This is a genomic window from Candidatus Sulfurimonas baltica (assembly GCF_015265455.1).
In the GTDB taxonomy this organism is placed as follows: Bacteria; Campylobacterota; Campylobacteria; order Campylobacterales; family Sulfurimonadaceae; genus Sulfurimonas; species Sulfurimonas baltica.
In genome coordinates this window covers 1,958,578-2,016,248 of sequence record NZ_CP054492.1, presented here as the reverse complement: position 1 = coordinate 2,016,248, position 57,671 = coordinate 1,958,578, and the positions used below count along the sequence as shown (strand labels likewise).

General features: G+C 34.1%; 57 protein-coding genes, 1 tRNA gene and 3 rRNA genes (2 of these 61 only partly in view). 44 read left to right on the top strand and 17 right to left on the bottom strand.

The annotated features are described in order from the left end of the window. The 3 genes in view from HUE88_RS10115 to HUE88_RS10105 are tightly spaced (at most 27 nt apart) and all read left to right on the top strand, a layout consistent with a single transcriptional unit that may run on beyond the window. Nucleotides 1–812 carry the 3' portion of a diguanylate cyclase gene (locus HUE88_RS10115; protein WP_194368677.1) on the top strand. 523 nt of this gene lie to the left of the window's left edge, so 812 of the gene's 1,335 nt are visible here — the last part of the coding sequence; its start codon lies off the left edge, out of view; it ends in the stop codon at nucleotides 810–812. A gap of 26 nt (nucleotides 813–838) precedes the next feature. Then, nucleotides 839–1,705, top strand: a complete 867-nt coding sequence (locus tag HUE88_RS10110) for a universal stress protein (RefSeq protein ID WP_194368675.1) — start codon at nucleotides 839–841, stop codon at nucleotides 1,703–1,705. A gap of 27 nt (nucleotides 1,706–1,732) precedes the next feature. Continuing rightward, the gene (locus tag HUE88_RS10105; protein WP_194368672.1) at nucleotides 1,733–2,200 is read left to right on the top strand and encodes a phosphate-starvation-inducible PsiE family protein; all 468 of its coding nucleotides are present in this window, start codon (nucleotides 1,733–1,735) and stop codon (nucleotides 2,198–2,200) included. A gap of 61 nt (nucleotides 2,201–2,261) precedes the next feature. Here HUE88_RS10105 and dnaK read toward each other — a convergent pair whose 3' ends face one another. Beyond that, complete coding sequence (gene dnaK / locus HUE88_RS10100; protein ID WP_194368670.1) at nucleotides 2,262–4,148, bottom strand: molecular chaperone DnaK; 1,887 nt, start codon at nucleotides 4,146–4,148, stop codon at nucleotides 2,262–2,264. Nucleotides 4,149–4,335: 187 nt separating this feature from the next. Further along, a complete protein-coding gene (grpE, locus tag HUE88_RS10095; RefSeq protein ID WP_194368668.1) occupies nucleotides 4,336–4,905 on the bottom strand; it encodes a nucleotide exchange factor GrpE in 570 nt (189 codons plus the stop codon). Nucleotides 4,906–5,086: 181 nt separating this feature from the next. Between grpE and HUE88_RS10090 the strand changes: the two genes are divergently transcribed. Continuing rightward, nucleotides 5,087–7,084 carry a hypothetical protein gene (locus HUE88_RS10090; protein ID WP_194368666.1) on the top strand — a complete coding sequence of 666 codons (1,998 nt, stop codon included), beginning with the start codon at nucleotides 5,087–5,089 and terminating at the stop codon, nucleotides 7,082–7,084. Between the two features lie 95 nt (nucleotides 7,085–7,179). Here the strand turns inward: HUE88_RS10090 and HUE88_RS10085 are convergent, their stop codons facing one another. After that, nucleotides 7,180–7,833: a hypothetical protein gene (locus HUE88_RS10085; RefSeq protein WP_194368664.1), complete on the bottom strand. Its 654-nt coding sequence runs from the start codon at nucleotides 7,831–7,833 to the stop codon at nucleotides 7,180–7,182. Nucleotides 7,834–7,942: 109 nt separating this feature from the next. Here HUE88_RS10085 and ilvC point away from each other — a divergent pair, with 109 nt between their 5' ends. The 4 genes from ilvC to HUE88_RS10065 all read left to right on the top strand — a co-directional run bounded on the left by ilvC (nucleotide 7,943) and on the right by HUE88_RS10065 (nucleotide 12,242). Then, the gene (ilvC, locus tag HUE88_RS10080) at nucleotides 7,943–8,965 is read left to right on the top strand and encodes a ketol-acid reductoisomerase (RefSeq protein WP_194368662.1); all 1,023 of its coding nucleotides are present in this window, start codon (nucleotides 7,943–7,945) and stop codon (nucleotides 8,963–8,965) included. A gap of 249 nt (nucleotides 8,966–9,214) precedes the next feature. Then, the gene (gene purH, locus HUE88_RS10075) at nucleotides 9,215–10,753 is read left to right on the top strand and encodes a bifunctional phosphoribosylaminoimidazolecarboxamide formyltransferase/IMP cyclohydrolase (protein ID WP_194372620.1); all 1,539 of its coding nucleotides are present in this window, start codon (nucleotides 9,215–9,217) and stop codon (nucleotides 10,751–10,753) included. A 199-nt stretch (nucleotides 10,754–10,952) separates the two neighbouring features. Beyond that, nucleotides 10,953–11,831 (top strand): DnaJ C-terminal domain-containing protein, encoded by an 879-nt coding sequence (locus tag HUE88_RS10070; protein ID WP_194368660.1) that lies wholly within the window; start codon nucleotides 10,953–10,955, stop codon nucleotides 11,829–11,831. A 30-nt stretch (nucleotides 11,832–11,861) separates the two neighbouring features. Next, entirely contained in the window at nucleotides 11,862–12,242 is a 381-nt protein-coding gene (locus HUE88_RS10065; RefSeq protein ID WP_194368658.1) for a heat shock protein transcriptional repressor HspR, read from the top strand. 16 nt (nucleotides 12,243–12,258) lie between these two features. On the opposite strand, the gene murA is transcribed toward HUE88_RS10065, so the two are convergent. Continuing rightward, nucleotides 12,259–13,527, bottom strand: coding sequence for a UDP-N-acetylglucosamine 1-carboxyvinyltransferase (gene murA / locus HUE88_RS10060; protein WP_194368656.1), 1,269 nt, complete (start codon nucleotides 13,525–13,527; stop codon nucleotides 12,259–12,261). 114 nt (nucleotides 13,528–13,641) lie between these two features. Here murA and HUE88_RS10055 point away from each other — a divergent pair, with 114 nt between their 5' ends. From HUE88_RS10055 to ccoS, 25 genes are all read left to right on the top strand, one after another. Then, the gene (locus tag HUE88_RS10055; RefSeq protein ID WP_194368654.1) at nucleotides 13,642–14,073 is read left to right on the top strand and encodes a hypothetical protein; all 432 of its coding nucleotides are present in this window, start codon (nucleotides 13,642–13,644) and stop codon (nucleotides 14,071–14,073) included. Beyond that, a complete protein-coding gene (locus tag HUE88_RS10050; protein WP_194368652.1) occupies nucleotides 14,066–14,605 on the top strand; it encodes a hypothetical protein in 540 nt (179 codons plus the stop codon). The genes HUE88_RS10055 and HUE88_RS10050 overlap by 8 nt, the downstream gene beginning before the upstream one ends. Continuing rightward, nucleotides 14,599–15,315, top strand: coding sequence for an exonuclease domain-containing protein (locus tag HUE88_RS10045; RefSeq protein WP_194368650.1), 717 nt, complete (start codon nucleotides 14,599–14,601; stop codon nucleotides 15,313–15,315). Before HUE88_RS10050 ends, HUE88_RS10045 begins: the two co-directional genes overlap by 7 nt. A 2-nt stretch (nucleotides 15,316–15,317) precedes the next feature. Next, the gene (locus tag HUE88_RS10040) at nucleotides 15,318–15,692 is read left to right on the top strand and encodes a hypothetical protein (RefSeq protein ID WP_194368648.1); all 375 of its coding nucleotides are present in this window, start codon (nucleotides 15,318–15,320) and stop codon (nucleotides 15,690–15,692) included. Further along, nucleotides 15,682–16,266, top strand: a complete 585-nt coding sequence (gene rsmD, locus HUE88_RS10035) for a 16S rRNA (guanine(966)-N(2))-methyltransferase RsmD (RefSeq protein ID WP_194368646.1) — start codon at nucleotides 15,682–15,684, stop codon at nucleotides 16,264–16,266. Before HUE88_RS10040 ends, rsmD begins: the two co-directional genes overlap by 11 nt. A 71-nt stretch (nucleotides 16,267–16,337) precedes the next feature. Further along, entirely contained in the window at nucleotides 16,338–17,384 is a 1,047-nt protein-coding gene (locus HUE88_RS10030) for a flagellar basal body P-ring protein FlgI (protein ID WP_194368644.1), read from the top strand. Continuing rightward, nucleotides 17,384–17,686 carry a rod-binding protein gene (locus HUE88_RS10025; protein ID WP_194368642.1) on the top strand — a complete coding sequence of 101 codons (303 nt, stop codon included), beginning with the start codon at nucleotides 17,384–17,386 and terminating at the stop codon, nucleotides 17,684–17,686. The genes HUE88_RS10030 and HUE88_RS10025 overlap by 1 nt, the downstream gene beginning before the upstream one ends. A gap of 62 nt (nucleotides 17,687–17,748) precedes the next feature. Continuing rightward, nucleotides 17,749–17,961 (top strand): flagellar biosynthesis anti-sigma factor FlgM, encoded by a 213-nt coding sequence (locus HUE88_RS10020; protein WP_229860066.1) that lies wholly within the window; start codon nucleotides 17,749–17,751, stop codon nucleotides 17,959–17,961. Nucleotides 17,962–17,977: 16 nt separating this feature from the next. Beyond that, nucleotides 17,978–18,406 carry a hypothetical protein gene (locus tag HUE88_RS10015; protein WP_194368640.1) on the top strand — a complete coding sequence of 143 codons (429 nt, stop codon included), beginning with the start codon at nucleotides 17,978–17,980 and terminating at the stop codon, nucleotides 18,404–18,406. 1 nt (nucleotide 18,407) lies between these two features. Further along, nucleotides 18,408–20,297, top strand: coding sequence for a flagellar hook-associated protein FlgK (gene flgK, locus HUE88_RS10010; protein ID WP_194368638.1), 1,890 nt, complete (start codon nucleotides 18,408–18,410; stop codon nucleotides 20,295–20,297). A 9-nt stretch (nucleotides 20,298–20,306) separates the two neighbouring features. After that, on the top strand, nucleotides 20,307–21,110 hold the full coding sequence (locus HUE88_RS10005) for an ABC transporter permease (RefSeq protein ID WP_194368636.1): 804 nt from the start codon (nucleotides 20,307–20,309) through the stop codon (nucleotides 21,108–21,110). A 77-nt stretch (nucleotides 21,111–21,187) separates the two neighbouring features. Further along, nucleotides 21,188–21,757 (top strand): anthranilate synthase component II, encoded by a 570-nt coding sequence (locus HUE88_RS10000; protein WP_194368634.1) that lies wholly within the window; start codon nucleotides 21,188–21,190, stop codon nucleotides 21,755–21,757. A gap of 53 nt (nucleotides 21,758–21,810) precedes the next feature. After that, a complete protein-coding gene (locus HUE88_RS09995) occupies nucleotides 21,811–22,947 on the top strand; it encodes a hypothetical protein (RefSeq protein WP_229860065.1) in 1,137 nt (378 codons plus the stop codon). 86 nt (nucleotides 22,948–23,033) lie between these two features. Continuing rightward, nucleotides 23,034–24,371: an ATP citrate lyase citrate-binding domain-containing protein gene (locus HUE88_RS09990; RefSeq protein ID WP_194368630.1), complete on the top strand. Its 1,338-nt coding sequence runs from the start codon at nucleotides 23,034–23,036 to the stop codon at nucleotides 24,369–24,371. Between the two features lie 9 nt (nucleotides 24,372–24,380). Continuing rightward, the gene (locus HUE88_RS09985; RefSeq protein WP_194368628.1) at nucleotides 24,381–26,183 is read left to right on the top strand and encodes a citrate/2-methylcitrate synthase; all 1,803 of its coding nucleotides are present in this window, start codon (nucleotides 24,381–24,383) and stop codon (nucleotides 26,181–26,183) included. A 137-nt stretch (nucleotides 26,184–26,320) separates the two neighbouring features. Continuing rightward, nucleotides 26,321–27,019, top strand: a complete 699-nt coding sequence (locus HUE88_RS09980; protein WP_194368626.1) for a pilus assembly FimT family protein — start codon at nucleotides 26,321–26,323, stop codon at nucleotides 27,017–27,019. A 433-nt stretch (nucleotides 27,020–27,452) separates the two neighbouring features. Further along, nucleotides 27,453–28,968 (top strand): 16S ribosomal RNA (locus HUE88_RS09975). Nucleotides 28,969–29,086: 118 nt separating this feature from the next. Beyond that, a tRNA-Ala gene (locus tag HUE88_RS09970) sits at nucleotides 29,087–29,162 on the top strand. A gap of 228 nt (nucleotides 29,163–29,390) precedes the next feature. Further along, a 23S ribosomal RNA gene (locus HUE88_RS09965) occupies nucleotides 29,391–32,284 on the top strand. Nucleotides 32,285–32,485: 201 nt separating this feature from the next. Then, nucleotides 32,486–32,601, top strand: a 5S ribosomal RNA gene (rrf, locus tag HUE88_RS09960). Together the 16S, 23S and 5S rRNA genes with 1 tRNA gene alongside form the textbook arrangement of a ribosomal RNA operon. A gap of 220 nt (nucleotides 32,602–32,821) precedes the next feature. After that, the gene (gene gmhA / locus HUE88_RS09955) at nucleotides 32,822–33,409 is read left to right on the top strand and encodes a D-sedoheptulose 7-phosphate isomerase (protein WP_194368624.1); all 588 of its coding nucleotides are present in this window, start codon (nucleotides 32,822–32,824) and stop codon (nucleotides 33,407–33,409) included. 5 nt (nucleotides 33,410–33,414) lie between these two features. Then, nucleotides 33,415–33,939: a D-glycero-beta-D-manno-heptose 1,7-bisphosphate 7-phosphatase gene (gmhB, locus tag HUE88_RS09950; protein WP_194368622.1), complete on the top strand. Its 525-nt coding sequence runs from the start codon at nucleotides 33,415–33,417 to the stop codon at nucleotides 33,937–33,939. Continuing rightward, entirely contained in the window at nucleotides 33,923–34,408 is a 486-nt protein-coding gene (locus HUE88_RS09945; protein ID WP_194368620.1) for an asparaginase domain-containing protein, read from the top strand. Before gmhB ends, HUE88_RS09945 begins: the two co-directional genes overlap by 17 nt. After that, nucleotides 34,344–36,800 (top strand): heavy metal translocating P-type ATPase, encoded by a 2,457-nt coding sequence (locus HUE88_RS09940; RefSeq protein WP_194368618.1) that lies wholly within the window; start codon nucleotides 34,344–34,346, stop codon nucleotides 36,798–36,800. The genes HUE88_RS09945 and HUE88_RS09940 overlap by 65 nt, the downstream gene beginning before the upstream one ends. Before the next feature lie 2 nt (nucleotides 36,801–36,802). Then, nucleotides 36,803–37,018 carry a cbb3-type cytochrome oxidase assembly protein CcoS gene (ccoS, locus tag HUE88_RS09935; RefSeq protein ID WP_194368616.1) on the top strand — a complete coding sequence of 72 codons (216 nt, stop codon included), beginning with the start codon at nucleotides 36,803–36,805 and terminating at the stop codon, nucleotides 37,016–37,018. Nucleotides 37,019–37,065: 47 nt separating this feature from the next. Here ccoS and HUE88_RS09930 read toward each other — a convergent pair whose 3' ends face one another. Continuing rightward, complete coding sequence (locus tag HUE88_RS09930) at nucleotides 37,066–37,350, bottom strand: c-type cytochrome (RefSeq protein WP_194368614.1); 285 nt, start codon at nucleotides 37,348–37,350, stop codon at nucleotides 37,066–37,068. Nucleotides 37,351–37,469: 119 nt separating this feature from the next. On the opposite strand from HUE88_RS09930, the gene rfaD reads away from it, so the two are divergent. Genes rfaD through HUE88_RS09915 form a run of 3 tightly spaced genes read left to right on the top strand, consistent with a single transcriptional unit; the run spans nucleotide 37,470 to nucleotide 40,474 of the window. Beyond that, complete coding sequence (rfaD, locus tag HUE88_RS09925) at nucleotides 37,470–38,477, top strand: ADP-glyceromanno-heptose 6-epimerase (protein WP_194368612.1); 1,008 nt, start codon at nucleotides 37,470–37,472, stop codon at nucleotides 38,475–38,477. Continuing rightward, nucleotides 38,477–39,901 (top strand): D-glycero-beta-D-manno-heptose-7-phosphate kinase, encoded by a 1,425-nt coding sequence (gene rfaE1 / locus HUE88_RS09920; protein ID WP_194368610.1) that lies wholly within the window; start codon nucleotides 38,477–38,479, stop codon nucleotides 39,899–39,901. The genes rfaD and rfaE1 overlap by 1 nt, the downstream gene beginning before the upstream one ends. Beyond that, the gene (locus HUE88_RS09915) at nucleotides 39,902–40,474 is read left to right on the top strand and encodes a YfaZ family outer membrane protein (RefSeq protein WP_194368608.1); all 573 of its coding nucleotides are present in this window, start codon (nucleotides 39,902–39,904) and stop codon (nucleotides 40,472–40,474) included. Here the strand turns inward: HUE88_RS09915 and waaF are convergent, their stop codons facing one another. After that, nucleotides 40,475–41,449 carry a lipopolysaccharide heptosyltransferase II gene (gene waaF, locus HUE88_RS09910; protein WP_194368606.1) on the bottom strand — a complete coding sequence of 325 codons (975 nt, stop codon included), beginning with the start codon at nucleotides 41,447–41,449 and terminating at the stop codon, nucleotides 40,475–40,477. Between the two features lie 7 nt (nucleotides 41,450–41,456). Next, the gene (locus tag HUE88_RS09905) at nucleotides 41,457–42,716 is read right to left on the bottom strand and encodes a glycosyl hydrolase (protein ID WP_194368604.1); all 1,260 of its coding nucleotides are present in this window, start codon (nucleotides 42,714–42,716) and stop codon (nucleotides 41,457–41,459) included. A gap of 79 nt (nucleotides 42,717–42,795) precedes the next feature. Between HUE88_RS09905 and HUE88_RS09900 the strand changes: the two genes are divergently transcribed. Next, nucleotides 42,796–43,413 carry a dual specificity protein phosphatase family protein gene (locus tag HUE88_RS09900; RefSeq protein WP_194368602.1) on the top strand — a complete coding sequence of 206 codons (618 nt, stop codon included), beginning with the start codon at nucleotides 42,796–42,798 and terminating at the stop codon, nucleotides 43,411–43,413. Between the two features lie 2 nt (nucleotides 43,414–43,415). Next, a complete protein-coding gene (locus HUE88_RS09895) occupies nucleotides 43,416–45,458 on the top strand; it encodes an LTA synthase family protein (RefSeq protein ID WP_194368601.1) in 2,043 nt (680 codons plus the stop codon). Here HUE88_RS09895 and waaC read toward each other — a convergent pair. Continuing rightward, on the bottom strand, nucleotides 45,409–46,401 hold the full coding sequence (waaC, locus tag HUE88_RS09890) for a lipopolysaccharide heptosyltransferase I (protein WP_194368599.1): 993 nt from the start codon (nucleotides 46,399–46,401) through the stop codon (nucleotides 45,409–45,411). The genes HUE88_RS09895 and waaC overlap by 50 nt on opposite strands. A 138-nt stretch (nucleotides 46,402–46,539) precedes the next feature. Here waaC and HUE88_RS09885 point away from each other — a divergent pair, with 138 nt between their 5' ends. After that, nucleotides 46,540–47,499 carry a glycosyltransferase family 9 protein gene (locus HUE88_RS09885; protein ID WP_194368597.1) on the top strand — a complete coding sequence of 320 codons (960 nt, stop codon included), beginning with the start codon at nucleotides 46,540–46,542 and terminating at the stop codon, nucleotides 47,497–47,499. Here the strand turns inward: HUE88_RS09885 and HUE88_RS09880 are convergent. After that, nucleotides 47,488–48,252, bottom strand: coding sequence for a glycosyltransferase family 2 protein (locus HUE88_RS09880; protein WP_194368595.1), 765 nt, complete (start codon nucleotides 48,250–48,252; stop codon nucleotides 47,488–47,490). The two genes, HUE88_RS09885 and HUE88_RS09880, sit on opposite strands and share 12 nt — an antisense overlap. Next, nucleotides 48,245–48,988, bottom strand: coding sequence for a hypothetical protein (locus HUE88_RS09875; protein ID WP_194368593.1), 744 nt, complete (start codon nucleotides 48,986–48,988; stop codon nucleotides 48,245–48,247). Before HUE88_RS09875 ends, HUE88_RS09880 begins: the two co-directional genes overlap by 8 nt. Before the next feature lie 100 nt (nucleotides 48,989–49,088). Between HUE88_RS09875 and HUE88_RS14165 the strand changes: the two genes are divergently transcribed. Genes HUE88_RS14165 through HUE88_RS09850 form a run of 5 tightly spaced genes read left to right on the top strand, consistent with a single transcriptional unit; the run spans nucleotide 49,089 to nucleotide 52,678 of the window. Continuing rightward, nucleotides 49,089–49,235 (top strand): DUF1919 domain-containing protein, encoded by a 147-nt coding sequence (locus tag HUE88_RS14165; protein ID WP_194368591.1) that lies wholly within the window; start codon nucleotides 49,089–49,091, stop codon nucleotides 49,233–49,235. A 28-nt stretch (nucleotides 49,236–49,263) separates the two neighbouring features. Next, nucleotides 49,264–50,346 (top strand): glycosyltransferase family 4 protein, encoded by a 1,083-nt coding sequence (locus HUE88_RS09865; protein ID WP_194368589.1) that lies wholly within the window; start codon nucleotides 49,264–49,266, stop codon nucleotides 50,344–50,346. Continuing rightward, complete coding sequence (locus HUE88_RS09860) at nucleotides 50,336–51,154, top strand: glycosyltransferase (protein WP_194368587.1); 819 nt, start codon at nucleotides 50,336–50,338, stop codon at nucleotides 51,152–51,154. Before HUE88_RS09865 ends, HUE88_RS09860 begins: the two co-directional genes overlap by 11 nt. Beyond that, nucleotides 51,144–51,779 carry an acyltransferase gene (locus HUE88_RS09855; protein WP_194368585.1) on the top strand — a complete coding sequence of 212 codons (636 nt, stop codon included), beginning with the start codon at nucleotides 51,144–51,146 and terminating at the stop codon, nucleotides 51,777–51,779. Before HUE88_RS09860 ends, HUE88_RS09855 begins: the two co-directional genes overlap by 11 nt. Beyond that, nucleotides 51,776–52,678, top strand: coding sequence for a glycosyltransferase family 2 protein (locus HUE88_RS09850; protein ID WP_194368583.1), 903 nt, complete (start codon nucleotides 51,776–51,778; stop codon nucleotides 52,676–52,678). The genes HUE88_RS09855 and HUE88_RS09850 overlap by 4 nt, the downstream gene beginning before the upstream one ends. On the opposite strand, the gene HUE88_RS09845 is transcribed toward HUE88_RS09850, so the two are convergent. The 7 genes in view from HUE88_RS09845 to rfbA are tightly spaced (at most 1 nt apart) and all read right to left on the bottom strand, a layout consistent with a single transcriptional unit that may run on beyond the window. Continuing rightward, on the bottom strand, nucleotides 52,675–53,982 hold the full coding sequence (locus HUE88_RS09845; RefSeq protein WP_194368581.1) for an O-antigen ligase family protein: 1,308 nt from the start codon (nucleotides 53,980–53,982) through the stop codon (nucleotides 52,675–52,677). The two genes, HUE88_RS09850 and HUE88_RS09845, sit on opposite strands and share 4 nt — an antisense overlap. Then, complete coding sequence (locus HUE88_RS09840) at nucleotides 53,960–54,838, bottom strand: glycosyltransferase (protein ID WP_194368579.1); 879 nt, start codon at nucleotides 54,836–54,838, stop codon at nucleotides 53,960–53,962. The genes HUE88_RS09845 and HUE88_RS09840 overlap by 23 nt, the downstream gene beginning before the upstream one ends. A gap of 1 nt (nucleotide 54,839) precedes the next feature. After that, complete coding sequence (locus tag HUE88_RS09835; RefSeq protein WP_194368577.1) at nucleotides 54,840–55,094, bottom strand: hypothetical protein; 255 nt, start codon at nucleotides 55,092–55,094, stop codon at nucleotides 54,840–54,842. After that, the gene (gene rfbB / locus HUE88_RS09830) at nucleotides 55,084–56,157 is read right to left on the bottom strand and encodes a dTDP-glucose 4,6-dehydratase (protein WP_194368575.1); all 1,074 of its coding nucleotides are present in this window, start codon (nucleotides 56,155–56,157) and stop codon (nucleotides 55,084–55,086) included. The genes HUE88_RS09835 and rfbB overlap by 11 nt, the downstream gene beginning before the upstream one ends. Then, nucleotides 56,154–57,041 carry a dTDP-4-dehydrorhamnose reductase gene (gene rfbD, locus HUE88_RS09825; RefSeq protein ID WP_194368572.1) on the bottom strand — a complete coding sequence of 296 codons (888 nt, stop codon included), beginning with the start codon at nucleotides 57,039–57,041 and terminating at the stop codon, nucleotides 56,154–56,156. Before rfbD ends, rfbB begins: the two co-directional genes overlap by 4 nt. Beyond that, complete coding sequence (gene rfbC / locus HUE88_RS09820) at nucleotides 57,034–57,612, bottom strand: dTDP-4-dehydrorhamnose 3,5-epimerase (protein WP_194368570.1); 579 nt, start codon at nucleotides 57,610–57,612, stop codon at nucleotides 57,034–57,036. The genes rfbD and rfbC overlap by 8 nt, the downstream gene beginning before the upstream one ends. Nucleotide 57,613: 1 nt before the next feature. Continuing rightward, a protein-coding gene (gene rfbA, locus HUE88_RS09815; protein WP_194368568.1) for a glucose-1-phosphate thymidylyltransferase RfbA crosses the window boundary here: on the bottom strand, nucleotides 57,614–57,671 show its end. It continues 833 nt past the right edge of the window; the window shows 58 of its 891 coding nt (coding positions 834–891); its start codon lies off the right edge, out of view — the gene reads right to left on this strand; its stop codon occupies nucleotides 57,614–57,616.

Here is a 57,671-nt window from a genome sequence, read left to right as displayed (position 1 = left end):
TTGGTATATTAACAACAAAAGATGTTATGAAACTAATAAAAGATAGTAAAAAGCTTGATTTGCCTATTAGTACATATATGTCATCACCGGTTAATACTATAAACAAAAGCGCTTCTATTAAAGAGGCTCTTGATTTTATAAAACAAATGCATTATAAAAGAGTCGTAGTTGTTGATGATGAAGGGCTTTTAGTTGGAATAGTTTCACAAAAAGAACTAATATCTTTGACATACTCAAGATGGGCTATGCTTATGAAAGAGTATCATGAAGAGCTTACAGAGATAAACTCAATGCTGGAAAATAAAAACAGAGAATATGCGGAGATGGCTTCAACAGACTCTTTGACCGGATTATACAATCGTCATAAGTTTAGTGAACTTTTTCTCTCATCATATGCATCGATGACACAAAGAGAGAATGATATGTCTTTGATAATTTTGGATATAGACTATTTTAAAAAAATAAATGATAATTTTGGTCATAATGCCGGTGATAAAGTTCTTATTCAAGTCTCTCATTCACTGTTAAAAACCTTAAGAAATTTAGATATTATTTGTAGATGGGGAGGAGAGGAGTTTGTTATTCTTCTTCCAACTGCAAGTCTAGAGAAGGGTGTATACTTGGCAGAAAAATTAAGAATATACATACAAGAACTAGATTTAGGAGTTATTGGTAAAATAAGTGCCAGTTTTGGAGTCTCACAGGTAATAGAGGGTGATAGTATGGAGAGTGTTGTTGAAAGAGCAGATAAAGCTCTGTATTTAGCTAAAAGCTCTGGAAGAAATTGTGTTAAAACGGAGTCAGATTTATAAACCAGTATTTAACATAAGGAAAAATTATGAGAGATTTAAAAACTATATTAGCTGCAATTCACATGACAACTTTAGATGAGGAAGTTATAAAAAGAGCCCTTTTAATAGCGAGAGAAACTAACGCGCAACTACACTTTGTTTATGCTATAGATATACCGGTTATGGACATAGAGATAACATCTGAATTTTTAAAGCGCGAGTTCGATAAAGATGCTATAAAAAAAGAGACACTCAACAAAATTGATGCACTAAATTTGTATAAAGGCGTTAAATATATAGTTCATATAACTATAGGAGATGCTGTTGAACAAGTAATACATATAGCAGAAAAAATTAAAGCTGATTTAGTAGTTATTGGTTCTACCTCAAAAGCAAAAATTGAAGAATATTACCTTGGGTCAACATCACAAAAAATAGCACAAGAGGGTGGATACCCTGTTTTAGTTGTTAAAAATAATGTAGAGGGCAGCTATAAAAATATTTTAGCAACAACAAACTTTTCTGACTCATCAAAAAAAAGTGTCTTATTTGCACAAATAGCATTTAAATCTTCACCTATATCTCTGTTACATGCTTATAAAGATTTAGATGATTTAACAATAAACTATTATAAAATAGGATCAGAAAAAAGTGTAAATAATCAAGAATTTCTTGGTCGTCCACATGCAGATATTTTTAAACAAGATGTGGGAATAAAAAAACTTGATATTATTAAAAGCTCATCATCCATAGATAAGAGTTTATTGGAGTATATAAAAAATAAAAAAAGTGACCTTATTGTTATTGGTTCAAGTGGATCTGATATAGCCGGCTCTTTTTTGAGCTCAACAGCAACTTATTTACTAAGAAAGACTTTATCGGATGTTCTTATTTACATCCCTCTGAATAAATAATAAGATATTTTACTTAAAGGGGATACGATGGAAAAACATGAAGAGTTACCAACAGAACACGAAGACGCTTTAATCGCTTTTTTACATAAAATTATAAAAGTAGCCGTAAAAATATTGGCAGTACTGATGGTGCTTGTAATCTTTTGGGGTGTTGCTGATGTTGTTTATGTGCTTTATGAACACTTATCAAGCCCGCCATTTATGCTACTTGGAATTTCAGATATATTTAAAACATTTGCTGCTTTTCTTGCTGTCCTTATTGCAATAGAAATTTATCAAAATATTGTTTTGTATTTAAGAACAGATGTTGTTCCACTAAAACTAGTTATTGCAACAGCTTTGATGGCAATTGCTAGAAAAGTAATTATTATTGATTTTGAAACTGTTACCTACATGTATATTTTTGCAACAGCATCAGTTGTTTTAGCTCTGGGTATTACCTATTATCTTATAGGGAAGCATCATAAGGAAAGATTAACAGACGAAAGAAAATAAGGGTGTTGTGATTATAGTAATTGCGAAATGGAACGTGCCCATTTCGCATTCAAGTAGTAAATTATTCTATTTCAGCGTCTATAACATCTTCGTCATTTTTCTTCTTTTTTTGGTCAGCTTCACCAGCTTCTGCGCCTTCTTCTTTTTTGTACATCTGCTCAGCCATTTTATGAGAAGCTTCAGTTAATACTTTTACTTTTTCTTCAATTTGCTCTTTAGTTGCAGACCCATCTTTTAGAGTATCTTTTAATTCAGTTACTGCAGTTTCGATTGCTACTTTCTCTTCAGCACTTATCTTATCGCCAATCTCACCTAAAGATTTTTCAGTTTGAGCAATCAGTGCATCAGCCTGATTTTTAAGATCAACTAACTCTTTTCTTTTTGAATCTTCAGCCTTATGCTCTTCAGCATCTTGAACCATTTTATTGATCTCTTCTTCGCTTAACCCTGATGATCCAGAGATGGTGATTGATTGAGATTTACCAGTACCTTTATCAGTCGAGCTAACAGTTAAAATACCGTTTGCATCGATGTCAAAAGTTACTTCGATTTGTGGAACACCTCTTGGAGCTGCTGCAATATTACCTAGTTCAAATAGACCTAAAGATTTGTTATCTTTAGCGAATTCTCTCTCGCCTTGACCTACTGAAATACTAACAGCTGGCTGGTTGTCTTCTGCAGTTGAGAAAACTTGAGATTTTTTAACAGGAATAGTTGTACCTTTTTCAATAATTTTAGTCATAACTCCACCTAAAGTCTCAATACCAAGTGATAATGGAGTAACATCTAAAAGAAGAACATCTTTAACATCTCCTCTAAGAACACCACCTTGAATAGCAGCACCAGCAGCAACAACTTCGTCAGGATTTACACTTTTGTTAAGTGTTTTGCCGCCAAAGTATGCTGAAACCATCTCTTGAGCTTTTGGTACACGAATTGAACCACCAACCATGATAATCTCTTTGATATCACTGTTTTGTAAGCCAGACTCTTTCATAGCTGTTTTGATATGGTCGATAGTCTCTTCTACTAATTTTTCAATCATACCTTCAAATTTAGCACGAGTAAGTTTAATAACAAGATGTTGAGGTCCAGCTTCTGTCATAGTGATAAACGGTAGGTTTATCTCTGTTTCAGTAGATGAGCTTAACTCTTTTTTAGCATTTTCAGCAGCATCTTTTAGACGTTGTAGAGCCATTTTGTCATTTTTAAGATCTATACCGTGTGTATTTTTGAACTCAGCATTTAAAAAATCAACGATTTTATTATCAAAATCATCACCACCTAAAAATGCATTACCATCAGTTGAAAGAACTTCAAAAGTACCGTCAGAGATCTCTAAAACAGTAACATCAAATGTTCCACCACCAAGGTCGTATACAAGTACATTCTCTTCAGCTTTACTCTCTAAACCATAAGCAAGTGCAGAAGCAGTTGGCTCATTTATAATACGAAGAACATTAAGACCGGCAATAGTACCTGCGTCTTTTGTTGCTTTTCTCTGTGCATCATTAAAGTATGCCGGAACTGTGATAACTGCATCAGTTACAGTTGAACCTAGATAAGCTTCAGCATCTTCTTTTAGTTTAGAAAGAATCTTAGCAGAAATCTCTTGTGGAGTGTAGATTTTACCAGCTACATCAACAGCAGCCATTCCATCTTTATCTACTATGTTGTAAGTTACTTTATCGTGAGCCGCTTTAGCATTCTCTTCACTCATCATAAGACCCATAATTCTCTTGATTGAAGAGATAGTCTTGTTTGGGTTTGTGATAGCTTGACGCTTTGCAGGATCTCCAACTAAAACTTCACCTTTATCTGTAAATGCTACTACTGATGGAGTAGTATTTTTACCCTCTTTGTTTGGGATGATTTTCGCTTCACCACCCTCGTAAACTGCTACACATGAATTTGTTGTTCCTAAATCTATACCAATTACTTTACTCATTATAATTTCCTTAATTTTATTTCATAAAATGAAGCAAATTCATTCGCTCCATCTATTAGTCCGTGAAAGGAACTAGTCCCTTTCACTCCGCTTGCGCCGTTAAGGCGACTAAAGTTAGATGCTATTGCATCATATTTTGTCTAACTTGTTTTTTTGTTCCCATGCTTAGCTTGGGAATGTATTTTTATTAATTCGCAACTATAACCATAGCTTCACGCAGTGGTCTCTCTTTATATTTATAACCAGTTTGAAAAGTTTGAACTATTTGTCCAGACTCAACATCTTCACTATCTACACTTTGAATAGCGTTGTGGATGTTTGGATCAAACGGTTCATCGTGTGAAACCATAGTAACACCATGCTTCTCTAAAGATGTTGTAAACTGCTTGAGTGTAAGTTCTATACCCTCTTTTAGTTTTTCATAATGTTCCACCGGGTCCGCTACACTTGCTGTAGAAGATAGTGCCATTTGAAGTGCATCCATTACAGGTATCATATCTTTGGCAAACTTCTCATTCGAGTATTCTACCGCTGTATATTTTTCCCGCTCGAGTCTTTTCTTGATATTATCAAAGTCAGCATGTACACGCGCATATTTGTCTTTAAGAGCTATAAGTTCCTCTTGTAAAAGATCAAACTCATTTTCGACTGCCTCAGCTTCTGCCTCTGCTTCGGACTCAGCTTTATTTATCTCAGTATCTTCCTCTTCATTAATCAGAGGTTCGTTTTGTGATTCTTCATCATTTGATTTTGACATAGTTGTTAAAGTACTCCTTTTCTAAAAATCTACCAACATTATACATATTGAGTGTAACAATGTCAAGTGTACATTTAGTCATGTTGCTTAATAAAGTTTAGTCTTATTATATCAAGTGTTGGCCTTGGCAATATAATAGTAATTATTGTATTATTGTATATCATATATTTATGGAGAGACTATGAAGTATTTTACTTGGATAGGTGGGATTTTAGCGGTATTGCTTGCAGCATCTTATGTGCTTATCTTTACATCTATAGGTAATGGGATATTTGCACCAATAATTGAAGCTAAAATAATAGAGCATACAAAACTAGAATCTAAACTTAGAATATTCTCTCTGAGTATGAGTGATTTTGAAGTAGAAATAGAGTTAAATAAAAATAATATTATTACACTTAATGGAAATTACTCTATTTTTAGAGAAGATTTTAATATCGAATATAAAATTAAGTTAGATGAACTTAAAACTTTAAAACCTCTTATTGGTGTGCAACTGAATAAATCTTTATCTGCTAGTGGAATCATCAAAGGAGATATTGTATTTATAGAAATAGACGGATCTAGCGATTTGGCACAGAGCAATACAACATATCATGTGGAATTAACTGATTTAAATCCAACTTCTATTATTGCAAAAATAAAAGATTTGAAATTAGCATCGCTTTTAGATATGAGTTCTCAAAGTGCTTATGCAAGTGCTGATGTAAATCTTGATATTAATTTTAAAAATATAAATCCACATGCTCTGGATGGAGATATAGTATTAAGCACAAAAAATGGAATAATCAATCCTACATTAATGAAAAGAGATTTTAATGTAACCATTCCAAAAACTACTTTTTTTATGAATCTTGACGCAAAATTAAAAGGTGATGATATAGATTACAGTTGTGAACTTGTCTCTAATTTATTTAATATAAACAGTTCAGGAAAAGTTCTCCCAGACCCTTTTAAGGCAGATGTTAAGTACTCTTTAAACATTAAAGAGCTTGCAGTTTTAAAACCAATTACAGGTGCAGATATTAGAGGAGTTTTTAAACTTAGTGGAGCAGTTAAAGGGAGTAAAGAAAAACTTGTTATTAAGGGAGAGAGTGATGTGGCTTCTTCAGATACTAAGTTTGAAGCTGTTTTAAAAGATTTTGCCCCCTTACAAATTAAAACTAGCATGAAAAATATGCAACTTAAAGAAGTTCTTTACATGTTAAATCAACCGCACTACACAGATGGGACGCTATCTTTAGATGCTGATATAAGTGACGCAAGAGTTGGAAAGTTAAAAGGCAAAGTGTTTTCTACTATAAAAGAGGGTGTTCTTGATTCAAAATATATAACAAAAATCTCTGAATTTAAATCTGCTATGCCTAACACTATATATAATACAAAGACAGAGAGTGTTTTAGATGGCAACAATGTTGATACGAAAGTTGACTTCAATTCAAATATTGCAAATATTGATATAAAACGAGCAAGATTCAATATAAAAGACAAATCATTAAAAAGTGATTATGAGGTGGGGGTTGCAGATTTAGATAAGCTTTTTTTTGCGACCAATCAGCATATGAGAGGAAAAATCATTTTAAACGGGGATTTGTCAAAAACGAAAGATTTAGATTTAACTCTACATACGAAATTGTTTGGTGGTAAGATAGATGCTAAACTTCATAACGATGATTTTAGTGCAGAGATTAAATCAGTAGATACTATTGGAATTCTTAATATGTTGATATATCCTGAAATATTCAAATCAACACTTAACGGTAAACTCGATTACAACTTGGCATTAAGTAAAGGGGTTATGACAGCGCATGTGTCAGATGGACATTTTGTAAATAATAAAACATTTGATCTGATAAAACAATATACCAAGTTTGACATGTACAGAGAATCTTTTAATGGAGATATAGGAGCAAAAATAAATAAAGAAAATATAGTAGCATCACTAAATATTCGCTCTAAACAAGCTTCTGTTAAAAGTACTAATACAAAGTTAAACACAAAAACATCTATGATAGATTCTGACATAATAGTTCAGGCAAAAGAAAATGCAATTACGGCAAATATAAAAGGGGATATAAACTCTCCAAAAGTCAAAGTTGATTTGGAGAAGTTTATGAAGTCTAAAGCGGGTGAGGCTGTGATAAGAAAGATAGATAAATTATTTAAAAAGTTTTTTTAATTTATATGTTTTGATAACTCATAAACTAGATTCCAAGTCAAGCTTGGAATGACGATATTCCCGTCACTCTAGACTTGATCCAGAGTCTTTAAATGTTAGGAAAGAAGTCCAAAATACTCAGCAGCCTCTAGCTCATCATCTGTTAAATTTTCTTTTTTGTACTCATCTTTTTCAAGCATAAGGTTTTTAATCTTAGTCTGACAATAATCAAATAGAGTTGCTTTTGCATCTGCAAAATCATCTAAAAAACCAAGACCGCTAAATTGATATGGTTCATTTTGCTCAATGCAAATTATTGTGCCTGCACATTTTTCTTCTAAGACATCCACTAACTCTCTATATTTAATACTAAATTCTGTCGCATGCCAGCCAATATTCTCAAGCTCTTTATCTGAAAATTCGGCAATACCATCAGCTGTAGTATCATCATATGTTGCTCTAGGTGTATTAAATCCTATTATTTCTTGCCAGTTCGAGAAAGCTTTTACAAGAACTCTATCATCATCTTCTACTATTTGATAGTTTTTACCAAGTATTGACTCTAAAGTTATTGTTTGTGTAGGCACTAAGGCACTTGCCTGTTCTTGAATATGTTTGCCCAAAAAGATTAAAATATTATTTGCCGTAAATGGCTCATAAACAATATTTCCACTTATCTCTATCCCAAAAAGCTTTGATGAGTTAATAGCTTTTAGCAGTACGCTTCTGTCAATAGTAATAATTTCTTTAAAAAGATTAAACTGTTTCATACTAATATTCCTTAATTTCTTTTCGACATTATAAAAGTTTTTGCTTTATTTTAGTATAATGCCAAAAAATTCTTAAGCGCTTAAGCTTAACATTATGTAAGGAAAAAAAATGGCATTAGACGTTTATTATGATAAAGACTGTAATTTAGACATTATCAAAAGCAAAAAAGTTGCAATGATAGGTTTTGGTTCACAAGGTCACGCACACGCAGAAAACTTAAGAGACAGCGGTGTAGAAGTGTGTATCGGTCTTCGTAAAAATGGTTCTTCATGGGCTAAAGCTGAAGCTAAAAACTTTGAAGTATTAACAGTAGCAGAAGCTACTGCTAAAGCAGATGTAATTATGATTCTTCTTCCAGATGAAAATCAAGCAGAAATCTATGCAAATGAAATTGCTCCAAACTTAAAAGATGGTGCTACTATCGCTTTTGGTCATGGTTTTAACATTCACTATGGAAGAATTCACCCGGCTGCAAACATAAATGTAACTATGATTGCTCCTAAAGCTCCAGGACACACTGTTCGTTCAGAATTTGTTCGTGGTGGTGGTATTCCAGATTTAATCGCTATCGGTCAAGATCCAAGCGGTAAAACTAGAGAGTTAGCTCTCTCTTACGCATCAGCAATCGGTGGTGGTAGAACTGCTATTATTGAAACAACTTTCAAAGATGAGACAGAGACTGACTTATTTGGAGAGCAAGCTGTTTTATGTGGTGGTGCTACTGCATTGGTTCAAGCTGGTTTTGAAACATTAACAGAAGCTGGTTATGCTCCTGAGCTTGCATACTTTGAGTGTCTTCACGAACTTAAACTAATCGTTGACTTAATGTTCGAGGGTGGTATCGCTGATATGAGATACTCTATCTCTAATACTGCTGAGTATGGTGATTATGTTTCAGGTAAACGTGTTATCAATCAAGAGTCTAAAGACGCTATGAGAGAAATACTTAAAGAGATTCAAGATGGAAGATTTGCAAAAGACTTTATTCTTGAAGGTCAATCAGGTTATCCTCGTATGAATGCAGAGCGTACAAATGCTAGAGCTTCATTAATAGAGAGAACAGGTGTTAATCTTAGAGAGATGATGCCATGGATTTCAAAAAATAAAATAGTAGATACTACTAAAAACTAAAAAATCGGCGCATCTTCTGCGTCGTGCTCTACCAAAATACAAATTCACTTTAAAAAAACAATCAAAAAATCAATTTAGTTTACAATAGAATAAATCTTAATATCTAAATTAATTAAGTTTACCATTATCTAAACTCTTCTTTGCTAAAATTCCATAAATTTAATTTCTTCATTACTGTCTTGCCGATAGGTAAAGTTTTAGTAATGGGAATTTTCATAGGAATTCACTTCCTTTGAAAAGGAGACAGATATAGTGAAAAGAGCATTAGTTAGTGTTAGCGATAAAAGTGGTGTAGTTGAGTTTTGTAAATCTCTAGTAAGTAATGGTTATGAGATTATCTCTACAGGCGGAACTTATAAAATTTTGGTTGAAAATGGTGTAAGAGCTATAGAGATTGATGAAGTAACAAAGTTTCCTGAGTGCTTCGAAGGACGTGTAAAGACTCTGAACCCTTATGTTCATGGCGGAATTTTACATAGACGTGACAAACAGTCACATTTGGACCAAGCAAAAGAGTTAGGTGTAGAGTCTATTGACCTAGTATGTGTAAACCTTTATCCATTTAAAGAGACTATTGAGAGAACTGATGACTTTGATGACATCATCGAGAACATAGACATCGGTGGACCTGCAATGGTTCGTTCAGCTGCAAAAAACTTTGATAGCGTAATCATTGTTACTGATGTAAATGACTACTCTACGGTTATATCAAATATAGAAAATGAAGCTAATACAGTTGAATTTAGACGTGGTATGATGATAAAAGCGTATGAGCACACAGCTGCATACGACAGTATGATTGCAAACTACATGAATGAGCGTTTCAATAAAGGTTTTGGCGAGAAGCAGTTTATTGTAGGAAATAAAGTTATGGATACTCGTTATGGTGAAAACCCTCACCAAAACGGTGCTTTATACGAGTTTGACAAGCACTACTCAAACAATTTCACAACCCTAAAAGGTGAAGCAAGTTTTAATAACATGAATGACTTAAGTGGAGCTGTTAAAATCGCCTCTGCTTTTGGTAAAGAAAATGCTGTGTGTATAACTAAACATGGTAATCCATGTGGATTTGCTATAAAAGATACGCTTTTAGAGGCTTACGAAGAGGCTCTGAAATGTGACCCTGTATCTGCATTTGGAGGCGTTGTTGCCGTTAACGGTACTGTAAATAAAGAGCTGGCAGAAAAAATGAATGAGATATTCTTAGAAGTTGTTATTGCAGGTCGTATAACTCCTGAAGCTCAAGAGGTTTTTGAAAAGAAAAAGAGAATTAAACTTTTTGAGATGGGAAGCGATAAGCTAGTTCTAGCAAATGATAAAAAAGACTTCAAGCATATAGATGGCGGTTTTGTTTATCAAGATGCTGACAAAGTTGGTGAAGACGAAGTTAAAAATGCAAAGCTTGTAAGCAAAAACTCTGCGACACAACAAGAGCTTAAAGATATGGAGATAGCTTATAAGGTTGCTTCTCTTACAAAGTCTAACTGTGTTGTTTATGTAAAGAACTCGGCTATGGTAGCAGTTGGTATGGGTATGACTTCTCGTGTTGATGCAAGCCAGTGTGCGCTTAAAAAAGCAAAAGATATGGGTCTAGATGTAACTGGTGCAGCTCTTGCATCTGAAGCATTCTTCCCATTTCGTGACAGCATAGATGCAGCAGCCGCTGCCGGTGTGAAGAGTGTTATTGAGCCTGGCGGTTCCATTCGTGATGAAGAGATTATAGATGCTGCAAATGAGTTTGGCATGTCTCTGTATTTCTCAGAAGTACGTCACTTTTTACATTAAAATCAAAATAGCAACGTACTTACTGCGTTGCTACACTCGTCATGCACAATAGTGCACTTCCTCACTATGCGCATTGAAATTACATTACTCTTTTTATTTAATAAAATCAGATTTTTCGAAACAACAACTTGATTGACTTCCACTCAACCCTTATGATATAATCCGCTTAGATAAATAATAATATAATTTTAGGAATAAAATGAGCAAATCATTATACGAAACGCTTGAAATTACAGATAGTGCGAATGAAAGCGAAATAAAAAAAGCATATAGAAAGTTGGCGAGACAGTATCATCCGGACATAAACAAAGAGGCTGGAGCGGAAGATAAGTTTAAAGAGATAAACTCTGCTTATGAAATTTTAAGTGACAAAAAGAAAAAAGCACAGTATGACATGCATGGAGACAGCATGTTTGGTGGGCAGAACTTTCACGATTTTTCTCGCTCACACAGCAGAGGTGGTCAAGGCGATTTGGATGACATACTTAGAAGCATGTTCTCTGGTGGTGGCGGCTTTGGTGGCGGTGGCGGCTTTGGTGGCTTCGGCGGTGGAGGTTTTTCACAACAACAGCAACCCAATCTTGATATAGAGACAAGCGTAATAATTCCGTTTAGTGTATCAATCCTTGGAGGCTCACACTCTGTAGCTGTAAATGGAGACAGATTTGACATAAAAATCCCAGCCGGTGTTAAGAGTGGCGAAAAAATGCGTGTTAAGGGCAAAGGTCACGCTCAAGGTGGAAGAGCAGGGGATTTGTTTTTAAAGATAAATGTAGCGGCTAGTCCTGAGTATGTCAGAGAAGATGATGACATAATAAAAACCTTTGATGTTCCTCTGTATGCGGCTCTTTTTGGCGAAAAAATAACTATACAGACTTTGGAAAAAGAGATAAAACTTAAAATTCCTCAAAACACTAAGAATGGGCAAAGATTTCGTGTAAAAGAGATGGGTGCTATGAACCGCAAAACAAAGGTTAGAGGAAATTTATATCTAGAGGCTAATATTGTTTTACCAAAAGTTGATGACTTGGATGAAGAGTTTGTAGAATTAATGAAAGAAAAGCTGCCAAAAGAGTAGTTGATAAAGTAAAAATTAAGGGAGTAAGTTATGATACACCAGTATGAAGAGCCAGTTTATTTGATTAGTATTGTTGCGAAAATATTAGATATTCATCCGCAAACACTTAGACAATATGAGAGAGAAAATCTTGTATCTCCATCTAGAACAAATGGAAGAATAAGACTATACTCTCAAAAAGATATTGATAGAATAAAACTAATTCTAAGAATGACTCGAGAACTTGGGGTAAACTTAGCTGGAGTAGATATTATTTTAAGATTAAAAGAGAATGTTGACGATATGGAACAAGAAATTTCTGAACTTAGACAAGAGGTTACCCGTGCGCATAACACACGTTCAGTCTCTCCAAATAAATCTCTAGTCACTAAAAAAAGCATCTATGAGATGATAATATTTGAGAGTAAATAAATTACATTTGTTTACTCTATTGTTGCTCTTTTAGTCTTTTTATATCTGCTCCAACATTTTGCAGCTTCTTTTCAAGTGAATCATAACCGCGGTCAAGATGATAAATACGGTGAACATCAGTAGTCCCATCAGCAACCAGTCCTGCTAAAACAAGGGCACTAGAAGCTCTTAAATCTGTAGCCATAACGTCTGTTCCGCTTAGTTTTGACTTGCCGTTTACTGTCGCAACATGACCATTTAGTGATATGTCAGCACCCATTCTTTGCAGTTCACTTACATGCATAAATCTATTCTCAAACAGTCTCTCTTCAATAATAGAAGTTCCGTTAGCCTGAGTTGCAAGCGCTAAAAATTGAGCTTGCATATCTGTTGGAAATGCTGGGTACTCCTGTGTCACTATCTTAACCGGTTTAATTATCTTTGATGGATGGATAGTGATTGTGTCTGGCGTAATGGTGAATGTGCTTCCCATCTCTTCAAGTTTTGACAACACTGCGCTTAGATGTTTTGCATTTACAGAAGTGAGTGTTAGTTCCGATCTTGTAATAGCCCCCGCACAAAGATACGTGCCAGCTTCTATCCGGTCTGGTATAACAGAAAACTCTTCAATATTTATAAGTTTTCCGGAAGTTCCTTGGATTGTTAAAACAGCTGTTCCGATACCGTTAATCTCAACACCGTTTGCGTTTAAGATTTCACATAGTTGAACCACTTCCGGCTCTCGTGCAGCATTTGTAATTGTTGTGACTCCGTGGGCTAAAGCTGCCGCCATAACAATATTTGCAGTTCCGGTAACGGTAATCTTGTCAAAGATGATTTCACACCCCTTTAGACCATTAGGTGCAGAAGCTTCAATATAACCAGCTTTAATATCTATATTTGCACCCATCTGCTCCAAAGCCTTTAAGTGTAAATCAATTGGTCTTTGACCTATTGCACAACCGCCTGGAAGTGATACTTCGCAGTGTCCAAATCTAGCTAAAATAGGACCTAAAACTAAGATGGAAGCCCTCATAGTTTTAACAATGTCATACGTTGCCTTTGTCTCGGTTAGTGAAGATGTGTCAACGGTTGTTATCTCATCGCCTCTATTAAACTTTGCACCAAGATTTGAGAGTAGTTTTAAAAGCGTGTTTATATCTGCAACATGTGGCAAATTTTTTATGCTAACACTGTTTTTTGCGAGTATTGTCATAGCAATAAGTGGAAGGGATGCATTTTTTGCACCGGAGATTTTAATTTGCCCGTTAAGAGATTTAACTCTTTTTATTTGTAAGTAGTCCATTTCAATCTTTATGTAAACTTTTAAAAACATTATATCTTATTTTGATATAATTTTGTTAAAGAGTTATATTGGCTCTTTCTCATATTTTACGAGATTTAATAATAGGAATGTTGAATGAGTTCAGCTCTTGATAGACTAAAAAATTTAACAAATAAAATCTCAAGTTATGAGACTGCCAGAAAAGACAATCTAAAGATATTGGAAAATTTGTACAAAGAAATAGGGATTGACGAAAAAGTTGAAGAGTTTAGTGAACTATTTAACTTTAAAGCTGTTAATCTCTCAGGCGCATCACTTCTTGTTGAAAATCTTGGCGAAATCAAAAATGGAAAGTATCTGCAAATTTTAGCTATTGGCTATGACAAGGATGCTGTTGTAAAGAGTAAAAATGTATCTTTGGGATACTTTGGAAAAGCTGAAAACGTAGATGTGGAGCTTAAAGATAAAATCGTAGAGTTTATACTTAGGTTTAGATTTGAGAAAAGTTTTATGACACTTGAACATTACCACACAATGCTGCTCCCTTTAAAAAAGCACAATGGGTAAATTCTATTTTCTGCTTTGGCTAAAATGGGCTTCAAGATTAGTTACATGTAGTGTTATTTTCGCGTATGCCATAACTATCGCAATTACATCTTTTATATATTTTTCCTCAAGTATGCCAACCGTAAACAGTGAAGTATTTCAAGCACTTAAAGATATTTTACAATTCTGGTTTCCGATAGTTTGGAGCGTTACTCTTCTTTTGGCACTTTTTAGAGGGATTAAATATATATTTAATACGTGTATAAATGGTTATGAATTTAAACTTCTTACATGTAAAGGCGATAGCACAATAGAGATTATCGGCTATGGAGATTTGGTAAAAGTTTGGCGTAAATGGTTTATGCTAAATATTTGGCTTGTCGGTTCCGTAATGGTTTTGGCAATAGTCTATACCCATCTTTTTACCTCATATAGTGGTATTTTTGAGTGGTTTAGCATCTACTGGCTTTTTTGTTTTATTTTACTGAGTGGTTATTTTTCCTTTATAATTCTTGGATCTAGGTGCAAGAGAGTGAAGATTGCTAAATGCTGATATTTCTGGATGTTGAAACAACTGGATTAGAGAGCGCTGACAGAATTTGCTCTATCGGTCTTATTGCAATAGATGGCGATAAAATAATTTCAAAATATGATCTTGTAAACGAAGGTAAAAAAATCTCTTCAAAAGCTTCAAGCATAAACCATATTACAAATGAGATGATAAAAGATAAGCCCAAACTTACAGATAGTGAGACGTATAAGTTTTTACAAGAACACAACAATGAAAATTCAACAATAATAGCTCATAATTTAAAGTTTGATTTGAAAATGTTGGCTACATGTAGCTTTAAACCAAATACAAAATTAATAGATACTCTAAGAGTGACAAAACATCTGATACCTGAGTGTGAACAGTTCTCTTTACAGTTTTTAAGATATGAATTACAGCTTTATAAGATAGAAAAAAAAGAGGCAGTAAAATGTGAAGTTACAGAGGGTATTTCAGCGCATAATGCATTGATAGATTCTTTACATGTAAGGCTTTTGTATGAGTATCTATTAGAAATATCTTCACATGTAAAGATGATTGAACTTAGCTTTAAAAATGTGCTGATAGAGAAGTTTGAGTTTGGAAAATACAGTGGCCGACATATAGAGGAGATAGCTATGATAGACAGAGCCTATTTAGAGTGGATGCTTGGTAATATTATGGATTTAGATGAAGATTTGCGCTATAGTGTCACTTACAATTTAGAGGGGTAATTATGAAAGTAGCAGTTGAGTGTAAATCACCGCTAATGCAAAAATCCTTAGAACTTTTTTTGGATAAGCACCTTAGCTCATTAAAGCAGTGTGATATTGTTTTGAGAGATGAAAAGTGCCTTAATGATATCAGATGTGTTTATATCTCCAGTGATAAGAGTGCAGATATAGTAAAACCATTTTCAAAGTCTCAATTAATTTTAGCGCTTGAAAAAAAATATAAAAGTATGAAACAAGAGAGTCCAGAAGTAAAGAACGAGATATTTAACGAATATGCCCCTTTGGACTTTGATATTTTAGAAAAACGAATCGAGTCTTTAACAAAAGAGTATCAAAATAATATTTTAAAAGCAGTGAGAGCGTTTTATGAAGAGTAAACAAGTGACAAAAAAAATAATTTCCGGAAAATTTAAAAACAAAGTTTTAAAACTGCCATCTAAAACTACAACAAGAACATCAAAGGCTATAGTTTTAGAGTCTTTTTTTAACACCTTGCAGTTTGATATCATTGATGCAAACTTCGTTGAACTCTTTTCAGGAAGCGGTTCCATTGGACTAGAAGCACTTAGCAGAGGGGCTAAAAATGTTGTTTTTATGGAGCGTGACCGAGATGCCATTAAAATTTTAAGAGAAAACATAGAGCAGACCGACCCATCAGCATGTGAGGTCTTGGCCGGTGATACTTTTGTAAATATAAAAAGTGTTGTCAAAAACCTTCAAAAAAGAGATGAATCAGCATATTTTTATATCGACCCACCTTTTAACATAAGAGAGGGTATGGAAGATATATATGACAAAACTATAGAATTGATAGCTTCATTGCCAAAAGAGAGAGTCGAATTAATAATAATAGAGCATATGACAGGTTTAGAAATCCCAGAAAACATAGGTGCTTTCTCTCTTAAAAAATCTAAAAAATTTGGAAATACAACACTAACCTACTACATGTAGCCTCCTTTTAGGAGATAATAACTTAATTGGAATAATATTTGCTCATATTTGAATATGTTCAAGGATTATCTATGAGAAATTTTATTTTATTTTTACTTACTATCACAACACTTTACTCTGCAAAAATAAGCAATGTCGCAAATATTGTCGGTGTTAGAGACAATCATCTAATAGGTTACTCTTTGGTTATCGGTCTTAAAAAGACAGGTGATGGAACAACCTCAAAATTCACTCTTCAATCAATCGCAAATATGTTAAAAGCTATGAACATCGACATGGATTCTGTAGATATTAAATCAAAAAATGTTGCCGCAGTTGTAGTTACAGCAGAACTTGCTCCATTTTCTAGACAGGGAGATAAGTTTAATATTACCGTATCTTCAATAGGAGATGCAAAATCACTAGAGGGCGGAACACTCTTGATGACCCCTCTAAAAGGGGTTGACGGTAAAATTTATGGTTTAGCACAAGGCGCTGTAAGTATAGGTGGGCGTAATGGAAAAGGTGCAGGAGTGGACTCTCATCCAACAGTTGGACTAATATACAACGGCGGTTTGGTTGAGCGTGAGATTTCACTTGATTTATATAATCAAGAGTATGTAACACTATCTTTAAAAGAATCTAATTTTAAGAACAGTGTTTCAATTCAAAAAAATATAAATAGTTTTTATAATACACAAGTTGCAGTAGCAATGGATCCAAGAACAATAAGACTAAAAAAACCGCAAAATAGAAGTATGATTGAATTTTTAGCAGAAGTTCAAGATATTGATATGGACTATGATGTTAAAAGTAAAATAGTTATAAATGAGAGAACTGGAACAATAATCTCTGGAGTAGGTATAAAAATCAAACCAATTATTATGACTCATGGCGATATTACAATAAAAATTACAGAGCAGAGTAATTTAAGTAATCCGGCTGGAGCAATGGTTGTAGATGAAAATATGGTTATCGGTCTTAATGAAAATGAGCTGTACACTAAGACAGGAACTACAACTGTAGCAAACTTGGTTCGTTCACTCCAAAAAATGGGAGCTACACCAAAAGATATTATTTCAATTTTGGAAGCCATGAAGAGTGCTGGCAGCATATCTGCAGAGCTAAAGGTAATATAATGTACGGATCTAATTCAATAAATATGCAAGCTAATTATATGTCGCAACAGCACCAAATTCCTAAAATAGACCCAAAAGCAGATAATGTTGAGCTAAGAGAACAAACAGATGCTTTTGAGTCAGTGATATTAAAAATGCTTATGGATAATGCTATGAAAGATGAAAAAAATCTTTTTTCAGATCAAAATGATCCAGGAGATAAAATCTATAAATCTATGTATAGAGATGAACTTGCTAAGGCCAGTGCAGGAGGGTTTGGATTTTCTCAAATGTTATATGATTTTTTGAGTGAAAAAGCTTAAGTTTTTTCTTTTTTTGTCGATTGTACTGTATAGAGAAAAACCAATAGATAAATAAAGGGTTGATGATGATTTCACAAGTCAATAGTGGGGCTGTACGTAACGCTTACTCAAATAGTTCAGTTAACAAAGAAGTATCAGACAAAGTAGTTACTAAAGTCTCCAAACAAGGGGACATGAGCAAAGTGGACCAGATAAAAGAGGCTCTTGAGTCTGGAGAATATAAAATTAACATAGAGGCCTTATCCGAAAAGATAGCCGAAGAGTTGTTAAGTTAAAATTAAGGATTGAAAGATGCTGTCTTATCATTTACAAAGTGCATTATGCGACTTGAGGGATTTAATTAAAATTACAGAAAGTGATGTAGAAGATATAAAAGAAGCACGGAATAATCCTCAGTTTGAAAGATTGACACTAAAAGAAGAAAAATTAAAAAGTTTTGAATCAAAAAAAGCTATGATTGACCATGAGATATCTTCATTGATGACAAAAAGCCCTGACAAAGATTTGCCGGATCTTTTAAATGAAGAACAACATGTAGCTTTAGGGGAACTTAGAGTAGAACTTTCAAATTTAAGAGAAGTAAATAAACGATACGCAAAATTGGTTTTAGCAGTAAGTAATTTATATAATACATTTTTAGAAAGAATTGTACCAACAGAGATGCAAGGATACAAAAAAGTAGCATCAAAAAATTCTGCAATTTTGGAAGTGAGAGTATAAGATGCCATCAATTTTCAATTCATTAAATATTGGATACACAGGTCTGAGTGCTTCTCAGGTCGGCATTGAAACTACTGCGCATAATATTGCTAATGCCGATAGTGATGGGTACACAAGACAGCGTGTTGTGAGTACGGCATCAACACCGGTTAACAGCGCAAGAGGGAATGTTGGCAACGGCGTTGATATATTGGCAATAGAAAGAATTTTTGATAATTTTGTATTTGACAGATTTGTTACTCTCTCATCAGATAAAGAGTATAGTGATTATGAGAAAAAAACTTTGCAGGAACTTTCATCTTATTTTCCAGAGATTGACAATGTCGGAGTAAAAGCAAGTTTGCAAGAGTACTACAACATGTGGCAAAGTTTTTCTGATAATCCTGATAACGATGCTATAAAGTTGGCACTAGCAAAACAGACTGAAGACCTATCAAATCATATTAAACAAGTGCAAACTCAAGTATTATCACTACAATCACAAATAAATAATGAATTGGAAGTGAATGTCAATGAGGTTAACTCTTTAGCAAAAGAATTAGCAGGGTTAAATCTCTCTATCGCTGCAGCTGAAGATGGAAGTGAATATACAGCGAATGATTTAAGAGATAAAAGAAATGTTATTGAGAGAGATCTCTCAAGACTAATCGGTTCTAATGTCAATACTGGAAACATAGAGTCAAATATTAACATTGATAGCTCTTCAAATATTAAAACTGAATCTTACTTATTGAGCGTTAATGGCTTTAACATTGTAGATGGAAACTCTTTTCATCCTCTACATATTTCAAAAAATAATAATCCAAAAGGATTTTATGAGATTTCTTATGAGAAGCAAGATGGCACCTTACTTCCAATGGCAGAAGAGATATCCGGCGGTAAAATAGGTGCTATTTTAAATCTAAGGGGTGGAGCTATTGATACAACAAGTGGTTTGCCTGTAGATGGAACAATACAAAATGTTGTATCAGAACTTGATACTTTTGCTCAAGGTCTCATAGAAGCTACAAATAATCTTTATGCACAAACACCAACTACTAAAATGGAGTCTAATCCAATCGCTGGCTTAAGTGCTTCAAGCTCTCTCCTTGGATCTTCACTGAATTTAAAAGAAGGAACATTTGATTTAATTGTATATGACATAGATGGTAATGAAGCATCTAGAAGAAGTATAACAATTGATGTGGCTACAACGATGAGCGGAGTTGCTGGCTCTAACTCGATTGAAGCTCAAATTTCGGCACAGATAGATGATAATAACGATGGTAATGCCAACAACGATATTGATAATTTTTTTAAAAATGGTTTTAACTTTGTCAACTATGCGAGTGGTGACAGTGGGCTGGAATTGAGAATTGATGCTTTTTCAAAGTCTCAAGGCTACACGTTTGGTATTGCGGACACTCTTAAAGATGGTTCATTTGATTCTGGGACAAATTTTGCCGGTGCGTTGGGACTAAATAGATTTTTTGATGGAGATAGTGCTAAAAATATAGATTTAAATCGCTCTTATAAAGATAATTCTACCCTTCTTTCAGCTGGGTACTCTTCAACGACGGGCGATAATAGATTAGCTATAGATATGATTCAGCAACAGTTTGAAAAATATGATTTCAACATAGGCAATACTACATTTAATAGTACAACATATGGGATGTTTGACATAATAGCTACTGAAGTTGGAACAGCAACCAATAGTGCTATGAGAAGAAATGATACAGTGACAGCACAATTTAATGCTACTGAAATGGAATACGCTTCTGTTTCAAAAGTTAGCATGGACGAAGAGATGACAAATTTGATAAAATATCAAACAGCATATGGTGCTGCAGCCAAGATAATAACAACAATCGATCAAATGATGCAGACACTTCTTGGCATTAAACAGTAATACTGTTATATGAATTTTCCAAAGTTTAGTGTTTTTATTCTTCTTTTTGTCTTTCTTTTTTCTTTTTTAGGCTCATTTTTTTATGGTATAGATGCTTATAATTTAGATAGTAAATCTATATTACTTCCTCCTTCTATGGAAAACTTATTAGGTACAGATAGATTAGGAAGAGATATCTTGGCAAGATTGATGGAGGGTGGGAAAATTTCACTTACTATCGGTGTTGGAAGTGCTTTTATTGCCTCTGTTGCAGGTTTGGTTTTTGGTTCTATGGCTGGATACTTTAGAGGAGCGGTTGACAAAGGCTTTATAGTTTTGGTTGATCTGTTTTTGACATTTCCAACTTTTTTTCTTCTTTTGGCATTAGTTAGTTACGTAAATGCTTCTGCATGGGTGCTAATTGTAATTATATCAATTACAGGCTGGATGACCACGGCAAGATTGATTCGTTCAGAGAGTTTCAAAATAACATCACAGCCATATATAAAGATACTAAACATTGCTAAAGTTGGTAAATTGAAAATTTTATTTAAATATTACGCCCCTATTTTGGCTCCTATATATTTTGTTAGTTTTACCTTTGGTGTTGGCGGTGCAATATTGGCAGAGTCTGGTCTTAGTTTCTTGGGCTTAGGGATTGTTGCCCCACAGATGAGCTGGGGAACAATTTTAAGCGGTGGAAAAGATGTTGTAGAGATTGCCTGGTGGGTTAGTTTTTTTCCTGGACTTATGATTTTTTTAGTAACGTTTTCACTAATAAATATTTCAAACTATCTACAGCAATTAACTAATAAAAAGCAGATTCAAAACTGATATTGATTAAAGCGGTATCTATTTTGAAAATGATATAATACGCGCAAACAGTCTTTTGACAGAGGATAAAAATAAATATGATTTTAATGATAGATAATTATGATAGTTTTACATATAATATTGTTCAGTACTGCAGGGAATTGGGTGCTGATTTGAAAATTATTAGAAATGATGAAATGAGTGTTCAAGAGATAGAAGCACTTAACCCGGAGAAGATTATTATCTCTCCAGGACCTGCCTCCCCAGATGAGGCAGGTGTTACACTAAAAGTTATTGAGCACTTTAAAGATAAATTGCCAATACTTGGCATTTGTTTAGGTCATCAAAGTATTGCGCAAGTGTTTGGAGCAAATGTTGTTAGAGCTAAAAATATGATGCACGGAAAGACATCCGTCATGAAACAGAGCTCTACATGTAGGATATTTAAAGATATACCTCAAGAGTTTATTGCAACAAGATATCACTCCCTCATTGTGGAAAAAGATTCACTTCCAAGTGATATTGAGCCAACGGCATACAGCACTGATGATAATGAAATAATGGCTTTAAAAGTTAAAGATAGAGAAATTTACGGTGTTCAGTTTCATCCTGAGTCTATTATGAGTCAGTTTGGGCACGAAATTATTGGAAACTTTTTAAAAATATGAATATTCGATACATCTTATTCTTAATATTAGGATTAGATGCATTTATACTTATTTTGCAAACGGTAGAATTGTCTGCATCATATTACGAAGTATCACTTCTTTATGGTGAATTTTCATTTTTGCAATCAATTGTGAAAGCTTCTATTTATTTTTTTGGACAAAATGACTTTGCCTTACGGCTTCCTATGATTACCCTCCATATACTAAGCACAATACTGATGTATCTAATATCTAAAAAATATGTAAAAATTCAAAGAAATAGAATTTGGCTTATACTAATATTTGTTTTATTACCAGGAGTCATAAGTTCTGCTATTATTGTTGATGAAGCTGGCTTGATATTATTTGGATTGCTTTTGTTTGTATATGCTTATGAAAACTATTCGTCCAAATTTATCTACTTTTTATTAGGCAGTTACTTGTTTGTCAGTAGTGGTTTTGTATATCTGTTTTTATCTTTAGCAGTGTATTCGCTATATAAAAAAGATAATGTTTTTTTTATTTATAATTTAGTGCTATTTTCACTCTCTTTCTTGTTTTACGGAATAGATGTGCATGGTTCTCCAAGTGGACATATACTAGATTCAATCGGCATATATGCTGCAATTTTTACCCCTATTATTTTTGTGTATATATTTTACGTATTATATAAAAGGTACTTAACTAAAGATATTGAGCTATTGTGGTTTATGTCTTCAGTTGCATTTATAGTGTCTCTGTTGCTTTCATTTAGACAAAGAGTTAACATAGAAGAATTCGCTCCATACCTTATATTGGCTCTTCCTTTGATAGCGCAGACTTTTGAACACTCTTATAGAGTTAGATTAAATAAGTTTAGAAAAAGTTATAGAGTTATCTTTATTGTTTCACTGGCATTATTATTAATAAATAGTTCTGCAGTGTTATTTAATCAATATTTATATCATATAATCGAAAACCCTGAAAAACATTTTTCTTACAAGATGCATGTTGCAAAAGAGTTAGCAAGTGAATTAAAAAACAGAGGTATATTTTGTGTTAGTACAGATATGAGGATGTCAAAAAGATTAAAATTTTACGGTGTAACCAAATGCAACAATAACAAGCTAGAAGAAAACGCTTTTGACTCATTGAAGGACAATAGTGTAACGATAAGTTACAAAAATAGAGTTGTGTATTCGGCATTTGTTACCAAAGTAAACATAAATTAAATATATTTTATATTAGAACTCTCTAAAGGGTACTTAGTTAATTAACAATATGATAAAATTTCGTAAATTAAAAATAGGGAGTTGCAATGGCTCAAAAATCGATTAGAGAATTTGACGCAAAATCAATTTTAGCAAAACATTGGAATAAGTATTTTCCAAATTTTACTTATGCTTATGAAACTGTAATGGTTCAAAACGGATCAGAATTAACAGAGGCCGCAAAGAGTAAATCTTGGTTAAAAGAAAAAGCACTTGTTGCTAAGCCGGATATGTTGTTTGGAAAAAGAGGTAAGAATGGTCTAGTACTTTTTAAAGATGCTAAACCAGGTGATGTTTCTTTAGCAAAAGCTACTAGCTGGATTAATGAGAAATCATCTTCTGAGCAAACAGTATATTTTTCATTTGATGGTGATACTCCATCAGGTGAAGCTAAAACAGATATGTTGACACACTTTGTAGTTGAGCCATTCACTCCTCACGCTCAAGAAGAAGAGTATTATATCTCTGCTACATGTGTTGGTGACTATGATATGCTTTACATGTCAGCCGAAGGTGGTATGGAAGTTGAAGAGGGTTGGGATGAGAAAGTTACTGAAGTAGCTTTTGCTATTACTGATACTGAAGAGCAAATTGCCAACAAAATTAAAGCACATATTCCTACAGATGTAGCAGCTGCTGACAAAGCTAAGTTTGCAGAGTTTGCGATTGGTTTTTTCAGAGCGTACAGAGAGTTAAATTTTGCATATTTGGAGATTAACCCTTTTGTAATGCAAGGCAATAAAATTGAGTTATTAGATATGGTTGCAAAATTAGATGATACTGCTGGATTTATGATGGTAGATGAGTGGGGTGACGTAGATTATCCAACTTCATTTGGTATGGAAGAAAAATCTCCTGAAGTTTTAGCTATTGAAGATGCTGATAGTAAATCTGGTGCTTCACTGAAACTTACAATACTTAAGCCAGAAGCTAGAATTTGGACAATGGTTGCCGGTGGTGGTGCTTCAGTTGTATATGCTGATACTATCGCTGATTTAGCTGGTATTGATGACTTAGCAAATTATGGTGAATATTCTGGTGGTCCAACTACAAGTGAGACTAAGTTTTATGCAGATACTTTAATTGACTTGATGACAAGACATAAAGACCCTCAAGGCAAAGATAAAATACTTATAATTGGTGGAGCTATTGCAAACTTTACAGATGTTGCAAAAACTTTTACTGGTATTATTCAGTCATTTGAAACATACGCAGAAAAAATGAGAGAGCATAATACAAAAATTTATGTTCGCCGTGGTGGACCAAATTATGAAAAAGGTCTAAAAGATATTAAAGAGGCTGCTGACAGACTTGGCCTTTATATAGAAGTATATGGTCCAGAAACTCACGTTACAGATATCGTGCGTATGGCATTAGCGAAGTAAGGGGAAAATATGGTACAACTATTTACTAAAAATACACAAGCAATTTTTTGGAATAACAACACTACGGCAATTCAAAGAATGTTGGATTACGATTACACAATTCAAAGAAAAACTCCTTCGGTAGCTGCTATAGTAGCTCCTACAAGCGGGAATAAATTTGAGAAGTTTTTTTATGGACCGGATGAAATCATGGTGCCGCTTTATAAAACTACAGCTGCTGCAAAAGCTGCTCAGCCTCAAGCTGATGTACTTTTAAATTTTGCATCTTTTAGAACTGCTTATGAAGTAACTATGGAAGCTTTAAATATTGGCGGATTCAGCTCAATTATGATTACAGCTGAAGGTATCCCTGAGAGACTAGCTCGTAAAATGAATGAATTTGCTCGTGAGCAAAATGTTATTGTTATTGGGCCGGCTACTGTTGGTGCAATCGCTCCAGGTGCATTTAAAATTGCAAATATTGGTGGAACAATTGAAAATATTGTTCAATCAAAACTTCACCGTGCAGGTTCATGTGGACTTGTAACGCGTTCAGGAGGTTTATTTAATGAACTTTCTAACATTATCTCTATAAATGCTGACGGTATTGCTGAGGGTGTTGCTATTGGTGGGGATAGATTTGTTGGATCTGTATTTATTGACAACATGTTAAGAATGGAAAAAAATCCAGCAGTAAAATATATGATTCTACTTGGTGAAGTTGGCGGTACGGAAGAGTATAAGGTAATTGAAGCTATAAAAGAAGGCAAAATCAAGAAACCGGTTATTGCTTGGTGTATAGGTACAATTGCTAAATACTACGATAGTGGTGTTCAGTTTGGTCACGCAGGTGCATCTGCAAATGGCGAAATGGAAACAGCTGAATATAAAAACAGAGCAATGGCTGAAGTTGGTATACATGTACCAGCATCATTTAATGATTTACCAATTATGATTAATAAAGTATTTAATGACTTGAAACTTGCTGACATCCCTGAACCTGAAATGAGTCTTTGTCCTAGCGTTAGAAAGTCTAAAGAGTTTATTTGTACGATTTCTGATGATAGAGGCGACGAAGCAACATATGCAGGTTTCCCAATCTCTTCTGTTGCTACTCCTGATACTGGTAAAGGTATCGGTGATGTTGTATCACTATTATGGTTCAAAAAACAGTATCCAAAATGGGCTACTGAGTTTATTGAAACAGTAATCAAAACTGTTGCTGACCACGGTCCTGCTGTTTCTGGTGCTCATAATGCAAAAGTAACAGCTCGTGCAGGAAAATCAGTTGTTGAGTCACTTGTAACTGGTCTTTTAACTATCGGTCCAAGATTTGGTGGTGCTATAGATGGCGCTGCTAAGTATTTCAAACATGCTGATGATAACAATATGGATCCTAAAGCATTCTTGAACTACATGAAAGGTGAAGGTGTTCCAATTCCAGGTATTGGACATAGAATTAAATCTCTTAAAAACCCAGACTTACGTGTTGAAGGTCTTAAGAAATTTGCTCGTGAGTATTTTCCATCAACACCTTTACTTGACTACGCATTAACTGTTGAGCAATTGACTACATCTAAAAAAGAGAATCTTATTCTTAATGTTGATGGTACAATTGGTATCTTAATGGTAGACATGTGGAGAGCACTTGGTTATGATGAAGCTGAAATCAATGAATTTATTGAATCAGGTACTCTTAACTCATTCTTTATTTTAGGTCGTACAATCGGTTTTATCGGTCACGTACTAGATGAAAAACGTCTTGCAATGCCAATGTACAGACACCCAATGTCTGACATTCTTTACGATGTTCAAATGGCAGAAAAAATATAATATAATTTTCTAAATTCAAGGAGAACTCTCTCCTTGAAAACTTCAATCTCCTCCTAATCTAGCACTTTTTTATACATCAGTTTTAATTTTTAAATCTTTTTGATATACTTGTAATAAATATATTTAATGGACTATATATGAAAAAAGCATTTACTATGTTGGAATTGGTAATGGTTATTGTTGTTGTTGGTATTTTGGCAGCGGTTGCAATTCCAAGAACTCAATCAAATTCACTAAGCGAAGCAGCTACTCAGGTTATTTCACATATTAGATACACACAACACCTTGCTATGGTTGATGATAAGTTTGATGTTGTAAATAATCAGTGGTATTTGGGACGATGGCAGATATCATTTTCTAATGCAAATGGAACTATATCATACATGATATTTTCTGAACGTCAAGGTGCATATAATGGTAATCCAGACTCAGACCTTGTATATAGTAATTCTGAAGTAGCAGTCAATCCTCTAAATAATAGAAATTTTTTGATAGGTACAGAAGATAATAATTTTGCAAATGATAGTTCTGAGAGGTTAACTAATTTACTTGATATTGGTAATAAGTATAGTATTCAAGATTTTGTAGTTTCTGGAGGGTCAACAGGTTCTACTTCAAATGGTGTAATATTTGATAGTTTAGGAAGACCATATCGAGGAAATACTGATTCTGGGGTAGCGTCTGTTATAAATAGTCCTCAACATAGGTTGGCAATATCAACGATAAATATTAAGTTATGTATCGAAACTTGTACAGGCAGTAATGCAACAGCAAATAATAACAACGAGATAGTTATCGCAATAGAACCTGAAACAGGATATGCTCATATATTATAATAACTAATATATTTAAACACCAAAACTAAACACTCCAGAAAAACTTTTTAAATTCTTTTAAAAAAGCCTTGACATTGAATAAATAATCTCCTATAATTCCCATCCACAAACAATGAGACCTTAAGTTAAGGCCTAGAGAGACTTCGAGTAGAAGCTTTTGAATATGTTTGAGATCATTGAAAACTAAGCAAGTAAACAGACGAAATAACTAATAACGAATTAGTTAGTTAGTCACTATAAGTTTACTTAGAAATAACTAATATAACAACAACCGTCTATTCTATTTGGTCTATAGCAATATAGATACCCAATAGAAATAGATACTATACAAAAAAGTCCACTAGCTATTTATAGCGAGTGGCAACAAAGCCAATGATTTAATAATCTTGGGCAATGATCAGTAATGCACAGCAATGTGTTCTTTACATAATTAATTATGGAGAGTTTGATCCTGGCTCAGAGTGAACGCTGGCGGCGTGCTTAACACATGCAAGTCGAACGATGAAGAAGAGCTTGCTCTTCTGATTAGTGGCGCACGGGTGAGTAATATATAGTTAATGTACCTTCAAGACCGGGATAGCCATTGGAAACGATGATTAATACTGGATATACCTTCTCTACTTAAGTAGAGTTGGGAAACGTTTTTTCGCTTGAAGATCAGACTATATCCCATCAGTTTGTTGGTGAGGTAAGAGCTCACCAAGGCAATGACGGGTAGCGGGTTTGAGAGGATGATCCGCCACACTGGTACTGAGACACGGACCAGACTCCTACGGGAGGCAGCAGTGAGGAATATTGCACAATGGGGGAAACCCTGATGCAGCAACGCCGCGTGGAGGATGACGCATTTCGGTGTGTAAACTCCTTTTATGAGTCAAGAAAATGACGGTAGCTCATGAATAAGCACCGGCTAACTCCGTGCCAGCAGCCGCGGTAATACGGAGGGTGCAAGCGTTACTCGGAATCACTGGGCGTAAAGGACGCGTAGGCGGGTTGGAAAGTCAGGTGTGAAATCCTACAGCTTAACTGTAGAACTGCACTTGAAACTTCCAACCTAGAGTATGGGAGGGGGAGATGGAATTAGTGGTGTAGGGGTAAAATCCGTAGATATCACTAGGAATACCTAAAGCGAAGGCGATCTCCTGGAACATTACTGACGCTAAGGCGTGAAAGCGTGGGGAGCAAACGGGATTAGATACCCCGGTAGTCCACGCCCTAAACGATGAACACTAGTCGTCGGGATGCTTGTCATCTCGGTGATGCACTTAACAGATTAAGTGTTCCGCCTGGGGAGTACGGTCGCAAGATTAAAACTCAAAGGAATAGACGGGGACCCGCACAAGTGGTGGAGCATGTGGTTTAATTCGAAGATACGCGAAGAACCTTACCTAGCCTTGACATTGATAGAACACACCAGAGATGGAGTGGTGCCCTTCGGGGAACTTGAAAACAGGTGCTGCACGGCTGTCGTCAGCTCGTGTCGTGAGATGTTGGGTTAAGTCCCGCAACGAGCGCAACCCTCGTCCTTAGTTGCCAGCAGGTTAAGCTGGGCACTCTAGGGAGACTGCCTTCGCAAGGAGGAGGAAGGTGAGGACGACGTCAAGTCATCATGGCCCTTATGGCTAGGGCTACACACGTGCTACAATGGGGCGTACAGAGAGTTGCAATACCGCGAGGTGGAGCCAATCTCACAAAGCGTCTCTCAGTTCGGATTGAAGTCTGCAACTCGACTTCATGAAGCTGGAATCACTAGTAATCGTAGATCAGCAATGCTACGGTGAATACGTTCCCGGGTCTTGTACTCACCGCCCGTCACACCATGGGAGTTGATTTCACCCGAAATTGGGAAGCTAACCTTCGGGGGGCTACCACTTACGGTGGAATTAGCGACTGGGGTGAAGTCGTAACAAGGTAACCGTAGGAGAACCTGCGGTTGGATCACCTCCTTTCTAGAGTAAAGTCAATCATTCATTTGAATTGACATACAAAGAAAATCTCACGAGAGATAATATTAGTTATTAGTTTGTTTGCTTGCTTAGTTTTCAGTGATCTGTGTTCATTTGAAATGGGGAATTAGCTCAGCTGGGAGAGCGCCTGCCTTGCACGCAGGAGGTCAGCGGTTCGATCCCGCTATTCTCCACCATTTCATCATTTATTAATAGAAAAAGCTTAATCTAAGTTCTTAACAGAGAGTTTAGATTAGACTTCAAAGTCTATCGTTCATTAAATTATTATTGTCAAAGTCAACATATATAAAAGATAAAAGAATTTATTCAATTATTAATTATATTAACTAAATAACTACAATCAACAGTACACTGACTTGCTTTAAGTAGAGATACATTAAGTAAGGTAGTGAACGCAAATTAGAAAAAAAGATATTAAGGGCCATAGGTGGATGCCTTGGCTAGTAGAGGCGATGAAAGACGTATTAGGCTGCGATAAGCCTCGGGGAGCTGCCAAAGAGCTTTGATCCGGGGATTTCTGAATGGGGCGACCCAGCATGGCGCGAGTCATGTTACCCTACGGGGGGCGAACTCAGGGAAGTGAAACATCTCAGTACCTGAAGGAAAAGAAATCAAACGAGATTCCCATAGTAGCGGCGAGCGAAATGGGATTAGGGCACTTAGTGATAATATATTTGTTAGCCGAACACTTTGGAAAGAGTGGACATAGAGGGTGATATCCCCGTAAGCGAAAACATTTATATGGTACTAGACTAAGGAACGAGTAGGTCGGGACACGTGTTATCTTGACTGAATATGGGGGGACCACCCTCCAACCCTAAATACTACTACTAGACCGATAGCGAACAAGTACCGTGAGGGAAAGGTGAAAAGGACCGCGGTGAGCGGAGTGAAATAGAACCTGAAACCTATGGCTTACAATCATTCGGAGCACTATTGTCGTAAGACAAGTGTGACGGACTGCCTTTTGCATAATGAGCCTGCGAGTTGTGGTATCTGGCAAGGTTAATCAAACGAGAAGCCGTAGCGAAAGCGAGTCTTAATAGGGCGAATTAGTCAGATGCTGCAGACCCGAAACTGAGTGATCTATCCATGAGCAGGTTGAAGCTGGTGTAAGAGCCAGTGGAGGACCGAACCCGTAAAGGTTGAAAACTTTTGGGATGACTTGTGGATAGGGGTGAAAGGCCAATCAAACTCAGTGATAGCTGGTTCTCTCCGAAATATATTTAGGTATAGCCTCGAGCATTAGCATGAAGGGGTAGAGCACTGACAGGGCTAGGGCTGCTTACCGCGGTACCAAACCCTATCAAACTCCGAATACTTCATGTGTAACCTCGGGAGTCAGGCGGTGGGTGATAAAATCCATCGTCGAGAGGGGAACAACCCAGACTAGCAGCTAAGGTCCCAAAGTCTTGTCTAAGTGGAAAAGGATGTGAAGTTGCTGTGACAACCAGGAGGTTGGCTTAGAAGCAGCCACCCTTTAAAGAAAGCGTAACAGCTCACTGGTCTAGCGATTTTGCGCCGAAAATATAACGGGGCTAAGACAAGCACCGAAGCTCTAGATTCATAGTTTACTATGAGTGGTAGGAGAGCGTTCCATTCAGCGTTGAAGGTACACCGGTAAGGAGTGCTGGAGCGGATGGAAGTGAGCATGCAGGCATGAGTAGCGAGAAAAGAAGTGAGAATCTTCTTCGCCGTAAACCCAAGGTTTCCTACGCGATGCTCGTCATCGTAGGGTTAGTCGGGACCTAAGTCGAGTCCGAAAGGGGTAGACGATGGCAAATCGGTTAATATTCCGATACCGACGGTTGTTCGTTTGAGTGATGGGGGGACGCATAGAGTTAATCGAGCTCACTGATGGAATAGTGGGTCGAAGGACGTAGGTCGACAAATAGGAAAATCCGTTTGTCATTCGACCGAGATCTTACAGGCTCTGCAATGGCTTCGGCCAGCGCGGAGAATCGATGATACTGTCGTGCCGAGAAAAGCCTCTAAACGAGAACAACCGTTGCCCGTACCGTAAACCAACACAGGTGGGTGAGATGAGTATTCTAAGGCGCGTGGATGAACCATTGTTAAGGAACTCTGCAAACTAGCACCGTATCTTCGGTATAAGGTGTGCCCTATTTGTTAGGAGATTTACTCTCCAAAGCATTGACGGGTCGCAGCAAAGTGTCCCTCCCGACTGTTTACCAAAAACACAGCACTCTGCTAACTCGTAAGAGGATGTATAGGGTGTGACGCCTGCCCGGTGCTTGAATGTTAAATGGATTTGTTAGCTCTGCGAAGCATTGAAATGAAGCACAAGTAAACGGCGGCCGTAACTATAACGGTCCTAAGGTAGCGAAATTCCTTGTCGGTTAAATACCGACCTGCATGAATGGCGTAACGAGATGGGAGCTGTCTCAACAATGGATCCAGTGAAATTGTAGTGGAGGTGAAAATTCCTCCTACCCGCGGAAAGACGGAAAGACCCCGTGCACCTTTACTATAGCTTGACACTGCTATTGGGATATTCACGTGCAGGATAGGTGGGAGCCTTTGATTCATAGACGCCAGTTTATGATGAGGCATCCTTGAGATACCACCCTTGAATATTCTGATAGCTAACTCGGTACAATTATCTTGTGCGAGGACAATGTCTGGTGGGTAGTTTGACTGGGGCGGTCGCCTCCTAAAAAGTAACGGAGGCTTACAAAGTTCGGCTCAGGTGGGTTGGAAATCCACCGTAGAGTATAATGGCACAAGCCGGACTGACTGTGAGACATACAAGTCGAGCAGAGTCGAAAGACGGTCATAGTGATCCGGTGGTTCTGTGTGGAAGGGCCATCGCTCAAAGGATAAAAGGTACGCCGGGGATAACAGGCTGATCTCCCCCAAGAGCTCACATCGACGGGGAGGTTTGGCACCTCGATGTCGGCTCATCGCATCCTGGGGCTGGAGCAGGTCCCAAGGGTATGGCTGTTCGCCATTTAAAGCGGTACGCGAGCTGGGTTCAGAACGTCGTGAGACAGTTCGGTCCCTATCTTCCGTGGGCGTAGGAACGTTGAGGAGAGCTGACCCTAGTACGAGAGGACCGGGTTGGACATGCCACTGGTGCACCAGTTGTTCTGCCAAGAGCATCGCTGGGTAGCTACGCATGGATGAGATAACCGCTGAAAGCATCTAAGCGGGAAGCCAACTCCAAGATGAACGTTCCCTGAAGTACGCTTGAAGACTACAAGCTTGATAGGCTGGGTGTGTACGCATAGTAATATGTTTAGCTGACCAGTACTAATAGTACGTTTGTCTTTTTTTACAGTTCTTTGAATAGAACACAACTTCGTTCACTACCTTACTTAGTGTAAACACACTATTTAATGAACCGTGTACTGATACAGTTATTTAGAAAAAATGTTGACTTAAACAATAATGTATACTAGAAATAGTATAAACACTCACTTTAATTGACTCTAACAGTCAAATGTAAGAACATCTAGATGTCTTTACACTTGATTGTCTAGGTGGCTATAGAGAGAGGGAAACGCCTGGCTCCATTCCGAACCCAGAAGCTAAGCCTCTCATCGCTGATAATACTGCATCTTTCAGGTGTGGAAATGTAGGTCGCTGCCTAGTTGATCAATTTACTTCTAATCTTTACTAACAATCATTTAATTAACTTACTTTCAAACTAATTTATCTTTATTAAATCAAATTTTTTACTTAATAATCTATATATCTGATTTATTATGCAAAAACTATTTTATATTTTTTAAACTTACTATTTTTACTATTACTTTTACGATTTAACAATTAATAATGTGCTATCATTTTGTATATTATAATAGGAAATTGTATGAAAAATTATATTAAAGATCAAATAAAAAAATCTTATGAAACAAAACAAGATATTTATAACAATGAAGATTTATTAAACAAAATTGAAGAGGTTTCAAGGTTATGTGTTGAATTATACAAAGGTGATAAAAAAACAATTTTAGCCGGTAATGGTGGAAGTGCAGCAGATGCACAACACATTGCGGCAGAATTAGTTGGCAGATATTGTTTTGATAGGCCCTCAATACCTTCTTTGGCTCTTACAACAGATACTTCCAATCTTACGGCTATCGGAAATGATTATGGATATGATAAAGTTTTTTCACGCCAATTGGAAGGTATGGGGCAAAAAGGCGATATTTTTATTGGTATCTCTACTTCTGGAAATTCAAAAAATATCATTAATGCTTTTATTAGTGCAAAAGAAAAAGGTATTACAACTGTCGCTTTAACTGGCAGAGATGGCGGTGAGATGGCAAAACTTGCTGATATAGCTTTAGTTGTTCCATCTGAGTCTACCCCAAGAATACAAGAGGCTCACATACTTATAGGACATATAATATGTGATATTATTGAAAAAGAGACTTTCGGAAACGGAGTAGGCTGAGTTTTATGACAAAAGCTCTATTCTTAGACCGAGACGGTGTTATTAATGTTGAAATAAATTATCTTTATAAAATCGAAGACTTTGTATTTATTGATGGTATATTTAACCTTTGTAAATACTATCAAAATTTAGGATATATAATTATAGTAGTTACAAACCAATCTGGGATAGCTAGAAAATATTATACTGAAGATGATTTTAATATTTTGTCTTCATGGATGATTAAAGAGTTTGCTAGAAACAAAATTGAGATAAAAAAAGTTTATTTTTGTCCACATCACCCTACTATTTCTGGAGAGTGCAGTTGCAGAAAACCACATCCTGGGATGCTTTTTAATGCAAGTAAAGAGTTTAATATTGATTTGAAAAACTCTATTATAGTTGGGGATAAAGAGAGAGATATTGAAGCCGGACTAAATGCTGGACTTTTAGAAACATATCTTTTTGATGAGAAAGCTACTAATAAAAAATCTAAAGCTACAAAAGTAGTTTCAAAACTAGAGGAAATATATAATGCTAATACTAAATAGCGGTGGCACTTTTAATAAAAGATACAACTCTCTAACCGGAGAGCTTGAAGTTCCATATGATAATGATGCTATAAACAGAATACTTATCAGTGTAGAGTCCTCATACGACTTAGCAGGTGTTGTTTATAAAGATTCATTAGATATGACTATTGATGACAGAAAAATATTGGCAAATATTATAATGGAATCTAAAGATGATGTTTTTGTGATTGTACATGGAACAGACACTATGAGAGAAACTGCTCAGTTTTTAGGTGCTATATTTGATGATAGAGCAATTGTCTTAGTAGGATCAATGAAGCCATTTGAAATTGACCAGGTAGAAGCTAGCCTAAATCTTGGTATGGCAATTGGATTTGCAAAAGGTGTAGATGAGTATGGAGTTTATATCTGCATGAATGGATATGTTGAACCATGGGAAAAATTGGAAAAAAATAGAAAATTTGGAAAATTTGAACTTGTACAATAAAGTTATTTGCTCACATTGTCATTTGGAATTTGACAAATCTCTTATGATTAAAGATGCTAATAACTACTTCTGTTGCAGGGGTTGTCAGGGAGTTTTTCATCTTTTACGTGATGAGGGGTTAGATAGTTTTTATGAAAAATCTAATAATATTAAACTAACACCTCCTCGTGAAAATTTTGAAGACTCAATAAACTTCAATAGCCCATCTTTTTATGATAGGTTTGTGAAGACTAACAGTGATGGGTTTAGAGAAGTCTCTTTAATCATAGAAGGAATTCACTGCTCAGCTTGCGTATGGCTAAATGAAAAAGCTTTGAATAAGATGGATGGAGTTGTTGAAGCTAATATTAACTTCACAAACAATAAAGCTACAATTGTTTGGGCAGATGATATTGTAAAACTCTCGTCCATTATAGACATGATACGATCCATTGGTTATAACGCATTTGCTTATGATTCATCAACGCAAGAGTCATATGCTAACAAAGAGAGAAAATCTTACTATTTAAAAATGGCGGTTGCTATTTTTGCTTCTATGAATATTATGTGGATAGCAGTTGCTCAATATGCTGGATATTTTAGTGGAATTACTCAGGATATCAAAACTATTTTAAATATAGCAGAGGGATTACTTGCTACACCAGTCCTCTTTTATAGCGGATGGGTCTTTTTTAGAGGCGCTTATTACGGTTTAAAAACAAAAGTTGTAAATATGGACTTGCTAGTTGCAACAGGGGCAGCTCTTACATACGTTTACTCTATTTATATAACTGTTTTGCAAGAGGGTGAGGCTTACTTTGATTCAGTAAGTATGATTATTACATTTGTATTAATTGGTAAATTTTTGGAGGTATTGAGCAAAAAAAATGCAGCTGATACTCTAGATAATATTACTAAACAGATTCCAAGTGAAGTAAATATTGTAAAGGATGATAAGATTGTTACATGCAAGCTTGATGATGTGCATGTAGGCGATGTTATAATAGTCTCTTCCGGTGAGAAAGTTTTGCTTGATGGCGAGATAATAAAAGGAAACGGCTCATTTGATGAATCAAATCTGACAGGGGAGAGTGAGCCTGTATATAAAAGTGTAGGAATGAGTGTCGTTAGTGGTACAACAAGTATTGACGCTGATATTCACTTCAAAGCGACTAAAGATTTTGAGCACTCTACACTTTTTACATTAGTTTCCCTCTTAGAATCTGCAATAAATAAAAAACCAAAGATTCAGCAGATGGCAAACAGATTATCTGAGCATTTTTCGTCGGCTATTTTGGCACTCTCTTTTTTGACATTTTTTGTGTGGTGGCTTTGGCCGCACAGCTTTGAGATATCATTTATGGTAGGTATTTCTGTGATTATAATCGCTTGTCCATGTGCTTTGGCTTTGGCCACACCAGTTGCAACATTGGTTGGTTTAAGTCTTGGGGCATCAAGAGGAATACTTTTTAAAGAGGCTGCTCAGATAGAGACTATGGCAAAAGCGGACACTCTTGTTTTAGATAAAACAGGAACTATAACAGTTGGAAAGCCAGAAGTTATAAAGGAGCATGTATATGGGGATTTTGATAAAAAACTTCTCTACTCATTGGTGAAATCTTCTAATCATCCTGTAGCAAATGGTATTTTTGAGTATTTAAAAAAAGAAGATGAAAATATTATTGATATAGTGTTTGATGAGTTTACTCAGATATCTTCTCTTGGTATTAATGCTAAATATAAAAACTTTGAATTACTAGGCGGCAACAAAAAACTGCTAATTGAGAATAAAATAGATGTAGAGTTTTCAAGTGACAACACGATTTTTTATTTTGCAGTAGACAAAAAAGTATTGGCCATATTTGAATTGAGCGATAAAATAAAACCTGGAGCATGTGAACTGGTAAAAAATTTAACACAAAAAGGTATTGATATTATAATGCTAACTGGTGATAATGCTAAGGTGGCTTATAATATAGCAAATGAAGTTGGAATAAACACCGTTCTTTATGAACAGACACCTCAAAATAAATCAGAATATATAAAAGAGCTTCATGCAAATGGTAAAACTGTTGTTATGGTTGGAGATGGCGTTAATGACATTTTGGCCTTAGCATCAGCAGATATCGGGATAGTTATGGGAAGTGGCAGTGATATAGCTATAGAGGTTGGTGATGTAGTGCTATTGGATGATTCACTCAAATCACTTGAAGATGCGTTTAAAATAAGTCGTACTACATTTAGACTAATAAAGCAAAATCTATTTATATCACTTGCGTATAATGCCGTGACTATACCATTGGCAATGGCGGGGTATATAATCCCCCTGATTGCCGCAATATCTATGAGTGTTAGTTCACTTCTCGTTGTTGGCAACTCGCTGAGAATTCGCTATAAATGGAATAGGAGTTAATTGTGGACAGCTGGGTTATAGCTATGATGCTTGGCGCATCTGTGTTTTTGGGCGCAATTGCTCTGTTTGCATTTTTATGGGCAATTAAAAGTGGGCAATTCGATGATGAAGAGAAGTTTTTAAATGCTGCGAAATTTGATGGAGAAGATGAACTAAACGATGCAGTGAGAAAAGAGCGTAAAAAGGAGGAATTAAAGAAAAATTATAGACCAGAATAAGCCTACATGTAGAAGTTGAGTCGCCAAAAATAGGCAACTCAGGTAAATTATTTACCGATTGTTAGTGCGAATGCGTCTAAATCAGCGTCAGAGTATTTTGCAACTTGACCTTTCATAAGACCTTTCATTGCTCCACCGTAAGTATCAGCTTTGTAACCTTTAAGAGCAGTAGCGATATCAGCGTGAGTCATTTCAGCAACATTTTTAGATTTACCTAGAGCAGCTTTGCTAAAGTCTCCACCGTGACACCCTTGACAAGCACCAGCATTTACACCAGCCATTAAAGCTGTAGTTGCAGTTAAAGCAACAATTGAAGCAACGATTTTTTTCATTTTCTATTTCCTTAAGGTTTTAATTTCGGACAAATTATAGTTATTCTTTTCTTAAATACTTGTTAATAGTTAATCTGCTATTATTTTATTAATTAAGTTGGGTAAAAAGGAAAGAGTTAGTGCAATATATAAAAGATACTTTAAAAGATAAAACAATTTTAATAACTGGCGGGGCTGGCTTTGTAGGCTCGAATTTGGCATTTTATTTTCAAAAGAACCATCCATACGCTAAAGTAGTTGTCCTTGATAGTTTTAGAAGCGGAGAAACACTTTCAAATGGCAATTTAAGAAGTTTCGGCCATTTTAAGAACTTAATCGGCTTTAGCGGAGAAGTAATCAGCGGAGATATAAATGACAAGGATTTACTGCTTGAATTAGAGAGTAACTATAAATTTGACTACATCTTTCATGAGGCTGCTATATCAGATACAACGGCGCTTGAGCAAGACCTAATGATAAAGACAAATGTAAATGCTTACAAAGATTTACTAAATCTCGCTGTGAGACATAATGCTAATATGATTTATGCCTCATCTGCAGCAACTTACGGAAATGCCGAGTCGCCGCAAATAGTTGGCCGCGAAGCACCGCAAAATGTTTACGGATTCTCAAAACTTAGCATGGATAATTTAAGCCGCGAGTATATAAAAACTTCTAATATCTCTATTGTCGGGCTTAGATACTTTAATGTATATGGTCCAAGAGAGTACTTTAAAAACACAACAGCTTCAATGGTTCTGCAGTTTGGACATCAAATTTTAGCAGGCAAAAATCCTAAACTTTTTGAAAATAGCAATAAGATACTTAGAGATTTTATATATATTGAAGATATTATTCAGGCAAATGTAAAAGCAATGGTTACAAAAAAAAGTGGAATTTATAACGTTGGAACAGCTAAAGCTAGGAGTTTTCAAGATATAGTTGATATATTGCAAAAAGAGCTTGAAACAAGTTTGACATGTGAATATATTGCCAACCCTTTTATTGGAAGTTACCAGTTTCATACAGAGGCAGAAATAAGTTCAACAAAAGAAGTTTTGGGTTATGAGCCAAGGTACGAATTAGAAGATGGGATTAAATCTTATGTGAGTGAAATCAGACGAACATATGAAGAAGAAGTTAAATAATGCAGATACTAAAAAATTCAACCCCCAAGATACTTGTAGTCGGCGACTTGATGATAGACCATTATTTGTGGGGAAGCTGTGAGAGAATCTCTCCTGAAGCACCAGTTCAGGTCGTAGATATAGCAAAGGAGACAACTGTTCTAGGCGGTGCAGGAAATGTTATCAACAATCTTAAAGCCCTTGGTGCAGAAGTTAGTGTTAGCAGTGTAATAGGGAGTGATGATAATGGTGCTGAACTTCTTAACATGTTAAAAGAAATAGGTGTTGAAACTAGATCTATTATAACTCAAGATGGAAGAAAAACATCTAAAAAGAGTCGTGTTATTGCGGTTTCTCAGCAAATACTTAGATATGATAACGAGAGTAAAGAAGAGATAACAAGCACAAGTGAAAAAGAAATTTTAGACTCATTATCAAAGAGTATTGCAGAGTTTGATACAGTGATTTTATCAGACTACGGAAAAGGTGTTTTAACTGTAGCGTTGTGTAAGGGAATCATAAAACTTTGTAGAGATGCCGGTGTAAAAGTATTAGTAGATCCAAAAGGGAGTGATTTTTCAAAATATAGCGGTGCTTACCTTTTAACACCTAATAAGAAAGAGGCTATGTTGGCCACAAATATTAATATCAAAGACAACGCATCATTAGAAGCTGCATTGTTGAAGCTTAAGAAAGAGTGCAATTTAGAGGTCTCACTTATAACTCTCTCAGAAGACGGGATTGCTACTTATGAAAATGAACTTAAGATATTTCCAACTGTTGCAAAAGAGGTTTTTGATGTAACAGGTGCCGGAGATACTGTTATAGCCTCTATAGCTTTTGCTTTAAGTGTTGGGAAAAATATAGAGCAAACCGCTGCTTTTTCAAATTTGGCAGCAGGTGTTGTAGTAGGAAAAATTGGCTCGGCTACAGTTACAATTGATGAGATTGAAGAGTACGAGGCAAGTCTTCATAAAAGCAGATCTGATGCGCATATTAAAAGTTTTGAAGATATTGATAAAATAGTAAAGAGATATAGAGATAATGGCAAAAAAGTAGTATTTACAAACGGTTGTTTTGATATTCTACATGTAGGGCATGTAAAGTATCTGCAGATTGCTAAAAGTTTTGGGGATATTTTGATAGTTGGACTAAATTCAGATGAATCTGTTTCAAGACTAAAAGGTCCAAGCCGCCCTGTGAATGTTGCAGAAGATAGAGCATATATTCTTGCAGCGCTCGAAGCTGTCGATTTTGTTGTCCCCTTTGAAGAAGATACACCGCATAATTTGATTGAAATGATTAGACCGCATGTGCTTGTAAAGGGTGGAGACTATAAAGGAAAAGATGTCATCGGAACAGAATTTGCTGATGAGTTAAGATTAGTTGACTTTGTTGATGGAAAAAGTACAACAAAAACAATTCAAAAAATTCAAGGAAATTAAATGTTTAAAAAATTAAATTTAATAGTTGCAGGTGCAGTTTCTGTATTTGCAATGAACAGTGCAGAGATAAATGTAAACAATTCAGATCTCGAACTTAATGTGAAGTTTGATATGGGTCAGTTTAATGAAAATGTAGAACCGGCTACAATTTTTTTAGGTGCAAAATATCTCAATGGTGATGAGGGACACAGCGACTCCAGAAGTATAGATGATTATGGCGAGTTGAATTTTCTGATGATGAAAGATGTTAGTGATAATCTAAAATTAGGGTTAGGATTTAAACTAAATCACACTAAAAATTTCACATCTGTCCCTTTAGGTGCAGAGGTGAGCTATAAATTGCCGTTGGCTACAGTTATTCCATTTTATCTTGGTGGTAGTTTGTACTATGCTTCTGAAGTGCTTTGTATGGAAGATGGAGATAGTTTTTTAGAATTTCGTGTTAATTTAGATGCTGAGGTGATAGAAAACGGCCGTGTTACACTTGGCTATAGATCATTGGACACCAACTACAAAGTAAGAGATGTTGAATACAACAAGTCAGTATATCTAGGTTTTAAGTTCTCTTTTTAGTCAAATATCCAGCTCTTTTACAGCTTCTATAACTTCAGAAGCTGTAATACCTTTCATGCAGTCATGATGTCCAAGAGGACACTCTCTTTTCATACATGGAGCACAATCCAGCTCATGTCTTACAATTTTGCTTTTTTTATTCATCCACTGTGATGTCTCTTTATGCTTTGTTGGTCCAAAAATAGAAACAGTCGGTACTTGATAAGCAGCTGCTACATGCATAGGACCGCTGTCATTTGTAATAAATAGTGAACATCCGGCAATATTAGCACAGAGCTCTTTAATTGTAGTCTTTGCTGCTAAATTTATATAATTTTCTACATGTGAAGCTTTTAAATTTTGCTCAATCTCGTTAGCCATTTCAACTTCATTTGGACCGCCGAATATTATTATGTCAAACTTGTTGCTAAATTCTTTTGCAACATCTGCAAATCGCTCCGGATACCATCTTTTTGCACTCCCGTAAGTTGCACCAGCATTTATCCCCAAAGTGGGTTTTTTGAAAATTTCTGCCTCTATGTAGAGCTTAAGTTCAGGAGTAGTGTTGTCCCAGCTGTCTACGTCCGTCATAGCTAGTTTGGCATACTGCTTTGAGAGGTGCTGATTTGATGATATGCTTGGTGTATGAGAGAGCAAAAACATAGAGTGCCAAGATTTTTTTGCAATGCAGACAACAGTATTTGTAAATCTAAGAAGCAAAGATGAGTAAAAGTGGTTTCTAAAAGAAATTGCTAAGTTAAACTCCCCTAATTCACGGGCAAGTTTAAAAGTTGCAAGAAGTCTGCTTGAAGCTTTTTTTGTTTTATCAACTATTGCTTTTTTGCAAAGTGGGTGATACTTTATTGCTTCTATTGAAGCATAACTTCCTACAAATGTAAAGTCTGCATTTGGGTAATGTGATGCTAAAAGCTCAATAGCGGGAGTTGCCATAACGGCATCTCCAAGCCAGTTTGGTAAAATAATTAAAATTTTCATACCAAAATTATACCGCATCTTTAATATAAATATATAGCGCAGACGAGCCTATATTTAAAGTTTTGTCTTCTATAATCTCCCCATCACGCGAGTAAACTGTAAAGAAATCTTCATTTTTTAACGTTGTGGGCTTAAGACTCCAGTGTATCTGTAAAAGAGTGCCGTTTACCAAACACTGAAGAATGTAATAATCCCTTTTTATATCCAGCCTTAAAAACTGCGCATTTTTTAAGTTAGATAACATAAATTTATAAGTAGTAAATGCTGAACGTTTTTTAATAGAATCTCTAGAGTCAATAAGACCGTAACCAGGTGCAATAAGCTGATGCCAAGATACAGAGTCTACTTGTTGTGACGCAAATGCTAAAAGGTGGTATCGCAGCATAAAATCTGCATACAGCTCTTCATCAATACACTCATGTTCACTAGTAGGGGCATATGGTGCAGTGCCGGAAATAGGCCAGTTTGTCTCTGTTACATGTAGTTCTTGACCCACTTTTGGACTAATCCATACCATTGTGCTTAGAAGTGCTATTTTATCAGATAGATTAAATCCTAATTGTCCATTTTCAGGCGCACCTCTTCTGTCTACGTAAAGCAGCGAGGAAATTCCATCGTAGCGATATTTAAATAAGTTAAATAGAGTATGGGCTGTGAAGTGATACTCAAAGTCTATAACACCGCTGCCGATAAGTTTTACATCTGGAAATTTTGATGTTTTTAAATCATATGCAGTTTTAAAAAAACGGTTATATTCATCTACGCTGAAAAAGCCCCATTTTGCTCTGTTAATGGTTGACCCGATTTCAAAAATATCTACATGTAGGCTAAGTGAAGAAAAAATTGTCTCTAAATCTTTTTCTAAAAGCACTAAATCTTCAACATGCTCTCTGTCCTGGAGTATCTTTAATGTGATTTTTTTATCTCCAAGAGCTTTTATAAACTCTTTAAGTTCAGGAAATGCCTCCATCTCCCATAGTTTCAAGCGGACTAGAACCCTTTTGACTTCTAGCTCTTCAACAAGTTCTAAAGTTAGCTTTGGCTCTCTTTGGTAATCTACACCTAGGCAGAAGAAATCATTTGAGTTTATCTTTTTTCTTTTTACAAAAGGCATTAAAACTAATGATAATGGCAGTAAAACAATAGAAATAAAAAAAGTTTTTAAGAGAGAATAAAACTCTTTTTTTCTCATTTTCTTTTTAAAGCCTCTGTCTTTTAATTGGTAAGGCTGATCGGAATAATTATCCCATTTATATGGCTGTTTCATTGTCGTATTTTATCTTCTGTTACTTAAATTTTAGTTCAATTGGATATAATTTCAAAATTATTATAGTAGAGGATATCGATTGAAAACAGTATGGAAAAGTATAGCGTTTGTAGCGCTGATTGTGTTGACTTATTATTTGTGGGATGTATATGTAAATTTTAAATTTAGAGAAATTAGTGAAAATAAAGTTTATAAATCTGGATTGATTAATCCAAATAAAATTGAGAGTTTTTTAGTAGACAATAAAATAAAGACAGTGATAGATTTACTTGACCCAGGTGTGCAGGATAGCCAAAACCCAGCACAACAAAAACATATAGATGCTGAAGATGAAGCAATTAGTGAAGTAAATAGAAAAAATAATTTAAACATTAAACATGTGAATATACCATCAGGACAGGTCCCAACAAAAAAAACATTGACTAAATTTTTTGAAATATTAGATGATAAATCGAATTATCCTGTTCTTATACACTGTTACCATGGAGTAGGGCGTGCAAAAATATACAGTGCTATATACCGCATAGAGTATGAAAACTGGAATAATGCAGATGCAAGAGATAAGACTAGACTTATGGTTGAAGGTTTCGGATATAAAAGCTCGTTTGCCGACGGCAAAGAAAAAGGTGATTTTTTAATGAACTATAAACCAAGAAGTGCAGGTGAAAACAGCACATTTTATGCACTAAAAGATTAAACATGTATTTAAATTTACCAAAACATTTAAGGTTTTTACTTTTTGTATTTTTCATAGAAGTTATTGTTCTTACTATTTTAAGAGTGGCGTTTTTTATAGCATTTTGGGATAATGGTCTAGAATACTCATCTTCTGAAGTGGCATACTCTTTTTGGTTGGGGCTAAGATTTGATATCCAACTAATAGCAATTGTAAATTTGCCTATATTACTTTTTGGCGGTATAAAAAAAATCGGAATATTTGAGCATACAAGAGCGAAATACTTTTGGATGAATTATATTATGCTTACAAACATTGTAATTATAAACCTGTATGTCATCAACTTTGCATACTATGATTTTTTCCAAAAACTCGTAGACTCTACCATCATAAGGTACTTTTACAATATTAAAACAGCTATGTCAATGCTTATTGATGGATACCCAATTTTTTCAACATCTGCCGGAGTAGTTCTGTTTTTAGTACTTATGTTTTTTATTTTTATTAAAATGTACAAAAAAGTTGATAACCAAGAAAGCAAACTGATTGTCGGAAAGAAAAAATTCTATATTTATGCTCTGTTTAGTATCGTTTATATTTTTTCTGGTTATGGAAAATTTGAATGGTACCCTTGGAGATGGAGTGAAGCCTTTTATTCATCAAATAATTTTTTATCATACCTGGCTTCTAACCCTGTGACATATTTTTCCAATACGTTAAAAAATAAAGATATAAAATATGATGAAGAAAAAACTAAAGAGTATTATGATTATGTGGCAGAACTTTTAAACATAAAAGACAAAGACCCGAAAAAGCTTAGTTTAGCAAGGGTAGTTAAGCCAGAGCATAAAGAAGAGTATAAGTTTGATAAGCCAAATATTGTATATATCTTGGGTGAGTCAACATCCTATGCAAGAACAAGTATGTCTGGAAATCCTTTAAATCCGACTCCATTTTTAAAAGAGATGAGTGATAGCGGAATATTATATAGCCGTTATTACACTCCTCATGCCGGAACTGCCAGAAGTGTCTGGACATCTATGACCGGACTGGCTGATGTTGAGAGGATGAAAACAAGCACTAGAAACCCTATGGTTGTAAATCAAAATATGATTTTAAATTCGTTAGAGGGTTATGAGAAATTTTATTTTATTGGAGGAAGCCTTAGTTGGGGAAATATCAGAGGTGTTATTTCTAATGTCAATGATATTCACATCTATGAGGAACCAAACTACAAAGACTCTCCTAGCAATGATGCAGCATGGGGAATAAGCGATGTTCATCTTGTAAGCGAGGTAAACAATGTCATTAAAAATGTTAAGAAGCCTTTTTTTGCCTTTGTTCAGCTCTCTGGGAACCACTCTCCAAATACTATTCCGGATGAAAACTTTGGTTTTGAATATCCAAAAAATCTCTCTCAAGAGGATATGAAAAAATACAGTTTTAGCGGCGGGGAGGATGACTTTAAAGGGCAAAAATTTCTTGATCACAGTGTTGAGAGGTTTATAACCCTTGCAAAAAAAGAGAAATATTTTGAGAATACTATTTTTATTTTCGTAGGAGACCACGGACTTGCTAAAAGAGGTGACCACATGCATCAGGCCGAGCAAGTGTTTTCTACTGCCACTTTGCATACCCCTTTAATTATTTATGCACCAAAGCTTATAAAACATCAAGAGATTACCTATCCTGTAAGTGCTGTTGATATTATGGCTACCATTGGAGGTCTTAGTGGTCAGCAATATATAAACTCAACAATGGGGAGAGATTTGCTTGATAGAAATTTTGATGAAAAACCACATTATGCATACTATATGGATCATGGGAATAATCCAACTTTGAGTTTAATAGGTGATGAGTTTATTTTTAAAACTCAAGCAGACGGGACTAATAAAAGACTATATAAATATTACTATGACAAAAAAGATGAGAATCTAATATCTGCATATCCTGAAGTTGCGAAAAAGATGGAAAATGCATGTAGAGGTATTTTTGAATCTACAAGATATGTAAGGTTTAATAACTCAACAGCTGATGTTGAGAAATGCATTGAGTTATCTCGTTAACGTCAATATCTCTAATAGAAAAATCGCTAGGATCAAGTTTTAAAGGGTCAACTTTAGAGCTTGACTTTACAACTTTATTTATATTTGTTATATAAGTATTTCTGTACTCTGGGGTATTGCCAAATATTGTAACGGAAGGAATATTTAATCCCCAAGCCATGTGCGTGGGACCTGTATCTCCGCCTATTGCAATTTTCGCACCGGCTACAATAGATTTAAGTGCATCCAGATTTCCTTTAGGTGCAATAATAGCAAAATCACTGTTTTTAACTATCCAGATTGCTGTTTTATGCTCCTCTTCATTGCCCCAGACTATAATTGTTTTTTTTCCAAGTTTGTTTACAAGGTCTGCAAATTTTTCTTTCGGGTATATTTTATTCTCTTTAGAAGCGCCAACTACTAGAACTATATATGGCTCAGTAGCTTTTTGCTCCGTTTTAGAGAAAAATAAAAATTTATCTTTCTCTAAAATGTCGTTTTTTGTATATTGTATATCCAGCGACTGACATATAACCGCCATGTTTCTATCAATCGCATTTTCTTTATAAGCAATATGAATTTTTTTATTATAAAAAAATGAAGCTACACTCTCTCTTATGGAGTTTTTGTCAAATCCGGCAATGGTTTTTGCTCCGATAATTCTAGAAACAAGAGCCGACTTTAACAACCCTTGTGCATCAATAATAATGTCATAGTTGTTTTTTGAATATGTTTTTAGAAGTCTGTACTGAGTAAATATGTCAAGTTTGTTCTTTTTTATAGACTTCAGATTGACATTTAAAATATTATCTATGTGAGGATTGTTCTCAAGCACACCTTTAAATCCACTCTCGACCACCCAGTCAATTTGAGCCGAAGGTATATGTTTTTTTATAAATTGTAAAGCAACCATAGCATGGATAATATCTCCCATAGCAGAGAGTTTTACGATACATATTCTCATGCTGTTTACCCTTTTTTTATTATTGAAATAAGGCGAATTATATCCTTTTTAGGGTAAAATCCGCCATTATGATTTATAAGGTTTTGAAAAATGAGAGAACATTGTTTTAAATATATTCAAATCGGTGTGAACTAGTCTTTGAATATTTTAATCTGTCGCACAGATAAGCTTGGAGACTTTATAACTGCTCTCCCAGCAATCTATGTATTAAAACATTATAATACTCAAAATAAGATTATAGTTTGTGTCGCCCCACTTAACAGAGCATTGGCAGAGTCTTGTGATTTTATAGATGAGGTTGTTGTCGATAGTGGGCAGAGTCTATGGAATTTGGCTTCAGCTATTCGTACATGTAAGATAGATGCTTCAATAGCTCTTTTTTCAAATACTCGTATAGCTATTACTTTGCTTTTAGCAGGTATCTCAAAACGAATTGCTCCTGCAACAAAAATAGCCCAGATTTTTTATACACAAAGAGTTTTACAAAGAAGAAGCGAAGTTAAGATGGCAGAGTTTGAGTATAATCTAGAACTCACAAAAGCACTGTTTTCTCACATAAATTTAGAGTACAAAAAACCACTTTTAGAGTTTACCGATTCTAAAACTGTATATGATATCTTTCGTATAAATAATGACATTGAAAAAGAGGTTATAGCATTTCATGTAGGTTTTGGCGGCTCATCAGATGCCAACTGGAACCTAGACGAGTATGAGATACTGATTCGTGAGGTTTTAAGACAGAAAAGATATCAGGTAGTTCTTACTTTTGGACCTGATGAAAAAGAACTGTATGAAGAGATGCAAAGTAGATTTATAGATGAAGGGGTCGTCTTTTATCTCTCTCTTGATGGTTTGATATACTTTGCAAAGCTTATAAGCAGTTTTAAACTTTTTGTCAGTACTTCAACAGGCACTTATCATCTCGCCTCACTTGTTGGTTGTCCAACTATGACCTTTTTTGGTGATAGTTTATTTGCAAGTTCTAAAAGGTGGAAAAGCTTAGGTGAAGAAAAGCTTCAACAGCATTTTATGCTACCTCAGGATAAAACCAAGAGAGATAAAATATTTGAAGAAGTTAAAAAAAAGCTATTGCTTTAATTCTCTATTTAATTCATAGAGTTTTATATATTTATAAAAGTTTGTAGCCATGTGGGAAAAAGCTATAACTAAACCTGGGTAACCATCTAAAAATCCACCTTTTAGAAAATAAGTTTTGAAAAAGGAAAACCCACCATTTAAAAATGCTTTTAGTGGAGATGAACTTTTTTTACCAACATTATCATTCGCGAATATAGTTGAGTAACGGTCTAGCTTTACGATAAAATCTGTAATATTTGAATATGGATAATGTTTTATAGCCCCATTGATTGACTCAATCTTAAAGCCATCTTCGATGATTTTCTCATGTACCTTTTTGTCCGTAAATGAAGTTTTTGAGCGATTATAAACTCTTGTTATTATATCATTCCCCCAGCAGTGTTTAATTTGAGTAGTTTTGTAGTAGTTAGTTCTTAATATTGTATATAAACTCTTCTCATCTAATTTAGTAGTTTTTAGATTAGTTACAAACTCTTGTGATAACACTTCATCTGCGTCTAAAGACAGTATCCAATCATTCTTTGCAAAAGTTGCGGCTCTGTTTTTAGTAGGACCAAATCCTAAAAACTCACCCTGTATTAGATTTGCATTTGTGTAAGTTTTTGCAATTTCATCAGTTTTATCAGTTGAATTATTACTGTATACAACTACATCATCAAACTCAATTAAAGAGTCAAGAACACTCTTTATTGTCGCCTGAGCATCTTTAGCTATCATAACACAAGAGATATTTTTAATGCGTTGTTTAGTCATTTACCTCTTGCCCTTTTAATCTTTTTTTTAGATTTTTAATCTTTTTGTTTTTATTTGAAAAGAACAATACTTGTTCAACAAATTTATCATCACATTGATAATGCTTTTTATACTCGGTTGCCATAATGGTTAATATCTCATCACTTGCCCATAGTTTAGAGAAGTTTTGTGCTCTTTGGTCTTGGTTGAATTCAAAGAATTTCATCCTATTAATATCTACAATTTTAAAGATGTAATCACTTTCAATTTTTTTAATTAAAATATTTCCAGGGGAGTAGTCATCATGAAATATATTCTTATTGTGAAGTTCTAATGTAAATCTTGAAAATGCTCTAAATACTTCTTTTTTATCATGAAAATTAGAATCTAGCAGGGGTTCTCGTATAGTAAAGTCATAGTCAAACTTTTCACTTATAAAGTAACTCTCTTTTAAGAGACCAAGTCTGTAAAACTCAATATAGCCAATAGGAGTCGGAGTAAAATCTCCAATTTTTAGTGAGTATTCATAAGATTTTTTTGCTTTTGAATCTCTAAAAAAAGAGTAAGCAATTTGATTTACTATGTTTGGAATTCTAAACGATTTTACAACAGTAGCCACCTCTTTGTTGTCAATTGTTTTTAATTCATTTCTAGCTTTATGGATAGTGTTTTCATTTGCATTAAAGTAAGACTTTATATTTAGTAAAAAGTCTTTAAATACTTTATATTCTTTATTAAGCTGATATTTGTAGTTCATTAAGTATGCCTAAATTAAATAGTTATTTATAAGTTTTTGGATAAAATAAGGCTAATTATATCGTAAGATACCTTATGAATTAAAACGATGAGAATGCTTGGTGAGAATAGAGATACGTAGAAATATTGAAAAATTTTTAAAAGGTAAAATAAATCGTTTAAGGAAAAATCAGGATGGCTTTACCATTGTTTCTAATAACTGTTGGGGAACTTTTATATATAAAAAGTTTGGATTATATTGTCAATAATTTACAAAAAGATTAATAGGATTAATTAGTGTCAAAAAATATTTTAGAATTTTGTTTATCTCCTGATTTAGGTGGATTAGAGCTTTGTGCTATTGAGTATTTTAAGTATTTTAAAACACAAACTTATTCTTATCTATGCGTAGCCCCCAATAAAAAACTTGATATCTATTTAGAAGATGAAAATAAGTTCACACTAAAAAGAAATAAGTTATTTCCAATACTCCCAGCTTTTAAGTTAGCAAAATTTATAGATAAGAATGACATAGACGTAGTTCATTTTCATTGGACTAAAGATATAGCCACTGTTGTACTAGGAAAAGTACTTAGTAAAAGGAAGCCTAAGATTATCCAAACGAGACACATGACTATGACCAGGTTTAAAAATGATTTTTACCACAAGTGGCTTTATAAAAATATAGATACAATACATGCAGTTACATATCAAGTAAAAGGGCAACTTGAACAATTTATACCATCAGAAATAAGACCTAAGTTAGAGATGGTTTATTTAGGAGTTAATGAGATTCTTGTTAATGATGAAAAAATTATTAATCTAAAAGAACAATACAACATAAAAGATGAGTTTATAGTTGGAATTGTAGGTAGAATTGAAGAGAGTAAGGGACAATACTTAGTAATAGAAGCCATTGCTAAACTAAAAAAATTAAATATAAAAGCTTTAATAGTCGGTCATGCTATGGATGAATCTTATATGGCAGAGTTGAAACTAAAAATAAAAGAATTAGAGATTGAAGATAAAATTATTTTTACTGGTTTTACAAAAGATGTCAATGAGCATATAAAACTATGTGATGTAACAGTATTAGCAACACCTAAGGAGACTTTTGGGCTAGTTGTTATAGAGTCAATGATAAATAAAGTACCAGTGATAGCTACTGCAAATGGTGGCCCACTTGAAATAATTGATAATGAAGAAGATGGACTTTTATTTGACAGAACCACTGAAAACTTAGTTGAAAAAATTGAGTTATTATTTATAAATACAGAGCTTAAAAATAAGTTAGCGCTTAATGGATACAAAAAAGTAAAAGAAGTGTTTGATAAAAATACACAAATGCAAAAAATGTATGAGGTGATAGATGAAAGTTAGTATTATAGTTGCTGTATATAAAGATGTAGAATCCTTAGCTTTAATCATAAAAGCATTGCATAATCAAACATATAAAAATTTTGAAGTTGTAATAGCTGAAGATGGTAATTCACCTCAGATGCAAGAGTATATTAAAACAATTGAGAATTTAGAAGTAATACACACCGCACAAGAGGATATTGGTGTTAGGAAAGCAAGGTCTCAAAATAATGGACTTTTAGCTTCTAGTGGGGAGTATTTGATTTTTATAGATGGTGACTGTATACCTTATAGTAATTTTGTAGAGGGGCATGTCTTCTTATCAGAAAACAAGACAGCACTTAGTGGCAGGAGAATGAATATACCTGTTGCACTAGTAAAAAAAATACGTGAAGGTTTAATTGATATAAATGATATAGAAAATAATCTTTGGAAGTATAGCTTACTTATTTTTAACAAGCAGGTTAGATTTAGACAGGGAATATTTCTAAATCCTAGAGGGTGGATATATAAACTTATCTCAAAAAGAGATATAAGTGCTTCTATATTGGGGTGTAATTTTTCATGTTTTAAGAAAGACATGATTGATATAAATGGCTTTGATGAAAGTTATGGAGAGACAGCTATCCCTGATGATATGGACTGGGAGTGGCGCTTTAAAGCTTTTGGCCTTAAGCTTAAATCATGTAAAAATGTGGCTAACATGTTTCATTTAGATCATAATATACACGATAGAGGAGATGCTATACCTTATTTGAAAATAATGTATGAGAGAAAAAAATCTGGTAAATATATCTGTGAAGAAGGATTAAATACTCATGACGTATAAAACAATATTGCTAATTTTACAAAAATATTTACTTGTTAAAAATTCTTTTCGTTCTTCTAAATATAATAGATTACATATAATGTCCATATTGAGACATAGTAAAATACGAGTAAGTGGTATTGATAATTCTGTAGAATTATGTGATGGGAATTTTAAAAGAGTTAAAATAGGTATAGATGGAAATAATAATAAGATTACTATAAAAAAAGACACCTATATTAGAAATTTAGAGATAATAATGCAAGGTAGTAACCATACACTTTGTATAGGTCAAAGAACAGAAATAGGTGGAGCAACTATAGTTTGCTGTGGAGAAAATAGTAGAATATTGATAGGGGATGATTGTTTATTGGCATCAAATATAGATATAAAATCTTGTGATGGGCATTCTATTTATAAAAATAATGAAGTAATTAACAATAGCAAAGATATTATTATAAATAATAATGTTTGGATTGCCCAACATGTTAATATTTTAAAGGGAGTCACTATTGGCAATAATTCAGTTATAGGTATAAATAGTTTACTGACTTCAAATATATTTGAGTCCAATGTTGTTATAGCTGGAGTTCCTGCTAAAGTAATTAAAAGAAATATAACATGGGGGAAAGAGAGAACATTATGAGTTTAAAAGTGTCATTTATTACAATTAACTATAACTCTTCAAATTATACTATTAAACTAATTGAAAGTATAGAAAAATATACTACGTTAGAATATGAAATAGTTATAGTTGATAATGATTCCAGAGAAGAAGATTATTCTAATTTGAAAAAATATATCAATTCCAATCAAAAAATACAATTAATAAGAAATACTATAAATGAAGGCTTTTCCTCTGGAAATATGCTCGGTGTACAATATGCTAGAGGAGAGTACTTTTTCTTTATAAATAATGATACACAACTCTTAAATGATGCTACTTTAGTTATGACTAACTATTTGCATAGCAACTTGCATATTGCTCTAGCTACCGCCAAAGTTAACGATGAGAATGGAAATTTCTCTTCTTCATATAAACTATTTCCAAGTGTAGTAAAAGAGTTATTTGGAAATTCAATTGCAAGGACTTTTTCTAAGCATAATTTTCCAAGCAATAAAATAAAACTAGATGTACCAACATTAGTAGAAGTAGTAAGTGGTTCTTGCATGTTTTTTAGAGCTAGAGATTTTGTTGAAATTGGTGGATTTGATAAAGAATTTTTCTTGTATTGTGAGGAGGAAGATTTATCTAAAAGAGTCTGGGATTACGGTAAAGAAGTTGTGTTTTTGCCAGAAGCTCAAATATTTCACCATAGTGGAGGAAGTACAACAAAAAGCTTTGAAATAGAAAGAGAATACTACATTTCATATAATATTTTAATAAATAAACATTTCAATAAACCCAGTGTTTTTATATTAAAGTTATTATTGATTTTAAAGCTTTTTAGAAGAAGCTTTAAAAGAAAAAATGGGTTAAAACTTTTTTTATGCGTATTGAATGGATGTACAAAAAATTTAAGCCTAAGAACGTTGCAACACTAGGTGAGTTTTTTAAGTTTTTCTTTATTGTAATAAAGTTTTAATGTAAGAGCGGATAATAAAGTGAAAATTTTACCTATTTTAGAGAATAGAAAAATCATATTAACACTTGCAGTTGCAAGTAAAATCACAACAAAGATTACTTGGACAATTTTCAAATAGTAATCATTAACTTGATATTTTAAAAGCTGATAAAATATATTAAGAAATATTACCAATCCTATGATTCCAAACTGCAAAGAGTTATCTAAAAATTCACTATGCAAACTCCCTCCACTACCACTGTCTAAATTATTTTTCATGGAGTTATAATTTGATTTATCATTTTCAACTACTTTAATGTATTCTAAGAACTCATATTGATGATCTCCTGTACCAAATCCAAATAGCAAACTTTCTTGTAGTAAATCATAGCCATATTTATGAAAGCCAATTCTCGTACCAGTAGAAGTATGATAGTTTTCTTTTTCTACAGCTGCAGCTGTTTCATTAAAAAAGCTGTTTACTCTTTGATGAAAAGTATTACTTAGACTATAGGCAAGTATATAACCTCCTATAATGAGCACAATTGATATGGGAATCATCCAGTACTTTTTATGCTTTATGGTTATCATAGCTGTTACAACTAGAATAGATATAGCATATAGCCCATATCCTAGTTTGGACTGAATGATAAATATATTACTTGAAGCACTTATAAAAAAGAATACATAAAGTAATTTTAGTGATATATGTTGTCTAATTGTGATAATACCATAAAGTAAAATACCCATAGAGATAGATAGAACTGTACTATACTGAGTGTATGATGACATAAAAGGAACATTTGTTCCCCCACCAGAATATTGCAAATATGGTATATGTATACCCATTAACATGAGATAGCTTATTATTTCACTGAAGAATATTCCTAAAATAAATCCAGCTAAAATTTTATATATGAAGTCCTCTCTTATAATTGCGACAAATAATATAATATATAAAATATATCTAAAGTTTGCCAATTTATAAGATGCTATATCAATGTGTTGACTTCCTAGCATCCAAACTAAATGCATAAAATAAAATAAGACAAATGCTAGCACGACTTTATCTTTGATAGCAAATAAGAATTTCTCTTTAATATTACCTGACAATAAGAATAGGACTACAATCACGCTAAAAATAGTCCTGGTAGTAGATGCATAAATAGGTAAAAAGAATGCGTATGCAACCAGTAAATAATTTGCATACAGTGTAAATTCATTTTGTTTACTAATTCTAAAATTATTAAGTTGATTTATCTTAATATATATTATGTTTACCATATTTACCTACTAAAAAATGATATAAGCCCAAAAATTTAGCATATATTTTTTTAAATTTATTGTCTTCATAGAAAATTATTTTTGTTACTTCATGAATAAATAAGATATTTATAATTTTAAATATACTAGCCTCTTTTGAAAATTTTTTGCCATACTTAGATGCTATATATAAATAATTCCTTGCAAAGTAATATATTCTTTGAGGATTGTGTTCTGTTTTTATTTTTATTTTTTTAGTAATTAAATTTCTTCTTTCAAATAAGCTTCCTAAATTATGTTCCACTAAAACATCTTTAAAATATAAAATTTTATAATTTTTTTCTTGAGCTTTAAAGCAGTAGTCATAATCTACTAAGTCAATAAAAAGTTTATCTTCAAATCGACCAATTTGATTAAATAGTTTTAGATTCAAAAAATTACCAGAAGTAATTACTATGAATTTTTCTTCATAATTGCAAGTTGGATTTGATGGAAGATGCTCTTTGGCATTATATAATGTATTTGCAGCGAATAATGCAATGTTGTCTGTATTGTTAAAATTAAGCAAACAAGTTTTATAGTGATTAAAATTGATAAATTCACTATCTTGGTCCATAGTAAGAATCCAGTCGTAGCCTAGCTCAATTGCTTTATCACAAGCTATATTTAACGCTGTCGCTATTCCAATGTTTGTATTATTATTGATATAAATTAAATTATCAAAAGATTGATTAATATTTTTAATTAAATCCAGATTATGTGTTGTTGAATTATCAATTACTATTAATTTATCAACCTTATTAGCATATGATTTGATATTATTAAATATTTTATCCTCAGGGTTATATAATACTACTGAAGCGGCTATTTTAAACATATTATGTGTCACTGTTATCATTCTTTTTTGCAGTTATCCAAAATTGTAATGTATTAATTGTTCTGAATATCTTTGGAATTATAAGATATCTTGTTTTTTTTAGAAATTCTTTAATAGGTTTGTTCTTATAATCAACAATATTTTTCATTTTTAAGATTTCATATCCACAATCACTTAATAATTTTTTCAAACTTCTTTTTATATAAAATCTAAGTATTTCATTTCTGTCGGTACTTGAACTTGTATTAATTAACATTGTTATATACACCTTGTTTTGTATATTTAAGTAAATACCACTCAACAGTCTTTACAATTCCACTATCAAAGTCTTCATCAGCTCTCCAGCCAAGTTCATTTTCAAGTTTTGTTGCATCTATGGCATATCTTCTATCATGTCCAGCTCTATCTTCTACAAAAGTAATAAGTTCTTTGTAGTTCTTTATGCTTTTGTTAGATTCCCAGTCAAGCTGAGAATGACTAGGTAAGGGAACTTTTTCATCAAGAATTAAACAAATAGCATCAACTATCTGTAAATTAGTTCTCTCATTTCTTCCGCCGATATTGTAAACATTAGCTTCCTTACCTGTGTGATAAACCAAATCTATACCTTTGCAGTGGTCAAGCACATATAACCAGTCTCTTATGTTCTTACCATCTCCGTAGATTGGAATACTCTCACCTGCCAGTGCTTTTCTGATAATAGTAGGAATGAGTTTTTCATCATGTTGTTTTGGACCATAATTATTTGAGCAGTTTGTAATGACTGTGTTCATTCCATATGTCTCTTGGTAGCTTCTTACTATCATATCTGAACTTGCTTTAGATGCTGAGTAAGGGGAATTTGGAGCATATGGTGTCTCTTCTGTAAAGAGGTCTGTCTCATTTAGAGTTCCATATACTTCATCTGTTGATATATGGTGAAATCTACAACCTTTATAGTTTTCTTTATATTCAAATGGTTTATTCATCCAGTAGTGTTTAGCTACATCCAATAGTGTGAAAGTTCCGTTTACATTTGTTTGCACAAATACACCAGGGTTTTTGATGGAGTTATCTACATGTGACTCTGCTGCAAAGTGAATGACACCGTTTATGTCATACTCATTAAATATGAACTCAACAAGTTCACGATTACAGATATCACCCTTTATGAACTTGTATCGTGGATTACCTTCACACTCTTTGAGATTTTCTAAGTTTCCAGCATATGTGAGAAGGTCTAAATTTATTAAATTGTAGTTTGGATATTTATCTAAAAAATAAGGGACAAAGTTGCTTCCTATAAATCCTGCACACCCTGTTACTAATATGTTATTCATTCTATTTCTCCCATAGTTTTTAGGCACTCTTTTAAACTATCTTTCCAATATGGGATAGTTAAGTTGAATTCTTTTTTGATTTTTGATTTGTTTAGTAGGCTGTAATGTGGTCTTAGTGCCGGTGTCGGATACTCTTTTGTTTCAATTGGATTTATTTCACATGTAAGTTTTGCCATAAGCATAATCTCTTTAGCAAAGTCGTACCAGCTTAGTACCCCTTCATTTGAGTAGTTGTAAATTTGCACTTTTTCATTTTTTATATTTGGAAGTATTTCTAAAATAGCTTTTGCCAGATCTCTTGCATAAGTAGGTGTTCCTACTTGATCGTAAATAACACCTAGTTGTTCTTTTTCTTTGCCTAAGCGAAGCATTGTTTTTACAAAGTTAGCTCCAAATGACGAGTAAACCCAAGAAGTTCTAATGATAATAGAGTTTAAAGGATTTACCTCTTGCATTGCAAGTTCACCATCAAGTTTAGTTTTTCCATATATGCCATTTGGATTTGTTGTATCTGTCTCAATATATGGCATAAAGTGTTTACCATCAAATACATAGTCGGTTGAGACATGAATAAGTTTTATATTTTTATATTTTGATATTTGTGCCAAGTGCCTAACAGCTTGATAATTAATTTTATCTGCTAAATCTTTATCGTCTTCTGCTTTGTCTACAGCAGTGTATGCCGCACAGTTTATAATTATATTTATATTATTAATATCTATAAAGTTTTTTATTGATTGTTCATCTGTAATGTCAAGTTCACTTCTGTCTGTAAAGAAAAAGTGATAACCGTCATTCTCAGCTTGACTGGGAATCTCATGTGATAGTTCTTTTATCTCTGAGCCAAGCTGACCTTTGCTTCCTGTTACTAAAATATTAGTCATTATAGTAATTTACTCCATATTCAAATAAGTCATTAGTATCATGTAGTTTAGGCTGTATCTTGTCTTTTGCAGATAGATTTAACTCGGCATGTGGAACTTGCCAATCTATTTTTAGTTCTTTATCATCAAAGGCAATCCCTCTATCATTTTCAGGCGAGTAATAGTTGTCTACTTTATAAGCAAATACAGTATCATCTTCTAAAACAACGAAGCCATGAGCAAAGCCTCTTGGAACTAGCAGTTGTTTTTTATTTTCAGAACTTAACTCAACTGCTACATGTTGACCAAATGTTGGAGAATCTTTTCTTATATCTACTGCAACATCTAAAACACGACCTTGTATTACACGCACTAGTTTAGTCTGAGCAGCAGGATGAAGTTGATAGTGAAGACCTCTTAAAACTCCTCTTGAGCTTTTTGATTCATTGTCTTGGCAAAAGTTGATTGTATATCCTAAAAACTCTTGAAGCTTGTCAGCACGAAAAGTTTCTACGAAATAACCTCTCTCATCTCCATGAACTTTTGGTTCTATGATAACAACATCTGGGATATCTGTTCTTATAAAATTCAAATTATCTTAAACCTCTTGGCTGTGATGCTCTTCTTATAAGGTATTGTCCATACTGATTT

Bases quoted from the DNA above. Each gene is read 5' to 3' on its own strand.
- HUE88_RS10090 (WP_194368666.1), top strand. From the start codon at position 5,087: ATGAAGTATTTTACTTGGATAGGTGGGATTTTAGCGGTATTGCTTGCA.
- HUE88_RS09945 (WP_194368620.1), top strand. From the start codon at position 33,923: ATGCTAATACTAAATAGCGGTGGCACTTTTAATAAAAGATACAACTCT.
- HUE88_RS10105 (WP_194368672.1), top strand. From the start codon at position 1,733: ATGGAAAAACATGAAGAGTTACCAACAGAACACGAAGACGCTTTAATC.
- rfbB (WP_194368575.1), bottom strand. From the start codon at position 56,157: ATGAATAACATATTAGTAACAGGGTGTGCAGGATTTATAGGAAGCAAC.
- HUE88_RS09850 (WP_194368583.1), top strand. From the start codon at position 51,776: ATGAGTTTAAAAGTGTCATTTATTACAATTAACTATAACTCTTCAAAT.
- waaC (WP_194368599.1), bottom strand. From the start codon at position 46,401: ATGAGAATATGTATCGTAAAACTCTCTGCTATGGGAGATATTATCCAT.
- HUE88_RS10000 (WP_194368634.1), top strand. From the start codon at position 21,188: ATGATTTTAATGATAGATAATTATGATAGTTTTACATATAATATTGTT.
- gmhB (WP_194368622.1), top strand. From the start codon at position 33,415: ATGACAAAAGCTCTATTCTTAGACCGAGACGGTGTTATTAATGTTGAA.
- HUE88_RS10040 (WP_194368648.1), top strand. From the start codon at position 15,318: ATGAAAGTAGCAGTTGAGTGTAAATCACCGCTAATGCAAAAATCCTTA.
- HUE88_RS10110 (WP_194368675.1), top strand. From the start codon at position 839: ATGAGAGATTTAAAAACTATATTAGCTGCAATTCACATGACAACTTTA.
- HUE88_RS09880 (WP_194368595.1), bottom strand. From the start codon at position 48,252: ATGACTAAACAACGCATTAAAAATATCTCTTGTGTTATGATAGCTAAA.
- grpE (WP_194368668.1), bottom strand. From the start codon at position 4,905: ATGTCAAAATCAAATGATGAAGAATCACAAAACGAACCTCTGATTAAT.
- HUE88_RS09905 (WP_194368604.1), bottom strand. From the start codon at position 42,716: ATGAAACAGCCATATAAATGGGATAATTATTCCGATCAGCCTTACCAA.
- HUE88_RS10005 (WP_194368636.1), top strand. From the start codon at position 20,307: ATGAATTTTCCAAAGTTTAGTGTTTTTATTCTTCTTTTTGTCTTTCTT.
- HUE88_RS09940 (WP_194368618.1), top strand. From the start codon at position 34,344: ATGTTGAACCATGGGAAAAATTGGAAAAAAATAGAAAATTTGGAAAAT.
- gmhA (WP_194368624.1), top strand. From the start codon at position 32,822: ATGAAAAATTATATTAAAGATCAAATAAAAAAATCTTATGAAACAAAA.
- HUE88_RS09990 (WP_194368630.1), top strand. From the start codon at position 23,034: ATGGCTCAAAAATCGATTAGAGAATTTGACGCAAAATCAATTTTAGCA.
- HUE88_RS10070 (WP_194368660.1), top strand. From the start codon at position 10,953: ATGAGCAAATCATTATACGAAACGCTTGAAATTACAGATAGTGCGAAT.
- HUE88_RS09985 (WP_194368628.1), top strand. From the start codon at position 24,381: ATGGTACAACTATTTACTAAAAATACACAAGCAATTTTTTGGAATAAC.
- HUE88_RS10050 (WP_194368652.1), top strand. From the start codon at position 14,066: ATGGGTAAATTCTATTTTCTGCTTTGGCTAAAATGGGCTTCAAGATTA.
- rfaE1 (WP_194368610.1), top strand. From the start codon at position 38,477: ATGCAGATACTAAAAAATTCAACCCCCAAGATACTTGTAGTCGGCGAC.
- HUE88_RS09845 (WP_194368581.1), bottom strand. From the start codon at position 53,982: ATGGTAAACATAATATATATTAAGATAAATCAACTTAATAATTTTAGA.
- HUE88_RS10045 (WP_194368650.1), top strand. From the start codon at position 14,599: ATGCTGATATTTCTGGATGTTGAAACAACTGGATTAGAGAGCGCTGAC.
- HUE88_RS10015 (WP_194368640.1), top strand. From the start codon at position 17,978: ATGCTGTCTTATCATTTACAAAGTGCATTATGCGACTTGAGGGATTTA.
- HUE88_RS09835 (WP_194368577.1), bottom strand. From the start codon at position 55,094: ATGTTAATTAATACAAGTTCAAGTACCGACAGAAATGAAATACTTAGA.
- ilvC (WP_194368662.1), top strand. From the start codon at position 7,943: ATGGCATTAGACGTTTATTATGATAAAGACTGTAATTTAGACATTATC.
- HUE88_RS09915 (WP_194368608.1), top strand. From the start codon at position 39,902: ATGTTTAAAAAATTAAATTTAATAGTTGCAGGTGCAGTTTCTGTATTT.
- HUE88_RS10065 (WP_194368658.1), top strand. From the start codon at position 11,862: ATGATACACCAGTATGAAGAGCCAGTTTATTTGATTAGTATTGTTGCG.
- HUE88_RS09875 (WP_194368593.1), bottom strand. From the start codon at position 48,988: ATGAACTACAAATATCAGCTTAATAAAGAATATAAAGTATTTAAAGAC.
- HUE88_RS09840 (WP_194368579.1), bottom strand. From the start codon at position 54,838: ATGTTTAAAATAGCCGCTTCAGTAGTATTATATAACCCTGAGGATAAA.
- HUE88_RS10055 (WP_194368654.1), top strand. From the start codon at position 13,642: ATGAGTTCAGCTCTTGATAGACTAAAAAATTTAACAAATAAAATCTCA.
- HUE88_RS10085 (WP_194368664.1), bottom strand. From the start codon at position 7,833: ATGAAACAGTTTAATCTTTTTAAAGAAATTATTACTATTGACAGAAGC.
- rfbD (WP_194368572.1), bottom strand. From the start codon at position 57,041: ATGACTAATATTTTAGTAACAGGAAGCAAAGGTCAGCTTGGCTCAGAG.
- HUE88_RS09980 (WP_194368626.1), top strand. From the start codon at position 26,321: ATGAAAAAAGCATTTACTATGTTGGAATTGGTAATGGTTATTGTTGTT.
- HUE88_RS09895 (WP_194368601.1), top strand. From the start codon at position 43,416: ATGTATTTAAATTTACCAAAACATTTAAGGTTTTTACTTTTTGTATTT.
- waaF (WP_194368606.1), bottom strand. From the start codon at position 41,449: ATGAAAATTTTAATTATTTTACCAAACTGGCTTGGAGATGCCGTTATG.
- HUE88_RS09855 (WP_194368585.1), top strand. From the start codon at position 51,144: ATGACGTATAAAACAATATTGCTAATTTTACAAAAATATTTACTTGTT.
- HUE88_RS09860 (WP_194368587.1), top strand. From the start codon at position 50,336: ATGAAAGTTAGTATTATAGTTGCTGTATATAAAGATGTAGAATCCTTA.
- HUE88_RS10020 (WP_229860066.1), top strand. From the start codon at position 17,749: ATGATGATTTCACAAGTCAATAGTGGGGCTGTACGTAACGCTTACTCA.
- flgK (WP_194368638.1), top strand. From the start codon at position 18,408: ATGCCATCAATTTTCAATTCATTAAATATTGGATACACAGGTCTGAGT.
- HUE88_RS09930 (WP_194368614.1), bottom strand. From the start codon at position 37,350: ATGAAAAAAATCGTTGCTTCAATTGTTGCTTTAACTGCAACTACAGCT.
- HUE88_RS10025 (WP_194368642.1), top strand. From the start codon at position 17,384: ATGTACGGATCTAATTCAATAAATATGCAAGCTAATTATATGTCGCAA.
- murA (WP_194368656.1), bottom strand. From the start codon at position 13,527: ATGGACTACTTACAAATAAAAAGAGTTAAATCTCTTAACGGGCAAATT.
- rsmD (WP_194368646.1), top strand. From the start codon at position 15,682: ATGAAGAGTAAACAAGTGACAAAAAAAATAATTTCCGGAAAATTTAAA.
- dnaK (WP_194368670.1), bottom strand. From the start codon at position 4,148: ATGAGTAAAGTAATTGGTATAGATTTAGGAACAACAAATTCATGTGTA.
- HUE88_RS10030 (WP_194368644.1), top strand. From the start codon at position 16,338: ATGAGAAATTTTATTTTATTTTTACTTACTATCACAACACTTTACTCT.